The 40,900-nt window shown below is 50.8% G+C and carries 59 protein-coding genes and 1 pseudogene; 17 read left to right on the top strand and 43 right to left on the bottom strand.

All coding sequences use genetic code 11. From position 1 onward, the window contains the following. Positions 1-170: 170 nt before the first annotated feature. Positions 171-725, top strand: coding sequence for a gamma carbonic anhydrase family protein (locus tag GYRE_RS06825; protein ID WP_038254041.1), 555 nt, complete (start codon positions 171-173; stop codon positions 723-725). Here GYRE_RS06825 and GYRE_RS06820 read toward each other — a convergent pair. Genes GYRE_RS06820 through dprA form a run of 6 tightly spaced genes read right to left on the bottom strand, consistent with a single transcriptional unit; the run spans position 701 to position 4,499 of the window. Beyond that, complete coding sequence (locus GYRE_RS06820; protein WP_006817249.1) at positions 701-958, bottom strand: DUF1488 family protein; 258 nt, start codon at positions 956-958, stop codon at positions 701-703. The genes GYRE_RS06825 and GYRE_RS06820 overlap by 25 nt on opposite strands. Next, positions 955-1,773 carry a shikimate dehydrogenase gene (gene aroE, locus GYRE_RS06815; RefSeq protein WP_006817250.1) on the bottom strand — a complete coding sequence of 273 codons (819 nt, stop codon included), beginning with the start codon at positions 1,771-1,773 and terminating at the stop codon, positions 955-957. The genes GYRE_RS06820 and aroE overlap by 4 nt, the downstream gene beginning before the upstream one ends. Before the next feature lie 4 nt (positions 1,774-1,777). Continuing rightward, the gene (gene tsaC, locus GYRE_RS06810; protein ID WP_038254038.1) at positions 1,778-2,350 is read right to left on the bottom strand and encodes an L-threonylcarbamoyladenylate synthase type 1 TsaC; all 573 of its coding nucleotides are present in this window, start codon (positions 2,348-2,350) and stop codon (positions 1,778-1,780) included. A gap of 4 nt (positions 2,351-2,354) precedes the next feature. Continuing rightward, positions 2,355-2,897, bottom strand: coding sequence for a DNA topoisomerase family protein (locus tag GYRE_RS06805; protein WP_038254035.1), 543 nt, complete (start codon positions 2,895-2,897; stop codon positions 2,355-2,357). Positions 2,898-2,923: 26 nt separating this feature from the next. Further along, entirely contained in the window at positions 2,924-3,397 is a 474-nt protein-coding gene (gene smg, locus GYRE_RS06800; RefSeq protein WP_038254032.1) for a DUF494 family protein Smg, read from the bottom strand. Next, on the bottom strand, positions 3,369-4,499 hold the full coding sequence (gene dprA / locus GYRE_RS06795; RefSeq protein ID WP_038254029.1) for a DNA-protecting protein DprA: 1,131 nt from the start codon (positions 4,497-4,499) through the stop codon (positions 3,369-3,371). Before dprA ends, smg begins: the two co-directional genes overlap by 29 nt. A 128-nt stretch (positions 4,500-4,627) precedes the next feature. Here dprA and def point away from each other — a divergent pair, with 128 nt between their 5' ends. From def to mscL, 5 genes are all read left to right on the top strand, one after another. Beyond that, positions 4,628-5,137, top strand: coding sequence for a peptide deformylase (gene def, locus GYRE_RS06790; RefSeq protein ID WP_006817256.1), 510 nt, complete (start codon positions 4,628-4,630; stop codon positions 5,135-5,137). A gap of 14 nt (positions 5,138-5,151) precedes the next feature. Continuing rightward, a complete protein-coding gene (fmt, locus tag GYRE_RS06785) occupies positions 5,152-6,099 on the top strand; it encodes a methionyl-tRNA formyltransferase (RefSeq protein ID WP_038254027.1) in 948 nt (315 codons plus the stop codon). 54 nt (positions 6,100-6,153) lie between these two features. Further along, positions 6,154-7,443 (top strand): 16S rRNA (cytosine(967)-C(5))-methyltransferase RsmB, encoded by a 1,290-nt coding sequence (rsmB, locus tag GYRE_RS06780; protein ID WP_038254053.1) that lies wholly within the window; start codon positions 6,154-6,156, stop codon positions 7,441-7,443. Between the two features lie 21 nt (positions 7,444-7,464). Beyond that, on the top strand, positions 7,465-8,841 hold the full coding sequence (gene trkA / locus GYRE_RS06775) for a Trk system potassium transporter TrkA (RefSeq protein WP_038254025.1): 1,377 nt from the start codon (positions 7,465-7,467) through the stop codon (positions 8,839-8,841). A 142-nt stretch (positions 8,842-8,983) separates the two neighbouring features. After that, positions 8,984-9,394: a large-conductance mechanosensitive channel protein MscL gene (mscL, locus tag GYRE_RS06770; RefSeq protein ID WP_006817260.1), complete on the top strand. Its 411-nt coding sequence runs from the start codon at positions 8,984-8,986 to the stop codon at positions 9,392-9,394. Here mscL and GYRE_RS06765 read toward each other — a convergent pair. The 33 genes and pseudogenes from GYRE_RS06765 to GYRE_RS06610 form a co-directional block, all read right to left on the bottom strand. After that, positions 9,348-9,610 (bottom strand): annotated as a pseudogene (locus tag GYRE_RS06765) (alternative ribosome-rescue factor A). The gene mscL and the pseudogene GYRE_RS06765 overlap by 47 nt on opposite strands. A gap of 57 nt (positions 9,611-9,667) precedes the next feature. Continuing rightward, a complete protein-coding gene (gene zntR / locus GYRE_RS06760; RefSeq protein WP_006817262.1) occupies positions 9,668-10,084 on the bottom strand; it encodes a Zn(2+)-responsive transcriptional regulator in 417 nt (138 codons plus the stop codon). Positions 10,085-10,086: 2 nt separating this feature from the next. After that, positions 10,087-10,455, bottom strand: coding sequence for a DnaJ family domain-containing protein (locus GYRE_RS06755; protein WP_038254023.1), 369 nt, complete (start codon positions 10,453-10,455; stop codon positions 10,087-10,089). 108 nt (positions 10,456-10,563) lie between these two features. Continuing rightward, on the bottom strand, positions 10,564-10,950 hold the full coding sequence (gene rplQ, locus GYRE_RS06750) for a 50S ribosomal protein L17 (RefSeq protein WP_038254020.1): 387 nt from the start codon (positions 10,948-10,950) through the stop codon (positions 10,564-10,566). Positions 10,951-10,990: 40 nt separating this feature from the next. After that, the gene (locus GYRE_RS06745; protein WP_006817265.1) at positions 10,991-11,980 is read right to left on the bottom strand and encodes a DNA-directed RNA polymerase subunit alpha; all 990 of its coding nucleotides are present in this window, start codon (positions 11,978-11,980) and stop codon (positions 10,991-10,993) included. A 25-nt stretch (positions 11,981-12,005) separates the two neighbouring features. Beyond that, a complete protein-coding gene (gene rpsD, locus GYRE_RS06740; protein WP_006817266.1) occupies positions 12,006-12,626 on the bottom strand; it encodes a 30S ribosomal protein S4 in 621 nt (206 codons plus the stop codon). Between the two features lie 34 nt (positions 12,627-12,660). Next, on the bottom strand, positions 12,661-13,050 hold the full coding sequence (gene rpsK / locus GYRE_RS06735) for a 30S ribosomal protein S11 (RefSeq protein WP_004388621.1): 390 nt from the start codon (positions 13,048-13,050) through the stop codon (positions 12,661-12,663). Between the two features lie 16 nt (positions 13,051-13,066). Next, a complete protein-coding gene (gene rpsM / locus GYRE_RS06730) occupies positions 13,067-13,423 on the bottom strand; it encodes a 30S ribosomal protein S13 (protein ID WP_038254013.1) in 357 nt (118 codons plus the stop codon). A 147-nt stretch (positions 13,424-13,570) separates the two neighbouring features. Further along, on the bottom strand, positions 13,571-13,687 hold the full coding sequence (gene rpmJ / locus GYRE_RS23615; RefSeq protein WP_000868187.1) for a 50S ribosomal protein L36: 117 nt from the start codon (positions 13,685-13,687) through the stop codon (positions 13,571-13,573). A 31-nt stretch (positions 13,688-13,718) separates the two neighbouring features. Continuing rightward, on the bottom strand, positions 13,719-15,050 hold the full coding sequence (gene secY, locus GYRE_RS06725) for a preprotein translocase subunit SecY (RefSeq protein WP_006817268.1): 1,332 nt from the start codon (positions 15,048-15,050) through the stop codon (positions 13,719-13,721). 7 nt (positions 15,051-15,057) lie between these two features. Then, complete coding sequence (gene rplO, locus GYRE_RS06720) at positions 15,058-15,492, bottom strand: 50S ribosomal protein L15 (RefSeq protein ID WP_006817269.1); 435 nt, start codon at positions 15,490-15,492, stop codon at positions 15,058-15,060. 3 nt (positions 15,493-15,495) lie between these two features. Then, on the bottom strand, positions 15,496-15,675 hold the full coding sequence (gene rpmD / locus GYRE_RS06715; protein ID WP_001140434.1) for a 50S ribosomal protein L30: 180 nt from the start codon (positions 15,673-15,675) through the stop codon (positions 15,496-15,498). A 6-nt stretch (positions 15,676-15,681) separates the two neighbouring features. After that, on the bottom strand, positions 15,682-16,182 hold the full coding sequence (gene rpsE, locus GYRE_RS06710) for a 30S ribosomal protein S5 (RefSeq protein WP_002438697.1): 501 nt from the start codon (positions 16,180-16,182) through the stop codon (positions 15,682-15,684). Between the two features lie 14 nt (positions 16,183-16,196). Next, positions 16,197-16,550: a 50S ribosomal protein L18 gene (gene rplR, locus GYRE_RS06705; RefSeq protein WP_006817270.1), complete on the bottom strand. Its 354-nt coding sequence runs from the start codon at positions 16,548-16,550 to the stop codon at positions 16,197-16,199. Between the two features lie 9 nt (positions 16,551-16,559). Beyond that, entirely contained in the window at positions 16,560-17,093 is a 534-nt protein-coding gene (gene rplF / locus GYRE_RS06700; RefSeq protein ID WP_006817271.1) for a 50S ribosomal protein L6, read from the bottom strand. A gap of 12 nt (positions 17,094-17,105) precedes the next feature. Beyond that, on the bottom strand, positions 17,106-17,498 hold the full coding sequence (rpsH, locus tag GYRE_RS06695) for a 30S ribosomal protein S8 (protein WP_006817272.1): 393 nt from the start codon (positions 17,496-17,498) through the stop codon (positions 17,106-17,108). Positions 17,499-17,531: 33 nt separating this feature from the next. After that, a complete protein-coding gene (rpsN, locus tag GYRE_RS06690) occupies positions 17,532-17,837 on the bottom strand; it encodes a 30S ribosomal protein S14 (protein WP_006817273.1) in 306 nt (101 codons plus the stop codon). A 14-nt stretch (positions 17,838-17,851) separates the two neighbouring features. Next, on the bottom strand, positions 17,852-18,391 hold the full coding sequence (gene rplE, locus GYRE_RS06685; RefSeq protein WP_038254008.1) for a 50S ribosomal protein L5: 540 nt from the start codon (positions 18,389-18,391) through the stop codon (positions 17,852-17,854). A gap of 14 nt (positions 18,392-18,405) precedes the next feature. Beyond that, on the bottom strand, positions 18,406-18,720 hold the full coding sequence (gene rplX, locus GYRE_RS06680; RefSeq protein WP_003863287.1) for a 50S ribosomal protein L24: 315 nt from the start codon (positions 18,718-18,720) through the stop codon (positions 18,406-18,408). Between the two features lie 10 nt (positions 18,721-18,730). Continuing rightward, positions 18,731-19,102, bottom strand: a complete 372-nt coding sequence (gene rplN / locus GYRE_RS06675; protein WP_000613954.1) for a 50S ribosomal protein L14 — start codon at positions 19,100-19,102, stop codon at positions 18,731-18,733. 167 nt (positions 19,103-19,269) lie between these two features. Continuing rightward, positions 19,270-19,524, bottom strand: coding sequence for a 30S ribosomal protein S17 (gene rpsQ, locus GYRE_RS06670; RefSeq protein WP_006817275.1), 255 nt, complete (start codon positions 19,522-19,524; stop codon positions 19,270-19,272). Next, positions 19,524-19,715: a 50S ribosomal protein L29 gene (gene rpmC, locus GYRE_RS06665; RefSeq protein WP_006817276.1), complete on the bottom strand. Its 192-nt coding sequence runs from the start codon at positions 19,713-19,715 to the stop codon at positions 19,524-19,526. The genes rpsQ and rpmC overlap by 1 nt, the downstream gene beginning before the upstream one ends. After that, positions 19,715-20,125, bottom strand: a complete 411-nt coding sequence (gene rplP, locus GYRE_RS06660; protein ID WP_002919759.1) for a 50S ribosomal protein L16 — start codon at positions 20,123-20,125, stop codon at positions 19,715-19,717. Before rplP ends, rpmC begins: the two co-directional genes overlap by 1 nt. A gap of 11 nt (positions 20,126-20,136) precedes the next feature. Continuing rightward, positions 20,137-20,835 carry a 30S ribosomal protein S3 gene (gene rpsC, locus GYRE_RS06655; RefSeq protein WP_006817277.1) on the bottom strand — a complete coding sequence of 233 codons (699 nt, stop codon included), beginning with the start codon at positions 20,833-20,835 and terminating at the stop codon, positions 20,137-20,139. Positions 20,836-20,852: 17 nt separating this feature from the next. Further along, the gene (gene rplV, locus GYRE_RS06650) at positions 20,853-21,185 is read right to left on the bottom strand and encodes a 50S ribosomal protein L22 (protein ID WP_000447529.1); all 333 of its coding nucleotides are present in this window, start codon (positions 21,183-21,185) and stop codon (positions 20,853-20,855) included. 14 nt (positions 21,186-21,199) lie between these two features. Continuing rightward, entirely contained in the window at positions 21,200-21,478 is a 279-nt protein-coding gene (gene rpsS, locus GYRE_RS06645) for a 30S ribosomal protein S19 (RefSeq protein WP_001138115.1), read from the bottom strand. Positions 21,479-21,494: 16 nt separating this feature from the next. After that, positions 21,495-22,316 (bottom strand): 50S ribosomal protein L2, encoded by an 822-nt coding sequence (gene rplB, locus GYRE_RS06640; RefSeq protein ID WP_000301859.1) that lies wholly within the window; start codon positions 22,314-22,316, stop codon positions 21,495-21,497. Positions 22,317-22,333: 17 nt separating this feature from the next. Then, positions 22,334-22,636, bottom strand: a complete 303-nt coding sequence (rplW, locus tag GYRE_RS06635; RefSeq protein WP_000617546.1) for a 50S ribosomal protein L23 — start codon at positions 22,634-22,636, stop codon at positions 22,334-22,336. Then, on the bottom strand, positions 22,633-23,238 hold the full coding sequence (gene rplD / locus GYRE_RS06630; RefSeq protein WP_000424395.1) for a 50S ribosomal protein L4: 606 nt from the start codon (positions 23,236-23,238) through the stop codon (positions 22,633-22,635). Before rplD ends, rplW begins: the two co-directional genes overlap by 4 nt. A gap of 10 nt (positions 23,239-23,248) precedes the next feature. Next, positions 23,249-23,878 carry a 50S ribosomal protein L3 gene (rplC, locus tag GYRE_RS06625; RefSeq protein WP_006817279.1) on the bottom strand — a complete coding sequence of 210 codons (630 nt, stop codon included), beginning with the start codon at positions 23,876-23,878 and terminating at the stop codon, positions 23,249-23,251. A gap of 32 nt (positions 23,879-23,910) precedes the next feature. Continuing rightward, a complete protein-coding gene (rpsJ, locus tag GYRE_RS06620) occupies positions 23,911-24,222 on the bottom strand; it encodes a 30S ribosomal protein S10 (protein ID WP_001181005.1) in 312 nt (103 codons plus the stop codon). A 234-nt stretch (positions 24,223-24,456) separates the two neighbouring features. After that, entirely contained in the window at positions 24,457-24,891 is a 435-nt protein-coding gene (locus tag GYRE_RS06615) for a hypothetical protein (protein ID WP_038253985.1), read from the bottom strand. Then, complete coding sequence (locus GYRE_RS06610) at positions 24,888-26,156, bottom strand: peptidoglycan-binding domain-containing protein (protein ID WP_167829692.1); 1,269 nt, start codon at positions 26,154-26,156, stop codon at positions 24,888-24,890. Before GYRE_RS06610 ends, GYRE_RS06615 begins: the two co-directional genes overlap by 4 nt. 314 nt (positions 26,157-26,470) lie before the next feature. Between GYRE_RS06610 and GYRE_RS06605 the strand changes: the two genes are divergently transcribed. Genes GYRE_RS06605 through GYRE_RS25110 form a run of 11 tightly spaced genes read left to right on the top strand, consistent with a single transcriptional unit; the run spans position 26,471 to position 36,829 of the window. Then, positions 26,471-27,274 (top strand): type II secretion system protein N, encoded by an 804-nt coding sequence (locus GYRE_RS06605; RefSeq protein WP_038253979.1) that lies wholly within the window; start codon positions 26,471-26,473, stop codon positions 27,272-27,274. A 2-nt stretch (positions 27,275-27,276) separates the two neighbouring features. Continuing rightward, positions 27,277-29,286, top strand: coding sequence for a type II secretion system secretin GspD (gspD, locus tag GYRE_RS06600; RefSeq protein ID WP_051860927.1), 2,010 nt, complete (start codon positions 27,277-27,279; stop codon positions 29,284-29,286). Positions 29,287-29,295: 9 nt separating this feature from the next. Next, positions 29,296-30,786, top strand: a complete 1,491-nt coding sequence (gene gspE, locus GYRE_RS06595; protein ID WP_038253977.1) for a type II secretion system ATPase GspE — start codon at positions 29,296-29,298, stop codon at positions 30,784-30,786. Continuing rightward, positions 30,783-31,985 (top strand): type II secretion system inner membrane protein GspF, encoded by a 1,203-nt coding sequence (gene gspF / locus GYRE_RS06590; protein ID WP_038253975.1) that lies wholly within the window; start codon positions 30,783-30,785, stop codon positions 31,983-31,985. Before gspE ends, gspF begins: the two co-directional genes overlap by 4 nt. 10 nt (positions 31,986-31,995) lie before the next feature. Continuing rightward, a complete protein-coding gene (gspG, locus tag GYRE_RS06585; RefSeq protein ID WP_038253972.1) occupies positions 31,996-32,433 on the top strand; it encodes a type II secretion system major pseudopilin GspG in 438 nt (145 codons plus the stop codon). A 3-nt stretch (positions 32,434-32,436) separates the two neighbouring features. After that, complete coding sequence (gspI, locus tag GYRE_RS23180) at positions 32,437-32,802, top strand: type II secretion system minor pseudopilin GspI (RefSeq protein WP_051860926.1); 366 nt, start codon at positions 32,437-32,439, stop codon at positions 32,800-32,802. Beyond that, positions 32,789-33,466 carry a type II secretion system minor pseudopilin GspJ gene (gene gspJ / locus GYRE_RS06575; protein ID WP_038253969.1) on the top strand — a complete coding sequence of 226 codons (678 nt, stop codon included), beginning with the start codon at positions 32,789-32,791 and terminating at the stop codon, positions 33,464-33,466. The genes gspI and gspJ overlap by 14 nt, the downstream gene beginning before the upstream one ends. Beyond that, positions 33,463-34,443 (top strand): type II secretion system minor pseudopilin GspK, encoded by a 981-nt coding sequence (gene gspK / locus GYRE_RS06570; RefSeq protein WP_038253967.1) that lies wholly within the window; start codon positions 33,463-33,465, stop codon positions 34,441-34,443. The genes gspJ and gspK overlap by 4 nt, the downstream gene beginning before the upstream one ends. A gap of 15 nt (positions 34,444-34,458) precedes the next feature. After that, the gene (gspL, locus tag GYRE_RS06565) at positions 34,459-35,601 is read left to right on the top strand and encodes a type II secretion system protein GspL (RefSeq protein ID WP_038253965.1); all 1,143 of its coding nucleotides are present in this window, start codon (positions 34,459-34,461) and stop codon (positions 35,599-35,601) included. Next, on the top strand, positions 35,598-36,068 hold the full coding sequence (gene gspM, locus GYRE_RS06560) for a type II secretion system protein GspM (RefSeq protein ID WP_072009051.1): 471 nt from the start codon (positions 35,598-35,600) through the stop codon (positions 36,066-36,068). Before gspL ends, gspM begins: the two co-directional genes overlap by 4 nt. After that, the gene (locus GYRE_RS25110) at positions 36,065-36,829 is read left to right on the top strand and encodes a prepilin peptidase (protein ID WP_038253960.1); all 765 of its coding nucleotides are present in this window, start codon (positions 36,065-36,067) and stop codon (positions 36,827-36,829) included. The genes gspM and GYRE_RS25110 overlap by 4 nt, the downstream gene beginning before the upstream one ends. 32 nt (positions 36,830-36,861) lie before the next feature. Here the strand turns inward: GYRE_RS25110 and bfr are convergent, their stop codons facing one another. From bfr to GYRE_RS23610, 4 genes are all read right to left on the bottom strand, one after another. Next, a complete protein-coding gene (gene bfr, locus GYRE_RS06550) occupies positions 36,862-37,338 on the bottom strand; it encodes a bacterioferritin (RefSeq protein ID WP_038253958.1) in 477 nt (158 codons plus the stop codon). Between the two features lie 64 nt (positions 37,339-37,402). After that, entirely contained in the window at positions 37,403-37,597 is a 195-nt protein-coding gene (gene bfd, locus GYRE_RS06545; RefSeq protein WP_006817294.1) for a bacterioferritin-associated ferredoxin, read from the bottom strand. 121 nt (positions 37,598-37,718) lie between these two features. Next, complete coding sequence (locus tag GYRE_RS06540; RefSeq protein WP_245939503.1) at positions 37,719-40,346, bottom strand: glycosyl hydrolase family 18 protein; 2,628 nt, start codon at positions 40,344-40,346, stop codon at positions 37,719-37,721. Positions 40,347-40,782: 436 nt separating this feature from the next. Continuing rightward, a partial coding sequence (locus GYRE_RS23610) for an EF-Tu C-terminal domain-related protein (RefSeq protein ID WP_000531011.1) occupies positions 40,783-40,900 on the bottom strand: 118 nt, incomplete at its 5' end.

The following is a 40,900-nucleotide window of genomic DNA, read 5'->3' as shown; positions in this document are numbered from 1 at the left end:
TCCCATTTTTTTGCACAAGCCTTTTTCGGATCTTTTTTTCTGTTTGATGTTTTTTCAGGCTTTTTGCGGTGATCCTGTACGATCTGCTCAATTTTTAGCAGGCAAAGGGCCTGCAGAAGGCGTAAACCGCCACCACTGACACCTGATGAAATGCATTTAATGAGGTAACCATGTCCGCAAAATTACGATCATATAAAGGGTTGTCCCCGGATTTAGGCCAACGCGTGATGATCGATCCTTCCAGCGTTGTTGTTGGAGACGTACGAATTGCTGACGATGTGAGCATTTGGCCACTGGTCGCAATTCGTGGTGATGTGAATTACATCAGGATTGGGGCTCGTAGCAATATCCAGGACGGCAGCGTGCTGCACGTGACTCACAAGTCTTCATATAATCCGGAGGGTAATCCGCTCATCGTCGGTGAAGACGTCACCGTGGGGCATAAAGTCATGCTGCATGGCTGCACGATCGGCAATCGGGTACTGGTTGGTATGGGATCAATTCTACTGGATGGCGTAGTAATAGAAGATGACGTGATGATTGGCGCCGGCAGCCTGGTGCCACAAAACAAACGTCTGGAAAGTGGATATCTGTATCTGGGGAGTCCAGTAAAACAGATCCGCCCCCTGAAGGCGGCGGAGTTAGAAGGTCTGAGGTATTCGGCAAACAACTATGTGAAATGGAAAGACGAGTATCTTGATCAAGAAAGCCAGACCCATCCCTGACTATCTTCCCGCTCATCGCGGATAGCCTGTTCGGCTTCATCTTCTAAATCCCATCGATTATCACGAAAGGATGAAAGCCAGACCGCTGGCGTATCGCCACCATAGCGATGCGCCAGACTCTCTCCTTTAATGGCACAGCTCAACTGCATACCATTCACTAATACCGGAAAGACTACCGCACACAACGCTTCATCCCAGGTTTCCCGATCCGGGAACTGAATCGCCTGGTTCACGCCTGCAGCTCTCGTGACAGGACGCCGATCACCGGGGTTATCTCCGGAAGTACACCGTGCCACAGTAAAACCGCATGTGCCGCCTGCGCGACCAGCATACCAAGTCCATCAGCACACTGTTTCGCACCATGCTGCTCGCACCAGTTCAGAAATGGCGTAGTTCCTTTTTGATAGAACATGTCGTAGCAGCGTACATGCGCGTTAATGATGGATGCAGGGATAGCGGGCACTTCACCACCAATCCCGCTTGAGGTGGCGTTGATTATCAGATCGAACTCACGTCCATCCAGCTCGTTCATCTGGGCTGCGCTAACGCTCCCGGTGTGAGCAAAGATCTGCGCCAGTTCCTGTGCGCGTGAGAAAGTGCGGTTCACAATTGTTACTGCGCAATCTAATGACAGTAACGGCAACAGTACGCCACGAGCTGCACCACCAGCACCAATCAACAGAATACGACTTCCTTTCTTTATAAAGGCAAGACGCTCAAGATCGCTTAACAGGCCGATCCCATCTGTGTTGTCACCCAGAAGGCGCCCATCTTCCAGACGCTTCAGGGTATTCACTGCCCCCGCCAATGCGGCACGTTCGGTCAATTCATCCGCACGAGCAAAAGCGGCCTCTTTAAAGGGAACCGTTACATTCGCACCACGCCCGCCGTTGTCAAAAAAAGCGTTCAGCGTTTCGACAAAGGCATCGAGAGGTGCCAGAACACGGCCATAAGGATGATCAATGTGCAGCTGTTCAGCAAACTGCTGATGGATAGTCGGCGATTTGCTATGCGCGATGGGGTTACCGAAAACAGCGTAGGTTTCCATTCTCTTATCCCTGGCGGAAGCGTTCGCCCGTCAGGGCATCACGGATTTCAGAAGGGTTCAGACGGCCGCCGGTCTCGCCATCTACCACTGGGAAGCGGTCACCAAACTGCAGACGCACCTCTTCGGTTGTACGGCACGGCGGCTGCCCGGTCAAATTAGCACTGGTGGACACCAGCGGTTTCCCGTAAGCCCGGCACAATTCCACCACCAGCGGGTGGTCGGTCACGCGCACGGCCAAAGAATCAAAACGGCCTGTCAGCCAGCGCGGTGTGCTGGCTTTCGCCGGGAACACAAACGTCACCGGGCCTGGCCAACAGCTAAATACTGCTTCCCGTTGCGCCGGGGACAGCATGGCATCATCTATATAAGGCTTGAGCTGCTCGTAGTCGGCAGCAATCAGGATCAATCCTTTCTCTACCGGGCGCTGTTTCAGATCCAGCAGCTTCATCACGGCGGCTTCGCTGTCAGGATCGCAACCGACACCGAATACCGCTTCTGTTGGATAGGCGATGACTTCTTCTTTATTCAGCACCGCGACGGCATGGGACACGGAGTCTGATGGCAGGTTCTTATTCACGGGTTTATTCCGCCGTTATCGGCTTTCCACATTGTTTACTGGCACAGAAACGCTTTACGCCCTGCGCGGTTTTCTTCTCTATCAGTAACGGATAATGACATTCAGGGCATTCACCCGCTACCGGTTTAAAATTGATGACAAACTGACAGTCTGGATAGCGATCGCAGGAGTGGAATGTTTTCCCATAACGCGAACGACGCTGTACAAGCTGGCCGCGCTGACACTGCGGGCAAGTAATAGAGGTGTCATCCGGTTTATCGATGACCTCGGTATGCTGGCATTCCGGATAGCGACTACAGCCGATAAACATACCGAAACGCCCCTGGCGTAGAACCAGTTCTGCATTGCAAAGCGGGCAAAGCTGCCCCTCCAGAACTTTAACAATATGTCCGTCCGCCTGACTCTTCAGGGGACGGACATAGTCACATTCTGGATAATGGGAACAGCCGAGAAACGGACCGTGTTTCCCGGAACGGATAACCAGTTCGGCCCCACACTGAGGGCAGGGCTCATTTTTGGGCACCGAAAACAGTGCTGATTTGGCCATAACAACTCTTACTGCTGCATAAATGATTAGTGCAGCATACCTTCATTCACTTCAAAGAGTAATTCTTCCATCTGCTGATACGCGTTTTCACAGCCTGGGATATTAAACAGCACCATCAGAATGACCCATTTCAGGTCTTCCAGATCGAAATCTGCGGTATCCAGTGCCATGACGCGCTCAATCACCATTTCACGCGTTTCGAGGTTTAGCACCTGAATCTGCTCCAGGAATAACAAGAATCCCCGGCAACTGGCATCCAGCCGTTGACACTCTTCTTCGGTATAAATGCGAAGAGAGAGTGGATCAGAAGCGAGCTGCATCGGTTCGGCGAGGCCTTCCTGATAGTCAGCGAGCTTTTCCAGCCACAGTAGCGCGTTATAAATGTCCTCACGATCAAAACCGGCGTCGGTGAGATCCCGCGTCAGTTTGTCCTGATCCACGCGCATTTCAGCTTCGTTGTGGATGTAAGTCTCAAACAAATACATTAGTACGTCGAACATGGCATGCCCTCCTCAATCGGACATAGCCGCCGGGTACAGCTGCGATCCATCCTGCTAACTCCAGTTCGAGTAGCTGGGCCACCGTTACTGGCACAGGTTGGCCGGCACGTTCAGCGACGACGTCAACAGGTGTTACCTCATCTCCTACGTTAGCCAGGAGCTCAGGAAATGGCAATGCCACACCCAGGTGATCCGGTGAATAATTTGATTTTTCAGTCTCATCTGGCAGCCATTGCAGCCCATATTGCAAATTTTCAAGGATCTCTTCCGGCGTGCTCACAAGCGTAGCCCCCTGGCGAATTAGCCAGTGCGGCCCCTCTGCTCCTGGGTTTCCTAAGGGCCCTGGGATCGCGAAAACCTCCCTTCCTTGATCGGCTGCGCAGCGCGCCGTTACCAATGAGCCACTTTTCAGTGCCGCTTCGATGACCAGTACCCCCTGACTGAGTCCGCTGATGATTCGGTTACGCCGGGGGAAGTGACGCGCCAATGGAGGCTCAGATAAAGGAAATTCGGAAACAAGCGCACCACCCTTTGCAACAATCTGTCTGGCAAGCGACACATGCCGACGCGGGTAGATACTGGTTAACCCACTTCCCAGTACTGCAATAGTTTTCCCCTCACTACTCAGTGCTGCCCGGTGTGCGACGCCATCAATGCCCAACGCCAGTCCGCTGGTTATTGTTAATCCACGGCATGCCAGCGACTCGCAAAAATAGCGTCCCCAGCGTTCGCCGTACCACGAAGGTACCCTACTCCCCACAACTGCCAGCTGCACCGAGCACAACGGTTCCAGCCTGCCTTCAACCAGCAGCGCAGCAGGATAATCGGCGATAGCCCGAAGAGCGCCCGGATAACTCTCGTCATCCGCCAACAGCAAATGGTGCTCCGGGTGCTCAAGCCAGTGCAGGCTGTGCTCAATCTCCCGTTCCGTCACTGCCAGAAAACGCTGTGCCTGTTTTGCGCTAAGCCCCACCCGTTGCAACAGTGAATAATCGATCTCTGACGCTGGTACTGGCGTTAACGTATTGATGAGCTTTAGCATCCTGTCACCATACAAATCCATGACGGCTATCAGGCGTAAAACTACCTCTGTCGATATCATCCGATCTCCCTGCCACAGGCGGCTCTGGCAATCCTTGCGATTGGTCAGTGATGCTGTCAATCGGGTGGTGTTTTGTCTAGAATAGAGGACATAATCTTTTCAACTCCTGAACACGACTCTGGAGATTTATGGCAGTTTTGCATGTGTTACATATTCCGGACGAGCGTCTTCGCAAAGTCGCAGAGCCGGTCAAAGAAGTGAATGCAGATATTCAGCGTATCGTTGATGATATGTTCGATACCATGTACGCCGAAGAAGGCATTGGCCTCGCGGCAACGCAGGTGGATATCCATCAGCGAATTATCGTTATCGACGTTTCGGAAAATCGCGACGAACGTCTGGTACTGATTAACCCGACGCTGCTCGAGAAGAGCGGTGAAACGGGCATTGAAGAAGGTTGCCTGTCAATTCCCGAGCAGCGCGCTCTGGTACCTCGTGCTGAGACAGTGAAAATCAGCGCTCTGGATCGCGACGGCAAACCGTTCGAACTGGAAGCCGATGGTCTGCTGGCTATTTGTATCCAGCATGAAATGGACCACCTGGTTGGCAAGCTGTTCATCGACTATTTGTCGCCGCTGAAACAGCAACGCATTCGTCAGAAAGTGGAAAAACTCGACCGTTTAAACGCGCGAGCTTAAGGATAATCACCAACGTGTCAGACTCACTACGTATTATTTTTGCGGGTACACCTGACTTTGCAGCGCGTCATCTTGACGCGCTGTTGTCGTCTGAACATCAGATTGTCGGCGTGTTTACCCAGCCCGATCGCCCGGCAGGCCGTGGCAAAAAGCTGATGCTGAGCCCGGTAAAAGCGCTGGCGGAAGAAAAAGGTCTGCCGGTTTTCCAACCGGTTTCGTTACGCCCGCAGGAAAACCAGCAGCTCGTTGCCGACCTGAACGCTGACGTCATGGTCGTTGTCGCCTATGGGCTCATCCTGCCAAAAGCAGTTCTGGATATGCCACGCCTCGGTTGTATCAACGTGCATGGTTCTCTCCTCCCGCGCTGGCGCGGTGCTGCACCTATTCAGCGCGCGCTCTGGGCGGGTGACCAAGAAACCGGCGTGACTATTATGCAAATGGATGTTGGCCTTGATACCGGCGACATGCTGTTTAAGCTCTCCTGCCCCATCACGGCCGAAGATACCAGCGCATCGCTGTACGATAAGCTTGCTGAGCTCGGTCCGAACGGCCTGCTGGAAACGCTGAATCAGCTTGCCAACCATCGTGCTGCACCTGAAGTTCAGGATGAGTCACTGGTGACCTATGCCGAGAAGCTGAGTAAAGAAGAAGCCCGCATCGACTGGTCTCTGCCTGCTGAACAGCTTGAACGCTGCATCCGCGCATTTAACCCCTGGCCGATGAGCTATGTCGTTATCGATGAGCAGCCGGTGAAAATATGGCAAGCATCGGTAATTGACGCCGAGACCAGCGCCGATCCGGGTACCATTGTTGATGCTAACAAACAGGGAATTCAGGTCGCTACCGGTAAAGGTATCCTTAACCTGCTATCGCTACAGCCTGCCGGCAAAAAAGCGATGAGCGCTCAGGATCTGCTGAACTCACGTCGGGAATGGTTTATTCCTGGCAACCGTCTCGCCTGATATTCGGCCACGACAATCAGCCCGGTGTTCCCGGGCCTTTTTATTTTTGCGGTTATGAAAAAAAATCTAAATTTACGCAGTCTTGCAGCGCAGGCTCTGGAACAGGTTGTTGAGAATGGGCAGTCTCTCAGCAACGTTTTGCCGCCGCTACAGCAAAAAGTCTCGGATAAAGATAAAGCGCTGCTGCAGGAGCTGTGCTACGGCGTGTTACGTACCCTGCCGCAGCTGAACTGGCTGGTGACAAAGCTGATGGCCCGTCCGATGACCGGTAAGCAGCGCACTATCCATTACCTGATCATTGTTGGCTTTTATCAACTGCTGTATACCAGAATTCCTGCCCACGCCGCACTGGCTGAAACGGTGGAAGGAGCCGTTGCGGTTAAACGTCCACAGTTGAAAGGGCTTATCAACGGTGTGCTACGTCAGTTTCAGCGTCAGCAAGAGGAACTGCTGGCCGAATTTGCACAAAATGAGACCCGCTTCCTGCACCCTTCCTGGCTCCTGAAACGCATCAAGAACGCCTACCCGCAGCAGTGGGAATCCATCGTCGAGGCAAACAATCAGCGCCCTCCGATGTGGCTGCGCGTTAACCGCAACCATCACAGCCGCGATGCCTGGATGCAATTGCTGGAAGAAGCAGGATTAAACGGTTTCCCCCATCCGGACTACCCGGATGCCGTCAGACTGGAAACCCCGGCACCGGTTCACGCACTTCCAGGTTTTGATGACGGCTGGGTAACAGTGCAGGACGCTTCAGCACAAGGTTGCATGACCTGGCTTACGCCGGAAAACGGGGAGCAGATCCTCGATTTATGTGCTGCACCCGGTGGCAAAACGACACATATTCTCGAAGTGGCACCTGAAGCAAACGTTCTGGCAGTCGACGTCGATGAAGCTCGCCTTTCCCGCGTTTATGACAACCTCAAACGCCTGGGCATGAAAGCACAGGTTAAACAGGGTGATGGTCGCTATCCAGCGCAGTGGTGCGGCGAACAGCAGTTTGATCGCATTCTGCTCGATGCTCCCTGCTCGGCAACAGGCGTAATTCGTCGCCATCCGGATATTAAATGGCTACGCCGCGATCGTGATATCCCTGAACTTGCCGGTCTGCAGCGCGAAATTCTGGATGCAATATGGCCGCATCTGAAATCTGGTGGCACGTTGGTTTACGCAACCTGTTCTATTCTCCCTGAAGAAAACTGCGAACAGGTTCGGGCCTTCCTCGAGCGGACACCGGATGCGGTACTCAGTGACACCGGTACTCAGGAACAACCTGGCATACAGAACCTGCCGGGCGCAGAAGACGGCGATGGCTTCTTTTACGCTAAGCTAATCAAGAAATGATGAACTAACGGATCGCTGCTGATGAAAATTATCATTCTGGGTGCAGGCCAGGTTGGCGGCACACTGGCAGAAAACCTGGTTGGCGAGAACAACGATATCACCGTTGTCGATACGAATGGCGATCGCCTGCGTACGTTACAGGACAAATTCGATCTTCGTGTTGTACAGGGGCATGGTTCCCACCCCCGTGTATTACGTGAGGCCGGTGCGGACGACGCAGACATGCTCGTCGCGGTAACCAGTTCAGATGAAACAAACATGGTGGCCTGTCAGGTCGCCTTTTCACTGTTCAATACCCCAAATCGCATTGCTCGTATCCGCGCCCCCGACTATGTTCGCGATGCCGATAAACTGTTCCACTCTGAGGCTGTGCCAATCGATCACTTGATCGCACCTGAACAGCTGGTTATCGACAGCATCTATCGCTTAATTGAGTATCCTGGCGCACTGCAGGTGGTGAATTTTGCCGAAGGGAAAGTCAGCCTCGCCGTGGTAAAAGCCTATTATGGCGGGCCGCTGGTTGGTAACGCACTCTCCACTATGCGTGAGCACATGCCGCATATTGATACACGTGTGGCCGCTATTTTCCGTCACGACACTCCGATTCGCCCCCAGGGTTCAACTATTGTCGAAGCAGGCGATGAAGTCTTTTTCATTGCCGCTTCACAGCATATCCGCGCGGTCATGAGTGAACTCCAGCGTCTGGAAAAACCCTACAAACGCATTATGTTAGTCGGTGGTGGCAACATCGGTGCAGGGCTGGCTCATCGGCTGGAAAAAGATTACAGCGTTAAGCTTATCGAACGCGATCAGCAGCGCGCTGCGGAGCTTGCGGAAAAGCTGCAGAATACGATCGTCTTCTTTGGTGACGCTTCGGATCAAGAATTGCTGATGGAAGAACATATCGATCAGGTCGATCTGTTTATCGCCGTCACTAACGATGACGAAGCTAACATCATGTCAGCGATGCTCGCCAAGCGTATGGGTGCCAAGAAGGTGATGGTGCTAATCCAGCGTAAAGCCTATGTTGATCTGGTACAGGGTAGCGTTATCGATATTGCGATCTCCCCGCAGCAAGCCACCATTTCAGCCTTGCTAAGCCATGTGCGTAAAGCAGATATCGTAGGAGTTTCTTCCCTGCGCCGTGGCGTTGCGGAAGCTATTGAGGCAGTCGCCCACGGTGATGAAACGACGTCCCGAGTGGTTGGTCGCGTAATTGACGAAATTAAACTGCCGCCAGGAACCATTATTGGTGCGGTGGTTCGCGGTAACGATGTGATGATCGCCAATGACAACTTACGCATCGAGCAGGGTGACCACGTTATTATGTTCCTGACCGATAAAAAGTTTATTACCGACGTAGAGCGTCTGTTCCAGCCCAGTCCCTTTTTCCTCTAATTATCGAGGGTGCTTTTCGGCACCCTTTTTTATTACCTTGTATTTATTGCGGTTTAAATTATTCAACCAAACACAATCGATAAATGGAAATTGCCTTAACATTTGTTAAACTTATTAACGTCAGCTTTCCAGGGAGAAGAAAATGAGCATTATTAAAGAGTTTCGCGACTTCGCGATGCGCGGGAACGTGGTTGATTTAGCCGTCGGTGTAATTATTGGTGCTGCATTCGGCAAGATTGTTTCATCGCTGGTTGCCGATATCATTATGCCACCGTTGGGCTTGTTAATCGGCGGTGTCGACTTTAAGCAGTTTGCCGTCACATTGCGTGCCGCACAGGGCGATGTACCTGCAGTGGTCATGCATTACGGTGTATTTATTCAGAATATCTTCGACTTCGTGATTGTGGCATTCGCTATTTTTATGGCCATCAAAGCTATCAATCAGTTGAATCGTAAGAAAGAAGAGCCAGCTGCCGATCCTGTTCCGACGAAAGAAGAAGTACTGCTTACTGAAATTCGTGATCTGTTAAAAGAACAAAAAGACCGTTCCTGATCTGGAGCGTTAAAACCAGAAGGCCAGTGGTAAAAAAGCATTTGCTCTCTTGCCACTGGCCTCCCAGTTACCTCTGTTGCCGTGTTTTCCTTTACGTAGATAACTCCCTTTCCCTTTCTTATTCTTCTCTACACGCTGGCGAAACAGCGGGTCGTGTAATAATGCTTCGATAGCATTGTCCTTTATCTGCCCTTTACGATGCTGATAGTGGCTCATAGACTCTCCAGATTGTGTGTTCAAACGGCTGCAGTATAATCCTGCCGCTATTGCGAATCAACGTGGTGTACTCGCTCCCTGTTCCAGGGCTTCAAGAATAGAACAATAGACGCTGCTGTGTGCACTACCACAACAGGCATCATTCAGCCGTTGCAACGACCGACGCATTGACTGCAGCTCTTCGATACGCGCTTCAACCTCACTCAAACGAGCCTGCACAATCCCCTTGGACTCCTGGCAAGTATGGTGTTCAGGATCGATGCGGATCGACAGAAGTTCGCGGATCGATTCCAGTGTAAAGCCCAACTGTCTTGCATAACGGATAAAGCGCAGACGCTGCAGATCGTTATCCGTATACAGACGAAACCCGCCTTCAGTACGGACATCATGGGCCATCATCTGCTGCTTTTCATAGTAGCGAATGGTATCCGGCGTGACATCCGCCAGCTTTGCAAGCTCACCAATACGATACATAGTTACTCCTCGTTAATCTTGTTCATCAATTTTTCGCTGTATTCGCCCTGCAGGAAATCAGTACTGAGACCCGCCTGACGTAGCTTAAGTTCAAGCAGTGCCAGTCTTCGACTTATCTCCTGATACTGCGGCTCATCTTTACGAACGCTCTTCAGAAGATCGTTCAGGGCAAGCGCCTCTTTACGTGCTTCGAGTTCAGGGGGCAAACAACCGGCATTTTTAAGCAGGCGATATCCGGCGCGAAGTTCTTCAGGAATGTGCGAATCGTCTTCAAGGACTAAGGGCTCACCGCTGCCGGGGAGGTTCTCAAAGTCGCCTTTTTTCTGGGCATCCTGAATATGGCGTTCCGCCCACTGGTCAAGCAACCACATACATCGGCTCCAGAGGTTGAACAAAAAGAATACGCTGATTGTAGGATGGTGGGGATTCGCTGGATATAAAAAAACCCGCCGAGGCGGGTTTTTTTACGATACTACAAATTACTCTGCAGCAGCTTCTGCTTTCGGCTCAGCACGATCAACCAGCTCGATGTATGCCATCGGCGCGTTGTCGCCTGCACGGAAGCCACACTTCATGATGCGAGTGTAACCACCGGCGCGGCTCGCGAAACGCGGGCCCAGCTCGTTAAACAGTTTTGCCACGATCTCGTTATCACGAGTACGGGCGAATGCCAGACGACGATTAGCAACGCTATCAGTCTTGGCAAGAGTAATCAGCGGCTCAACTACGCGACGCAGTTCTTTCGCTTTCGGCAGGGTCGTCTTGATGATTTCATGACGAACCAGCGAACCTGCCATGTTGCGGAACATAGCCTGGCGATGGCTGCTGTTGCGGTTCAGTTGACGACCACTCTTACGATGGCGCATGACCTTATCCTTCTCAGTAAAACCTTAACCTGTGATCCGGTTACTCGTCAGCAATGCTTGCCGGTGGCCAGTTTTCCAGGCGCATGCCCAGAGACAGACCACGGGAGGCCAGCACGTCTTTAATCTCAGTAAGAGATTTTTTACCCAGGTTCGGCGTTTTCAGCAACTCAACCTCGGTACGCTGTACCAGATCACCGATATAGTGGATAGCTTCTGCCTTAAGGCAGTTAGCAGAGCGGACAGTCAATTCCAGATCGTCAACAGGGCGCAGCAGGATCGGATCGAATTCTGGTTTCTCTTCTTTCACTTCCGGCTGACGTACATCACGTAAATCAACGAAAGCTTCCAGTTGTTCTGCCAGGATGGTTGCCGCACGACGAATCGCCTCTTCAGGATCGATTGTGCCGTTGGTTTCCATTTCGATGACCAGCTTGTCCAGGTCGGTACGCTGTTCTACACGCGCTGCTTCAACATTGTAGGCAATACGCTCTACAGGGCTGTAGCAGGCGTCGACCAGCAGACGGCCGATTGGGCGCTCATCTTCTTCCGAATGAATTCGGGCAGAAGCCGGCACATAACCGCGACCGCGCTGAACTTTGATACGCATGCTAATAGCTGCGTTCTCATCGGTCAGGTGGCAGATCACGTGCTGCGGCTTGACGATTTCGACATCACCGTCGTGGGTAATGTCGGCTGCGGTTACAGGGCCAATGCCAGATTTATTCAGAGTAAGAATAACTTCATCTTTACCCTGAACTTTCACCGCCAGCCCTTTCAGGTTGAGCAGGATTTCCAGGATGTCTTCCTGAACGCCTTCTTTGGTGCTGTACTCATGTAGTACACCATCAATCTCAACCTCAGTCACCGCGCAACCCGGCATCGATGAAAGCAGAATACGGCGCAGTGCGTTACCCAGAGTATGGCCAAAGCCACGCTCTAAAGGTTCAAGGGTCACCTTGGCGTGCGTCGAACTCACTTGCTCGATATCTACCAGGCGCGGTTTTAGAAACTCTGTCACAGAACCCTGCATTGTGTCCTCTCTTTGGTGCTAAGCCTTACTTGGAGTAAAGCTCGACGATCAGGTGTTCGTTAATGTCCGCAGACAGATCAGAACGCTCCGGCTGACGCTTGAACGTACCTTCCATCTTGCCAGCATCAACTTCCAGCCAGGTTGGCTTTTCACGCTGCTCAGACAGCTCCAGGGCTGCTTTCACGCGAGATTGCTTTTTCGCTTTCTCACGAACGCTGACAACGTCATTCGCTTTAACCTGATAAGAAGCGATGTTAACAACACGACCGTTTACCATGATAGCTTTGTGGCTAACCAGCTGACGTGATTCAGCACGAGTGGCGCCGAAGCCCATACGGTATACAACGTTGTCCAGACGACCTTCCAGCAGAGCCAACAGGTTTTCACCGGTGTTGCCTTTCAGACGTGCTGCTTCTTTATAGTAGTTACGGAACTGACGCTCCAGCACACCGTAGATGCGGCGAACTTTCTGCTTTTCACGCAACTGCACACCATAGTCAGACAGACGCGGTTTACGCGCACCGTGCTGGCCAGGAGCTTGTTCAATTTTACACTTGGTATCGATCGCGCGAACGCCAGACTTCAGGAAGAGGTCTGTGCCCTCGCGACGGCTCAGCTTGAGCTTAGGACCCAAATATCTTGCCATTTTCTTTCTCCAACAATCCTAGAAAACGACCGCGTTATACGCGACGTTTTTTCGGCGGACGACAACCGTTGTGAGGGATCGGAGTCACATCAGTAATATTAGTGATGCGGAAACCAGCGGCGTTCAGAGCACGAATAGTAGATTCGCGACCTGGACCCGGTCCCTTAACCATAACTTCCAGATTCTTGATGCCGTATTCTTTTACGGCTTCAGCGCAACGCTCTGCTGCAACCTGAGCTGCAAACGGAGTTGATTTACGTGAACCACGGAAACCGGAACCACCGGCTGTTGCCCAACCCAAAGCGTTACCCTGACGATCAGTAATAGTAACGATGGTGTTGTTGAAAGAAGCATGGATATGAGCCACGCCGTCAGAGACTTGTTTTCTTACACGCTTACGTGCACGAACTGGTGCCTTTGCCATTATTCAATCACCCCGATTATTTCTTGATCGGTTTGCGCGGACCCTTACGGGTACGTGCGTTGGTCTTGGTGCGCTGACCGCGAACCGGAAGACCACGACGATGACGCAAACCACGGTAGCAACCAAGGTCCATCAGACGCTTGATGCTCAGGGTGATTTCACGACGCAGATCACCTTCAACGACAAATCCGCCAACTGCTTCACGCAGCTGCTCGATTTGTTCTTCAGACAGCTCACTGATCTTAACATTTTCAGCGATCCCCGTAGAGGCACAGATAGCCTTGGAACGGGTCTTGCCGATACCGAAAATAGCAGTTAATGCGATTACGGTATGTTTGTGATCAGGAATGTTAATGCCTGCTATACGGGCCACTATGCACTCCTACTATTTGAATTGTACGCACCATGCTGAAAAGCCCGTTTTCAGGATACTCAAATGGAAACGTACAGACATACAAAAGATTGGCTGGCTAATCTAGCCAGCTCAACCCAACTTTGCAAGAAAAATATGCGAAATAAATCAGCCTTGACGCTGTTTATGTTTCGGCTCCGCACTGCAAATCACACGGATGACACCATCACGCTTAACGATTTTGCAGTTACGGCATAATTTCTTGACGGAAGCACGAACTTTCATTTTTACTCTCCGTAACTTCTCGGGCGCCCTGTTAGCGGCCGTAGCCTTTCAGGTTCGCCTTCTTCAATGCAGACTCATACTGACTGGACATCATCAGAGTTTGCACTTGAGCCATAAAGTCCATAATCACGACAACAACGATAAGCAGAGACGTACCACCGAAGTAGAACGGTACTTTCATTGCATCACGCATGAACTCCGGGATCAGGCAGATAAAGGTAATGTATAACGCACCAACCAAAGTCAGGCGGGTCATAACTTTATCGATATACTTCGCCGTTTGCTCTCCCGGACGAATTCCTGGTACAAATGCACCGGACTTCTTCAGGTTATCTGCTGTTTCACGCGGGTTGAAGACCAACGCCGTGTAGAAGAAACAGAAGAATATGATTGCAGACGCATAGAGTAACACATAAAGCGGTTGCCCAGGCTGCAAATACAGCGAAATTGTTGTCAGCCAGTTCCAACCGGTGCCGCCCCCGAACCATGACGCGATGGTTGCCGGGAACAGAATAATGCTGGAAGCGAAGATTGCCGGGATAACACCCGCCATATTCACTTTCAGCGGCAAATGTGTGCTCTGTGCAGCATAAACACGACGACCTTGCTGACGTTTCGCATAGTTCACCACAATGCGGCGTTGACCACGCTCAACGAAGACAACAAAGAAGGTCACTGCAAATACTAATACTGCAACCAATAGCAACAGGAGGAAGTGCAGGTCGCCTTGACGCGCTTGCTCGATAGTGTGGGCAATGGCTGGCGGGAGACCCGCAACGATACCAGCGAAGATAATGATCGAGATACCGTTACCGATACCACGCTCAGTAATCTGTTCGCCGAGCCACATCAGGAACATAGTTCCTGTGACCAGACTTACAACAGCGGTGAAATAGAATGCAAAGCCTGGATTAATTACCAGGCCCTGCATACCAGGCATATTCGGTAAACCGGTAGCAATACCGATTGACTGGAATATTGCCAGCACCAGAGTGCCGTAGCGGGTGTACTGGCTAATCTTACGACGGCCAGATTCCCCTTCCTTCTTAATCTCTGCCAGCGTCGGGTGAACCACCGTCAGCAGCTGGATAATAATAGAGGCCGAAATGTACGGCATAATACCCAGCGCAAAGATAGAAGCACGGCTGAGAGCACCACCAGAGAACATGTTGAACATTTCAATGATGGTGCCTCGCTGTTGCTCAAGCAGTTTGGCAAGTACAGCGGCATCAATACCAGGGATCGGAATAAAAGAGCCAATTCGGAAAACAATCAGCGCACCGATCACAAACAGAAGTCTGCGTTTCAGTTCGCCAAAACCGCCTTTGGCACTTTGAAAATCTAATCCCGGTTGTTTAGCCATCTGCTACTTATTCCTCAATTTTACCGCCAGCAGCTTCGATAGCAGCACGAGCGCCTTTAGTAACACGCAGACCACGGATAGTTACCGGACGAGTTACCTCACCAGCCAGGATCACTTTCGCGAACTCGATCTGGATACCGATAATGTTAGCCGCTTTCAGCGTGTTCAGGTCGACTACATCGCCTTCTACTTTAGCCAGATCGGACAGACGAATTTCTGCCGTGATCATCGCTTTACGAGAAGTGAAGCCGAATTTCGGCAGACGACGGTACAGTGGCATCTGACCACCCTCGAAACCGCGACGTACGCCACCGCCAGAACGAGACTTCTGACCTTTGTGACCACGACCACCGGTTTTACCGAGGCCAGAACCGATACCACGACCCAGGCGTTTACCCGCCTGTTTAGAGCCTTCGGCCGGAGACAGAGTATTTAAACGCATCTCTTACTCCTCAACTTTAACCATGAAGGAAACCGCGTTGACCATACCACGAACAGCAGGAGTATCCTCGCGCTCTACGGTATGACCAATACGACGCAGACCCAGGCCAAGCAGCGTTGCCTTATGTTTCGGCAGACGACCGATTGCACTGCGGGTTTGTGTGATTTTAATAGTCTTTGCCATGGTCAATTACCCCAGAATTTCTTCAACGGATTTACCACGCTTGGCAGCGACCATTTCTGGAGAATTCATATTTTCCAGGCCATCGATAGTTGCACGAACCACGTTAATCGGGTTGGTGGAACCGTATGCTTTGGCCAGTACGTTATGAACTCCAGCGACTTCCAGAACGGCGCGCATTGCACCACCGGCGATGATACCGGTACCTTCTGAAGCCGGCTGCATGAATACACGAGAACCCGTGTGAACACCTTTAACCGGGTGCTGCAGGGTGCCGTGGTTCAGCGCGACGTTAATCATATTGCGACGGGCTTTTTCCATCGCTTTCTGGATCGCTGCTGGAACTTCACGCGCTTTACCGTAACCAAAACCAACGCGACCGTTACCATCACCAACTACAGTCAGAGCTGTGAAGGAGAAAATACGACCACCTTTAACGGTTTTAGATACGCGGTTTACCGCGATCAGCTTTTCCTGCAGTTCGCCAGCTTGTTTTTCGATGTGAGCCATCTTACACCTCTACCTTAGAACTGAAGGCCAGCTTCACGGGCAGCATCTGCCAGTGCCTGGACACGACCATGATATTGGAACCCGGAACGGTCAAAGGACACATCTTTAATGCCTTTTTCCAGAGCGCGTTCTGCAACAGCTTTACCCACAGCTGCAGCGGCGTCTTTGTTACCGGTGTACTTCAGTTGTTCAGAGATAGCTTTTTCTACAGTAGAAGCAGCTACCAGAACTTCAGAACCGTTCGGTGCAATTACCTGTGCGTAAATATGACGCGGGGTACGATGTACCACCAGGCGAGTTGCACCCAGCTCCTGGAGCTTGCGGCGTGCGCGGGTCGCACGACGGATACGAGCAGATTTCTTATCCATAGTGTTACCTTACTTCTTCTTAGCCTCTTTGGTACGCACGACTTCGTCGGCGTAACGAACACCCTTGCCTTTGTAAGGCTCAGGACGACGGTAGGCGCGCAGATCTGCTGCAACCTGGCCGATCACCTGCTTATCAGCGCCTTTCAGCACGATTTCAGTTTGAGTCGGACATTCTGCAGTGATACCGGCTGGCAGCTGATGGTCAACAGGATGTGAGAAACCCAGAGCCAGGTTTACTACATTACCTTTAACCGCTGCACGATAACCTACACCAACCAGCTGCAGCTTCTTAGTGAAGCCTTCGGTAACACCGATAACCATTGCGTTCAGCAGGGCACGCGCGGTACCAGCCTGAGCCCAACCGTCTACGTAACCATCACGCGGACCGAAGGTCAGTGCATTATCTGCATGTTTAACGTCAACAGCATCGTTGAGAGTACGAGTCAGCTCGCCGTTTTTACCTTTGATCGTAATAACCTGACCGTTGATTTTAACGTCAACGCCGGCAGGAATAACGACCGGTGCTTTAGCAACACGAGACATTTTTTCCTCCGATTAGGCTACGTAGCAGATAATTTCGCCACCAAGACCAGCTTGGCGCGCTGCACGATCAGTCATAACACCTTTAGAGGTAGAAACAACCGCGATACCCAGACCCGCCATAACTTTCGGCAGCTCATCTTTTTTCTTATAGATGCGCAGACCTGGGCGGCTGACACGCTGAATGCTTTCTACAACAGCTTTACCCTGGAAATACTTAAGAGTAAGTTCCAGTTCCGGCTTGGTGTCGCCTTCAACTTTAAATTCTTCGATAAAACCTTCTTCCTTCAGCACGTTGGCAATCGCCACTTTCAGCTTGGAGGAAGGCATTGTGACCGCAGCTTTGCTCGCGGCCTGACCGTTACGGATACGGGTCAGCATATCCGCGATCGGATCTTGCATGCTCATCTGTCTTTACTCCCGTGATTCAATTGGTGACAATTACCAGCTAGCCTTTTTCAGACCCGGGATTTCACCGCGCATAGCGGCTTCACGGACCTTGATACGGCTCAACCCGAACTTCCGCAGGAAACCATGCGGACGACCAGTTTGACGGCAGCGATTACGCTGACGAGACGGGCTGGAATCACGCGGCAGACTCTGCAGCTTAAGAACTGCATTCCAACGATCTTCGTCGGAGGCGTTCACATCAGAGATGATCGCTTTAAGTTCAGCGCGTTTCGCGAAGTATTTATCAGCTAAAGCTACGCGTTTAACTTCGCGTGCTTTCATTGATTGCTTAGCCATTCAGTAACCCTACCTTACTTGCGGAACGGGAATTCAAAGGCAGCCAGCAGAGCACGGCCTTCTTCGTCAGATTTCGCAGTAGTGGTAATGGTAATATCCAAACCACGAACGCGATCGACTTTGTCGTAGTCGATTTCTGGGAAGATGATCTGCTCACGGACACCCATGCTGTAGTTACCACGACCGTCGAATGACTTAGCGGACAGGCCACGGAAGTCACGGATACGCGGTACAGCAATAGTGATCAGGCGCTCAAAGAACTCCCACATGCGCTCGCCACGCAGAGTTACTTTACAGCCGATCGGATAGCCCTGACGGATTTTGAAGCCTGCAACTGATTTGCGTGCTTTGGTGATCAGCGGTTTTTGACCGGAGATTGCTGCCAGGTCAGCTGCTGCGTTATCCAGCAGTTTCTTGTCAGCGATCGCTTCACCAACACCCATGTTCAGGGTGATCTTCTCGACCCGAGGGACTTGCATGACAGAATTGTAGTTAAACTCAGTCATGAGTTTCTTAACTACTTCGTCTTTGTAGTAATCATGCAGTTTCGCCATCGTACTACTCCAAATTACTTGATAGTTTCGCTGTTAGACTTGAAGAAACGGACTTTTTTGCCGTCTTCGAATCTAAAGCCTACACGGTCAGCCTTGCCGGTTGCCGCATTGAAGATTGCAACGTTAGAAACCTGAATAGCAGCTTCTTTTTCAACGATGCCACCCGGTTGGTTCAGGGCCGGAACCGGCTTCTGATGTTTCTTAACCAGGTTGATACCTTCAACGACGAGTTTGCCGGAAGACAGAACATTCTTAACTTTACCGCGCTTACCTTTATCTTTACCGGTTAACACGATAACTTCGTCATCACGACGGATTTTAGCTGCCATGATTCGCTCCTTAGAGTACTTCTGGTGCCAGAGAGATAATTTTCATGAACTTCTCGTTGCGAAGTTCACGAGTTACCGGCCCAAAGATACGCGTGCCGATAGGCTGCTCGCTGTTATTGTTTAAAATAACGCATGCATTACCATCGAAGCGAATGACAGAACCGTCAGGGCGACGAACACCCTTCTTGGTGCGCACCACTACCGCCTTCAGCACATCACCTTTCTTGACCTTACCACGCGGAATTGCTTCTTTGATGGTGATCTTGATGATGTCGCCTACGCCTGCGTAGCGACGGTGCGAGCCACCCAGAACCTTGATACACATTACGCGACGCGCACCGGAGTTGTCGGCGACGTTCAGCATAGTCTGTTCTTGGATCATTTTAGTGCTCCGCTAATGTCAACTACTACTGAGACTCTAAAACTACAGAGTCGTTAAAAAGCCCCATATCGAGGGCGCGGCATTATAACACCGCTCTCAGCATATGGGTAGAAAAAATAAACGGCTCATCTCTGAGCCGTTTATCCGTATTGAGAACGCGTACTGTATTACAGAACCGCTTTCTCTACAACGCGAACCAGAGTCCAGGACTTAGTCTTGGACAGCGGACGGCATTCGCGGATTTCAACCACGTCACCGATACCGCATTCGTTGTTCTCGTCATGTACGTGCAGTTTGGTCGTACGTTTGATGAATTTACCGTAGATCGGGTGTTTCACAATACGTTCGATAGCTACAACAATGGATTTCTCCATTTTGTCACTAACAACACGACCTTGCAGAGTACGGATTTTATCGGTCATTACGCACCCGCCTTCTGAGTCAGTAAAGTCTTAACGCGTGCAACATTACGACGAACCTGCTTCAGCAGGTGAGTCTGTTGCAGCTGGCCACTTGCAGCCTGCATACGCAGGTTGAACTGCTCACGCAGCAGGTTCAGCAGCTCAGCGTTCAGCTCTTCAACGCTTTTTTCACGCAGCTCATTTGCTTTCATTACATCACCGTCTTAGTTACAAAGGTGGTTTTAATCGGCAGTTTCGCTGCTGCCAGGCCGAATGCTTCACGGGCCAGCTCTTCCGGTACGCCGTCCATTTCATAAAGGACTTTACCCGGCTGAATCAAGGCAACCCAGTACTCAACGTTACCTTTACCTTTACCCATACGAACTTCCAGCGGCTTCTCGGTGATCGGTTTGTCCGGGAATACACGGATCCAGATCTTACCTTGACGCTTAACTGCACGGGTCATTGCACGACGTGCTGCTTCGATCTGACGTGCAGTCAGACGACCACGGCCAACAGCTTTCAGACCGAAAGTGCCGAAGCTAACATCCGTACCCTGCGCCAGACCACGGTTGCGGCCTTTGTGCACTTTACGGAATTTTGTACGCTTTGGTTGTAACATAGCGACGCTCCTTATTTACGGCCTTTACGCTGCTGCTTTTTAGGTTGAGCAGCCGGTTCCGGTTGTTCAACAGCAGCCATACCACCCAGGATCTCGCCTTTGAAGATCCACACTTTAACGCCGATTACACCGTAAGTGGTGTGCGCTTCAGAGGTGTTGTAGTCGATGTCAGCACGCAGAGTGTGCAGCGGTACGCGACCTTCACGGTACCATTCGGTACGTGCGATTTCCGCGCCGCCCAGACGGCCGCTAACTTCAACTTTGATACCTTTAGCGCCCAGACGCATTGCGTTCTGTACAGCACGCTTCATAGCACGACGGAACATAACGCGACGTTCCAGCTGAGAAGTGATGCTGTCAGCAACCAATTTAGCGTCCAGTTCTGGCTTACGAACTTCGGCGATATTGATCTGTGCAGGAACGCCAGCGATATCCGCTACGACCTTGCGCAGTTTTTCTACGTCTTCGCCTTTCTTACCGATAACGATACCCGGGCGAGCGGTGTGAATGGTCACACGGATGCTCTTAGCCGGACGCTCGATAACGATACGAGATACGGACGCTTTAGCCAGTTCCTTTGTCAGGTACTGACGTACTTTAAAATCGCTGTCCAGGTTGTCAGCGAATTCTTTGGTGTTCGCGAACCAGGTAGAGTTCCAAGGTTTGACAATACCCAGGCGAATACCATTAGGATGTACTTTCTGACCCATTGCTAGTCTCCAGAGTCTCAGCGATCGGACACAACCACAGTGATGTGGCTGGTGCGCTTCAGGATGCGATCTGCACGACCTTTTGCACGCGGCATAATGCGCTTCATGCTCGGGCCTTCGTCTACGAAAATTTTCGTAACTTTCAGATCGTCAATGTCAGCGCCATCGTTGTGTTCAGCGTTAGCAATGGCAGATTCCAGTACTTTCTTGACCAATACAGCCGCTTTCTTATTGGTGTAGGTCAGGATGTCCAGAGCCTGCGACACTTTCTTACCGCGAATCAGGTCAGCAACAAGGCGAACCTTCTGAGCAGAAGAACGAGCATGGCGATGTTTAGCGATAGTTTCCATCTCTTCCTCCTACCTTATTTCTTCTTCGCTTTTTTATCAGCAGCATGGCCGCGATAAGTACGAGTCGGTGCGAATTCACCCAGTTTGTGACCGACCATTTCGTCGGAAACAAATACCGGAACGTGCTGACGACCATTATGGACAGCGATGGTCAAACCGATCATGTTAGGAAAGATCGTTGAACGACGGGACCAAGTGCGCAGGGGCTTCTTGTCTCCGCTTTCCACCGCTTTCTCTACCTTCTTCAGCAAGTGCAGGTCAATAAAAGGACCTTTCTTGAGAGAACGTGGCATGGCTTATCCTCTAAAATTATTTGCTACGGCGACGTACGATGAATTTATCAGTACGCTTGTTGCTGCGGGTCTTCTTACCTTTGGTCTGAACGCCCCACGGAGTTACCGGGTGCTTACCAAAGTTACGACCTTCACCACCACCATGTGGGTGGTCTACTGGGTTCATCGCAGTACCGCGAACGGTAGGACGAACACCACGCCAGCGTGCAGCACCTGCTTTACCCAGAACGCGCAGCATATGCTCAGCATTGCCAACTTCGCCCAGAGTAGCGCGGCAGTCTGCTTCGACTTTACGCATTTCACCAGAACGCAGACGCAGGGTGACATAAGCACCATCGCGAGCAACGATCTGAACGTAAGTACCAGCAGAACGCGCCAGCTGACCGCCTTTACCTGGTTTCATTTCTACGTTATGAACGGTAGAACCAACCGGGATATTGCGCATCGGCAGGGTGTTACCCGCTTTGATTGCAGCATCAACGCCAGACTGAATCTGGTCGCCAGCTTTCAGGCCTTTAGGGGCCAGAATGTAACGGCGCTCGCCGTCTTTGTACAGAACCAGCGCGATGTTCGCGGAACGGTTCGGATCGTACTCAAGACGTTCAACAACTGCCGGGATACCGTCTTTGTTGCGTTTGAAGTCAACAATACGATAAGCCTGCTTGTGGCCACCACCGATGTGACGAGTGGTGATACGGCCATTGTTGTTACGACCACCGGATTTGCTGTTTTTTTCCAGCAACGGAGCAAAAGGTTTGCCCTTGTGCAGCTCAGGGTTAACCACTTTAACTACGTGGCGACGACCCGGAGATGTCGGTTTACATTTAACAACTGCCATTGTGTTACTCCTCCGACTTACTCAGCGCCGCCAACGAAGTCCAGGTTCTGGCCTTCTTTAAGGGTGACGTAAGCTTTTTTCCAGTCGCTACGACGACCGATACGCTGTCCGTGACGTTTAACTTTCCCTTTAACTACCAGGGTGTTAACGACTTCGACTTCGACTTCAAACAGTTTCTGCACAGCAGCTTTGATTTCTGCTTTGGTCGCGTCTTTAGCAACTTTGAGAACGATGGTGTTGGTTTTTTCCATCGCAGTAGACGCTTTTTCAGAAACGTGCGGTGCACGCAGCACCTTCAGCAAACGTTCTTCACGAATCATGCCAGCATCTCCTCAACTTGCTTAACAGCATCAGCAGTCATTACGACTTTGTCGAAGGCGATCAGGCTAACCGGGTCGATACCAGTTGCATCGCGTACGTCAACCTTGTGCAGGTTGCGCGCAGCCAGGAACAGGTTTTCGTCCAGCTCACCGGTGATGATCAGCACATCTTCCAGAGCCATGTCTTTCAGTTTCTGTGCCAGCAGCTTAGTTTTCGGCGCTTCTACAGAGAACTTCTCGACAACGATCAGACGATCCTGACGTACCAGTTCGGACAGGATGCTTTTCAGCGCGCCGCGGTACATCTTTTTATTAACTTTTTGACTGTGGTCCTGCGGACGAGCAGCGAAGGTCACGCCACCAGAACGCCAGATCGGGCTCTTGATAGAACCTGAACGCGCACGGCCGGTACCTTTCTGGCGCCATGGCTTTTTGCCAGAACCAGTTACTTCAGCACGAGTCTTCTGAGCACGAGTACCCTGACGAGCACCAGCTGCATAAGCAACAACAACCTGGTGAACCAGCGCTTCGTTGAAATCACGACCGAAGGTAGTTTCGGAAACAGTCAGCGCGCTCTGCGCGTCTTTCAATACTAATTCCATTGCTATCCCCTTACGCCTTCACAGCTGGTTTAACGATCAGGTCGCTACCGGTTGCACCCGGGACAGCACCTTTAACCAGCAGCAGGTTGCGCTCAGCGTCAACACGTACTACGTCCAGGCTCTGAACGGTTACACGTTCGTTACCCAGCTGACCTGCCATTTTCTTGCCTTTGAACACTTTGCCCGGAGTCTGGTTCTGACCGATAGAACCCGGAACGCGGTGAGACAAGGAGTTACCGTGAGTAGCGTCCTGGGTACGGAAGTTCCAGCGCTTAACGGTACCAGCAAAACCTTTACCTTTAGAGGTACCGGTTACGTCAACTTTTTTAACTTCAGCAAACAGTTCAACGCTAATGTCCTGACCTACGGTGAACTCTTCGCCTTCAGCAAGGCGGAATTCCCACAGACCACGGCCAGCTTCTACGCCAGCTTTAGCGAAGTGACCAGCTTCCGGCTTAGTTACACGGTTAGCTTTTTTAGCACCGGTAGTAACCTGGATAGCACGGTAGCCATCGTTAGCCAGGTCTTTAACCTGAGTAACACGGTTTGCTTCAACTTCGATTACGGTTACTGGGATAGAAACGCCATCTTCAGTGAAGATGCGGGTCATACCCACTTTTTTACCGACTAAACCAATCATTGTTTCAACCTCTCAATCGCTCGATGACCTGATTAACCCAGGCTGATCTGCACGTCTACACCGGCAGCCAGATCCAGACGCATCAGAGCATCAACGGTTTTCTCGGTTGGCTCAACGATGTCAACCAGACGCTTGTGAGTGCGAATTTCGTACTGATCACGCGCGTCTTTGTTAACGTGCGGAGAGATCAGAACGGTAAAGCGCTCTTTGCGGGTCGGCAGCGGGATCGGACCACGGACCTGCGCACCAGTGCGCTTGGCAGTCTCGACGATTTCCGCGGTTGATTGATCGATCAGACGATGATCAAACGCTTTCAGGCGGATACGGATTCTTTGGTTCTGCATGAGACCAGAGCTCCAATTATTTTATAGACGAAATAGTTACTCCTCAAACCCATTACGATTGATGGGAGAGTGTAACCGTTCTTACAGAGTTCCCCAATTGGGAACATTGTATGGCAGCTAAAAGACACTGCCATGGTTCATATCGAACCTGCCGTCAGATTGACAGCCCGCGTATTATACGAATTTAAAGCCCAGATGCAAGTCACAGCGCGCGAAAAATGGGCACAATCTGCTTCATCGTGTCACATCCTGCAGCGCATCACGTACACGCTGGCGTAAACGGGTATCAGGGACGTCACCCTTCCCTTCCTGATCATCATCGCGATACTCTGTTGCGGGGATTTCCAGTTGCTGTTCTTCAACGTCATCCGAAGTGTTCTCTTCAGTGACTGAGGGGGCTTGTTCAGGTAGTGGGTTCTTCCGAAAAACATACGTTTGCTCTGACCGCACATAGTCAGGAGGCGGCAGCGTACTGGTCCCTATCGTACTGTTCGATTCAAGACGCTGCTGCCAGTAAAGGCAGGCAAAGTTTCCTGCTATATAGAAGAAGACGAGCCACAATCCCCAAAAACAGAAGCTAAGAATACATCTCCCTCTGTTGGCCGGTTGCAATAGCTCTGCAGTACGAGTTGAACAGTGTGCTGAAAAGGAAAGATAAAATCCTATCATGGGTTTTTCCTTTTCAGGTCTTCACCCACCTGTAGACGTGGACTCTCGCCCAGGGCTTGAAAGAGTCGTATCAAGGTCATTTTACCCGCTGCACCATCTGCAGGGATCTTTTGCTGGTTTTGAAAAAGCTTCACCTTCTCGGTGAGCATCGGTTTCCAATTTGTCGCCTGCGTTGTGGGTACATTCAGCGCTCGACTCAGCGCATTATCCAACCAGACAATTTGCTCACTGCCGCTTTTCGCCGTCACTCTGTCATCCCCTTCCGGTGTGGTTTTTCGAATCACGGTATACTGCCCCTGCCACACACGCTCAAACCATGCGCGTCTGACGGACCAAATCTGCTGATTTACCAGGACATCAAGCGTATCTTCACCGACGCGCATCACTACCCCCCACAGATCTTTATCTTCTACCTTAAGGCGCGCCATCCACGGTAGCCCCTGATTGACCATATCCGTGAGTTGTCCGGTCGCGCTTTCACAGCGAAGACTGGCAATTTCGATACGATCGCACCACGCCATTTCAAGCGGTACGTCATAACCCCACGTAGAGATAAGCCCCTGCATGCCGCTGCGCTCACCGGCGGGCCGGTCTGTTATTTTTGCTAACGGGAGATCCATCACCACACTCTTTTTTTCTGCCCACGGCACGGGTAAATGAAGCGGTAAAACGGTTGTCATCATCCAACCAAATGAACCCGCTAGCAGGGCATATCCGATCCCAAGTACGCACACTTTCCAGCGCGAAGGAACCAGTCTAAAAAGCACATTACGAACTTCCTCGGAGGATTCCATATCTTGTATCGAACGACATAAGACGGTGAACAGCCGTAGAGGATTACTGGACCGGGCAAGTATATGCTGCAGCGCAGGCTGCAACGCTCCAGCTTCATCAGATGGAACGATCCCTCCAGGCACATCTACCCAAACTGGACACATTGCGCGTAATCGTCTTTTCCTCAGGGAAAACGGCTGTCCTACCAGCAGCAGGCTGAGCGAACTCTCACCCGTTTCGGCCAACTGATAAAAAGTGTCGACTATTGTCGTGAGGGACTTCAGAAGATGCGCATTGTCGATAACCAGCATCCACGAAATATCGGCTGATGATTTTCTGGTCAGAAACCATGTCCAGATTTGGCTTGCAGAGATCTGCTCGCCGGCGAAAAAACCACAGCTCCCACGACTATCAATCACCAGCAGGTCCTGATCTGGCAACGCGACAATATATAGCACCGCACCGTCGAAACTGGCGCCGACTTGCTTCATGATTTGCGTCTTTCCGCATCCACGCCTCCCACTCACTACGGCTGCAGTTCCTGGTGCGAGCTGTTGGCACAGATAATGCGTAATAACCTGGAACGGAGACATATTAAATTCTCCGCGCTCTTATTTGTGTATAAATCATAAAAAATAAAAATCCTTCACCCTGTCTATATTCATATAAGGAATAAAACAGGCCAATCATTCCATTTTATCGCCTTGAGTAAGACAATATAGTATCGACTGACTTGCTCAATCACAAGACTGATAATATTATGAGCCACATTTGCGGAAGATAAATTAAGAAGAACTACAAAGCAGTGTTAGATAAAATAAATGTCATTTTAAGCTTAAATCGAGTAAGAGCGTTATATGTTGCCATCGCCATATTTAGCGTATTTCTGGCTGGGCACTCTATCGTTAAACTAACCCAGTATCTGGCATATGGTCATCGCATTGCGAAAGACACTGTTGTTGATAATATTAATCTGCCGTTACACTACATTTCGATGAATACTATTTCGTCTGCTGATGCCCCAACGCCAGCAGCCGTACAGGAAAGTACACTACCGAGCCTGACAGTCACGGGTATCACTTACAGCAGCCATAGTTCACATTCACGAGCTATTATTAAAAGTCCTGAGGGACAAAAAAGTTATGCTATCAATACCCCTCTGGAAAAACATCCAGATACATTGATAAGCCAAATTCATCCAGAAAAAGTCATTTTGAAAATAGGTGCCCGCGAGCAGGTGCTGGAACTGGAACCCCTCTTTACAGAGAGAGAAACAACATCACAGCGCAGACCTGCGGGCCCCCGAAGTACAAATTCACTGGATAAATATATCAAGGCAACAGTTATTTATAGCACTGATAAAAAAATCGTCGGATTACGTCTGAATAATAACATTCCTGGCACAGCATTCCGCAAAACCGGGTTGATACCCGGTGACTTAGCCATAAAAATGAACGACAGAAATTTGCAGGACAGAGAAAACATTGACGCAGCACTCGCAGATATTAGCCTGCTGAATACTGCGAAGTTCACCATTTTACGCGACAAACAACAACAACCGATAAAAATCACCACCCAGGATTTCATCACTAATATGGATGTTAAATAAAAATGCACTCACCAGGGAAATTTTTTTACAGCCTGGCCTTCGCGTCATTGCTCATGCCGTCAGTTGCATTCACCGAACGATACTCGGCAAATTTTAAAGACGCCGACATACGCGAATTTATCGATAATGTCAGCCAGAATATCGGTAAAACAATTCTGGTCGATCCTTCCGTTCAAGGGACCATCTCTGTACGTAGCTACGATGATTTTGATGAAGCTGGCTATTATCAATTTTTCCTGAGCGTGCTGGATATCTACGGCTATTCGGTAACGACGCTGGATAATGGATTCCTGAAGGTTGTCAGCTCTCAGACCATTAAAAACGCCCCTGGCCTGTCTGGTGACAACAGTCATCCCGGGAAAGGCGATGAAATCGTTACCCGCATAGTCACGCTACAGTATGTTCCAGCCCGGGAGCTTGCCCCCCTTCTTCGCCAGATGATTGAGGGTAGTTCCGTCGGTAACGTCGTACATTATGAAGCCTCAAATGCATTAATGCTGACCGGTAAGGCCTCGCTGGTTAACCGCCTGCTGGAAGTCGTTCGCAAAGTAGACGTCCTCGGTGAACAGCAGCGCCAGCTAATCCCCTTACATTATGCATCAGCTACCGACCTTGCTGAGGTACTAAGCGACCTAATAGAAGTAGAAACCCGCGATAAACCAACGCAATGGCTAATACCTAAAGTTATCGCGGACAAACGCACCAATACGCTAATTCTGAGCGGTCCAGCCCATGTACGCCAACGAATGGCGGCCCTGATTGCCAATCTGGACAAAGAACAACAAAACCAGGGCAACACCCGTGTTTTTTATCTCAAATATGCCAAAGCCAAAAAGCTGGTTGAAGTGCTTACTGGGGTCTCGGAAAAAATTGAAGGTGAGCAGCAGGCTGCAAATAGCAATACCAGCACCAGCCACAGTAATAGTAGCAGCGCCAATCCAGACACTTCAGGTACCTCCATTACCGCCGATGAGCAAACTAACTCTCTGGTGATCACCGCAGAGCAGAGCGTAATGAATCAACTTGAACAGGTCATTGCCCGCCTTGATATTCGTCGGGCGCAGGTTCTGGTTGAGGCCATCATTGTCGAAGTTCAGGATGGCCGGGGAATGAACCTTGGCGTCCAGTGGATCAACAAAAATGTTGGCATGCAGCAGTTTCAGGGCACCAGCCTGCCTGTGTTCAATGCCGCAGTGGGTGCGCAACAATACAAACAGTCAGGCTCTATCTCTTCAGATAACCCGGTCTATGATGCGCTGAGTAATTTCAACGGTCTGGCCGCGGGCTTCTTCGACGGTAATTGGGGAGTTTTACTCTCTGCTCTCGCGTCAGACAGCAAAAACGACATCCTTTCCACGCCGAGCATTGTGACGCTTGATAATAAAGAAGCCTCATTTAACGTCGGGCAGGATGTTCCGGTCCTGTCCGGGTCGCAAACTACCTCTGGCGATAACGTTTTTAATACCGTCGAGCGTAAAACGGTCGGTACAAAACTGAAGGTTACCCCGCAGGTTAATGAAGGGGATGCCGTACTGATGGAAATTGAGCAGGAAGTTTCCAGTGTGGATAACTCTAGCGGAACCTCTTCAACGCTTGGCCCAACATTCAATACCCGAACGATCCAGAACGCCGTACTGGTGAAAAGTGGCGAAACCGTGGTGCTCGGAGGTTTGATTGATGACGCCACCAAAGAACAAGTTTCCAAAGTTCCACTGCTGGGTGACATTCCTTTCCTTGGCCAGCTGTTTCGCTACACCTCAACGGACAAATCCAAGCGCAATCTGATGGTCTTCATCCGTCCGACCATTATTCGGGACGACGATGTCTATCGCTCATTGTCTGCAGAAAAATACTCTGCGTTCCGCGATCTTCAGAAACAGCGACTGGATAAGAAGACCCCCGGACTTATCAGTGAGGATGATGAACCACGGCTTGATGAGCTCGACTTCAAAGCACCAGCCGTTCCTGCAGATTCAGTCCCTACGGCGCCACGGAATCCCTTCAAAGGATAAGGAGCTGATATGGATAACCCAGTAATGCCACCAATTAGCTGGTCGCAGTCCCAGACATTGGGGATCTGCCTCCATGAGAACGCCATCATCATGCGGGAAGATGCACCTCTGTCGTCAATACTTGAAGCCCTTCGGGTGTCCCCGGGCGCGACACGACTTGAAGCCCTCACCGCAGCGGCTTTTGAGGAGTATCTGGAACAGGTTTTTCAGCATGCAGGCGAAGAGTCGCAGCAAATTGCCCAGGATATGGATCTCGATGTTGATTTGATGTCCCTTACCGAGGAGATTCCGGAGAACGCAGATTTATTGGCCGATGATGAGAGCGCACCAGTTATCCGACTGATTAACGCCATTCTCAGTGAAGCAGTGAAGGAAGGTGCATCTGATATTCATATTGAGACCTTCGAAACCACATTAAGCATTCGCTTTCGTACCGATGGCGTACTGCGCCAGGTGCTGCAGCCCGGGCGCAAACTTGCCCCCCTGCTGCTCTCTCGCATCAAGGTCATGGCAAAACTGGATATCGCGGAAAAACGGCTGCCACAGGACGGACGGATCACGCTGAGGCTCGGGCGCCGCAACATCGACGTTCGCGTCTCGACGCTGCCATCAAGGTATGGAGAAAGGGCGGTGCTTCGACTGTTGGATAAAAGCAATCTGACACTATCGATAGACAGGTTAGGACTCTCTGAAGAGGATTCCGGACGGCTCGAGAAACTCATCCATCAGCCACACGGCATTATTCTGGTAACCGGGCCGACAGGTTCAGGAAAGAGCACCACGCTCTATGCCATCCTTTCGGCACTCAACGCGCCCGGGCGCAATATCCTTACCGTGGAAGATCCTGTTGAATATGAACTGGAGGGTATCGGCCAGACGCAGGTGAACCCACGCGTTGATATGTCCTTTGCCCGTGGCCTGCGGGCAATTCTACGTCAGGATCCCGATGTGGTGATGGTGGGAGAAATCCGTGATAACGAAACGGCACAAATTGCGGTCCAGGCCTCGCTGACTGGCCATCTCGTACTCTCGACATTGCACACCAATAGCGCTGCCGGCGCTATTACCCGTCTGAGAGATATGGGGATTGAACCTTTTCTGCTTTCCTCATCGCTCATCGGCGTGCTGGCACAGCGCCTGGTGCGCCGTCTTTGTCCGCACTGCCGACAAGTGACACCGCTTGCGGCACATGAGGCAAATATCTTCCGCGATTTCAGCCCATATCCTGATTCGTTATGGACAGCTCAAGGCTGCCAGGCCTGCCATCAATCCGGCTATCAGGGGCGGTTGGCTATCCACGAGCTAATGCTGATAGACCACCCGCTCCGGATAGCTATCCATGACAATGCCAGTGAACAGGATATCAGCCTCGCGTTTCGCCAAAACAGTAAGACGTTATTACAGAATGGCTTACAGCATGTTGTCAACGGTGATACATCCCTGGAAGAAGTGATTCGCGTAACCGCTCAACATGATGGGGAACAGGAGCGTGCTCAATGAACTTTCAATGGCAGGCTCTGGATAGTTCAGGCAAACGCCAGCACGGTGTCGTCGAGGCCGAGAGTGCGCGCCATGCTCGAGAACAGCTGCGCAAAAGCGGGTTATTTCCTCAGAATATTGTCGAGAAAAAACGCCGCAAAGCCCTGTCATTTCGCCGACAAACTTCTGTCGGTAGCGCCGATCTGGCCCTGCTGACCCGGCAGCTTGCCACGCTTATCGCTGCCGCATTGCCCCTCGAAGAAGTCCTGATGGTCATCGCCCGTCAGACTCAGCACTCCGGGTTGCGGCACATTCTTGAGCAAATACGCGAGAAAATCATCTCAGGCTATTCGCTGGCTGACGCACTCCAGACCTGGCCACGGATTTTCGACCCGGTTTACCGCACGCTCGTCAAAGCGGGAGAAAAATCAGGCCAGCTGGGTCTGGTGCTGGAAAAGCTGGCTGATTACAACGAGATCCGTCAGCGAATACGCGCCAAATTCACTCAGGCGTTGATTTACCCGGTCATGCTCAGCACGGTCGCCATTGGCGTCGTCATTATTCTCTTGACCACCGTGGTGCCTAAGGTCACTGAGCAATTTATTCATATGAAGCAACAGCTTCCGACCACAACGCGTATTCTGCTCGCTATCAGCAACGGTTTGCAAAGCTGGGGCCCCTGGTTTTTAGCATGCGCAATGCTGTCCGCAATCGCTTTCAGATACTGGCTTAAACGCCCAGGTAATCGCCATCGTTTTCACCGGCAGTTGCTGCAACGCCGAATGACGCGGGAACTGCTGCGCGCCATCAACGGCGCCCGCTATCTGCGCACGCTTAGCATCCTGCAATGCAGCGGCGTTCCACTACTGGATGCTATGCATATTGCACTTGAAGGGATCAGCAATCTCGAAGTGCGTCATCGCCTGAGCCTGGCCGCAGAGCAAGTTACCCAGGGCAGCAGTTTTCATGCAGCGCTGGAAAACTGTGATTTATTGCCCCCGGTCATGCTGTACATGATTGCTACCGGCGAAAAAAGCGGGCAGCTGAGCGAACTCATGACCCGGGCGGCAGATAATCAGGACAACTTGCTACAACACCGCATGTCTCTGGCCCTGGCGCTCTTCGAACCCGCTCTCATTATCACCATGGCAGGCATCGTGCTGTTTATCGTTGCTGCCGTCCTGCAACCCATTCTTCAGCTCAATTCACTGGTCAGTTAAGGAAAACATTATGCATACGACAAAAAATCTTCAGCGTGGCTTCACTCTGCTCGAACTCATGGTGGTCATTGTCATTCTCGGCGTTCTCGCGAGCCTCGTGGTCCCTAATCTGATGGGCAACAAAGCGCGAGCCGATAAGCAAAAAGCGATCAGTGACATTGTGGCGCTCGAAGGTGCCATGGATATGTACAAGCTGGACAACCATCGCTATCCCACGACCGAGCAGGGGCTTTCTGCGCTCGTCACGGCGCCAACCAGCAGCCCGGTCCCGACGAATTACAATCCCGAAGGTTATATCAAGCGCCTTCCAGCCGATCCCTGGGGGAATGAATATGTCCTGGTCAGCCCGGGCGAACATGGTACCTACGATCTGATTGCTTGCGGCGAGGATGGCGAAGCCGGTACCGCCGACGACATCAATAACTGGGAGCTGGATAAGAAGAAGTAAGTCATGCCGCAAATGAAAGGGTTTACCCTGCTTGAAGTGTTACTGGCGCTGGCTATTTTCGCGGTGTCAGCCTTGACGCTCGCAAACAGCCTCGGCGTTACCATCAGTAGCACGGCACGCATGCAGCAACAACAGCTGGCGCTGTGGGTTGCTGACAACCAGCTTGTCGACCTGCAGCTCATGCCATCCAGTATCCCCCGTGAAGGTGATTCTGAAATGGGTGGCCTGAGCTGGCACTGGCAGCTCGACCGCGATAACAACGATGACATGATCGCGCAGCAGCTTCGGATTGGCACCAACGGCAGGCTGTCCTATGGACTATGGAGCTATGTCCTACCCGAAGAGAGCGTTTCGCGTGAGAAAAAGTAACCGACAGGACGGTTTCACCCTGATTGAGCTGATGGTTGCCATCGCTATTTTTACGCTGCTTGGCCTTGCCAGCGCAATGGTGCTTTCTGGCGTCCTTCGTGCTCACGAGCGAACCGGAGAAGCCGACCAGCAACTCCGACTGCTGGGGCTCGCCATGACTCAACTGTCCGATGACATTAATAATTTTGTGCCCCGCCAGTCGCATGTTACCGGGGCGATTCTCTCTTTAAATAACAATACATTTATGCTGACCACACGTCTGGCCGATGATGCCGTTAGCGATTGTTGTGCCCCCGACCTGCGGCGAGTTCGCTGGTTCCTCAACGGCGATACGCTCTACCGTGCTGTCGCTATCTATCCGGATAACCCTAAAGAGCAACGGCCAGAAGCGGTGCTCCACAATATCCGCACTATGCAGATGCGCTATTTTCAGAAACGATGGCAGCAGCCACCCAGCAACGAAACGCTTATCTACAACGCTCAGTCGTCTCAACGGCCAACAGGGCTTGAGATGACCCTCACACTGAATGATGACACGTCGCTGACTCGCCGCTTTTTACTGACCAGCACCTGGCCCGGCACTGGGAACACTACTGACGAGGCAACAGAGAACACCACTGACACAACAAAAGATGACGTAAAAACGGAAGGGACCGCGCCATGAAGCAGCGGGGAATGGTGTTGCTGGTTATCCTACTGCTTTTGGGGCTGATGGCGGGGCTTGCCGCAGATATGGCTACCCGTTTTCACACCTCACTACGCCGGACCGGACAGATTGAAACTGCCCTGCAACAGCGGTGGGATTTCCGCATCGCGGAAGATCAGGCATTGCGCATCTTGCTGCAGGATCTAAAAAACAATCCGCAGTTGAATAGTCGCGACCAATTATGGGCGCAACCCCATACGCTCGCTTTAAAAGATGGCGCTACCGTTATCTGGCAGCTCCATAGCGCACAAGACTGCTTTAATTTGAATGCATTAGCACATTCGCCATTGCAGCCTCTGGAAGAACCGCCTTATAGCGTCGCCGTATTTCTGGCGCTACTGGAGCAATCTGGCGTTAGTGCTCTGGATGCGAATGCGCTGACCGCCGCTATTGCTGATTACATCGACAGCGATAATAACGTTCGCCGCGATGGTGCTGAAGACGACAGCTACAGCGATAAGCCCTTGCGTTACGTCGCGAACCAACCTTTTTTTGATGTCAGTGAACTGCGCGCCATAAAGGGAATGACGCCCCGTTTATACCAGACACTCTCCCCCTGGCTCTGTGCGCTGGGCAGCAGCACTCTGCAGATTCACGTCAACACGCTCTCCGCCGTTCAAACGCCGCTGCTGGCTGCTCTGTTTCTCAATAAACAGAACACCGGCAACGTTCGAAGCCTGCTGTCACAGACGCCAGAGAATGGATGGATTTCACCAAAACAATTACTGAACGCCGCCGCACAAGCCTGGCCTGCCGACAAAGACATTCTGAGCAAAAGTGCGACCGGGCTCAGTGCCACCAGTGATTTTTATACCCTGACGCTTCGCCTGCAGCATGAGGGACGCACAACGCTGCAACGTAGCAGTATTTATTACCAACGGAAGGACAGTCAGTTGAGCGTTTACGCCCGAACGGCAGCGCCTGACTCTCATTAATTACAAGGAATCCAGATGAAGAATATCCCTTATCTGATAATTCGTCCGCCATCAGAAGATTCACCCTACACCGAGTGGCTAGACAACGGACAGGTTGAGCGCTCAGACGTGCAGGATATTCTCCTGCAATTGTCAGGACTGGCAGGCGCGCGGAATGTCTCACTTCTGCTCCCTGCAAGTTGGTTAACCTGCTGCTGCTTCCCACTTCCGCAACCAGGGCTTATACCCACACAGCAGGCGATTGCCTGGCAGGTAGAAGACAAGCTAGTCAGCAACAGCGAAACACTGCACTGGACGGTCGCCGGAGAGCAAGATGGCCTGTGTTACGTGCTGGGTATAGAGCGCCAAAAACTGGCGTTACTGGTTGATGGTTACCGCCAGCACGGGCTCACCATTACCGCCATCATTCCCGATGGCTGCTATCTCCCGATACAAGAGAATGGGTGGTCTGCGCTACGGCTGGAAAATGGCTGGCTGGTACGACATAGCGAATTCTGCTGGAGCTACCTGGATACCACGCTTTTGTTCCAGCTTGCAGAACGCTTTACCCCCGGCATACCGCTCCTTTGCTACGGGAATAGTGCTGAAGAGATCCCGGCCAAAATGCTCCCGGGCGAATCGCCACTCCTGTGGTACGCCCGAAAATTTAGCGCACCACCTTTAAACCTGCTGCACGGCGAGTTTCGTCCCAATCCTCCTGCTCATCCGGTATTGCCACTCTGGCGTAAAGGTATCGTTGGTTTTGCGACGGTGGCAGTTCTGGCCTACTTCTGTATTCAGATGGGCACTATCTGGCACCTGCACCAACGGCAAAAAGCAGAACGTCTTGCGCTCCAGGAACACTGGCAGCAGTACTTTCCTGGCGATAAGCGTCAGGGTAACTATCGCTTCTTCTTTCGACAGAAGGTGAAAATACCGGCACCGGACCCCCTCACGCGCCTGCGCCAGGTGGAAAAAAGTCTTCAACCCGCGCCCGGGATTGCGCTTGCGCATTTTTCGGCCACGAAAGAGACGGGAGAACTGAAAATCATTGTCCAGACGTCAGATTTCTCCGTGCTGGAGCAGTTTGTCGACCAGAGCAAAGACACGCTGAACCTGACTCTCCCGCAACCATCAAACGATGGTGTCTACACGTTGAGAAGCGGAGGCACCCGGTGAAGGCATGGTGGCAAAGTAAATCCTTGTCTGAGCAACGATGGCTGATAGTGCTGATGCTCTTTCTCGGGCTGACCATGACGGTATATGGCGTGGTGATGCCGCTGAACAATACGATTACCGCTCAGCGGCTGGATCTCAAAAAGATTCAAAACGAAAGCGCCTGGCTGGAGGAACAGACACTGGCTGCCGGGATAGTTGCCTCTAAGCGTACCGGGCAACCTCTGGATACCCTGGTTCAGACTTCAGCAAAAGCTGCCGGGCTGACCATCGAACTGAAACAGGAAGGTAACCATAGCGTGGTGATTTCCGGCAACGATATTGCACTTCCCGCGTTGGTACAATGGCTCGAACAACTCCGCGCAAGCCAGGGGATTTATCCGCTTGAAATGGCGTTCGATACCAGCAAGAAAGGAACACCTTTCATTGTGCTGCAGGCTTTACGACTCACCAGGGCGGGTCGCGAATGATAACGATGCTATGGCCTGCCAGCATGGGGCTACTTGGTCTTTTGTTGGGCAGTCTGATGAACGTGGTGGTGCATCGACTCCCCATCATGATTGAGAAACCTGAGGCCGGGCTCTCGCTCTGGTGGCCGGGCTCGCACTGCCCTCATTGTCACACGCCGTTGCGCTGGCGGGAGAATATTCCGCTATTGAGCTGGCTGTGGCTGAAAGGGCGCTGCCGTTATTGCCAGCAGCCGGTTAGCTGGCGCTATCCTGCTATCGAAACGGGCGTAATGACCGGCTTCCTTGCTATCGCCTTTTTGTTCCCACCAGAAATTCAGACTATCGGGGTGGCAACGTTTTTCTGGTTTGCCTGTGCGATGAGCCTTATCGACCTGCGTACTTTTCTGTTGCCGGATAAGCTAACTCTGCCGCTACTGTGGCTGGGACTGTTGTTTCACAGCGGGTATTCACCATGGATGCTGAGCGATGCCGTCTACGGCGCCGCTGCCGGGTATCTTATTTTATGGTCGATAAATAAAATCTGCCTGCTGTGGCTAAAGCGCGATGGGCTGGGATATGGGGATTTTAAACTTCTGGCGGCCTGCGGTGCCTGGACGGGCTGGCAAAGTTTACCGCTCATACTCACCGTAGCCTCGACTATCGGGCTATTGTCAGCGGTGTTTTTCACCCGCAAAGGGGGTTTTAAGGGCAAAAACATACCTTTCGGTCCGCCGTTGGCGTTAGCCGGTTTTGTCGTACTGCTCTGGTTCAACTACGTGTAAGGATAAGGCAGAGCGAAACTCTGCCTTAAATCTCACTCTTCTTCACGGATCTGGGCCTGAAGATAGTTCTGAATACCCAGTTTCTGAATCAAATCCAGTTCGGTCTCCAGCCAGTCGATATGCCCTTCTTCATCCGCAAGAATGGTAATCATCATGTCACGGCTGACATAGTCATGGACGCTGTCGGCATAGGCAATGGCTTCACGGAGATTTTTCGCGCCATCAAGCTCAAGCGCAAGGTCGGATTTCAGCATCTCTTCCACATCTTCGCCGATGTTGAGTTTGCCAAGATCCTGCAGGTTAGGAATGCCCTCGAGGAAAAGAATACGCTCAATGTACTTATCGGCGTGCTTCATTTCGTCGATGGATTCATGGTACTCAATATCGTTGAGGCGCTTCAGGCCCCAGTTTTTGAACATCCGGGCATGCAAAAAGTACTGGTTGATTGCGACAAGCTCATTTCCCAACAATTTGTTGAGATAATTTATTATCTTAGTATCACCTTTCATTATGACTTCCTCCGCTTCCACTACCTAAAAGCGTAGATGGCGGACGGAGTATGTAAAGCCACCTTCAGGCGATTTCTTTAAATTCCGGGATCTGAAGCAGTTCATCTTCCATCAACTCACGCACAGCACGGACGCACTTACCGCACTGATTGCCGATGGGCATAAACTTACGCAGCTGTTGAAAGGATTGAGGATGGTACTGGCGCACCGCCTGACGAATTTTTTTATCACTGATACCGTTACAAAGACAGACGTACATAGCCACTCCTGCTCAAACTCTGTACACAGCATAGATGAGAATGATTTTGATTTCAATCAAATCCGCACTTACCAAAAAGGCCCCTTCGGGTCAGGAAGGGGCCTCGGGTCACAACTATCGGTTAGAGTTTGATAAACATAATGGAGAGCACTTTATCAGCGAAGCCAAGAGTCGCCAGGTCTAAACAGGAATCAGTATCGGTAATCACAATAGAATTACCGGTATGCCATGTCTGATCATAAATCCGTGCTGCATAACCCTTTGCAACCTTAATGGATTTAATATTAGTTACGCCAGTATCTTCAAGCACAACATTATTAATAGATACCGCATGCTCGTTACCCGAGAAGTTAGTGCCACTATAAAGAAATGCTTTAACTTCACGAATAGACGAAGCGTTATTATTGAATGTACTGTTATATGTTGCCAGGTCAACTTTAACAACTGTCGAACTGCCTGTAAAATTATCACCAGTAAAAACTTCATAGCCCAGGCAGACCTTCGCGTGGGTTGCTGAGGAAATCATATCATTTGCAGAAACACCTCCGCTATTGACAACACCTGTCAAAGTAGGCACGTCGCTATACAAATCAAACGTATTACCAGAATAATTGCTTCCATCAAAGAAAGTGGCTTTAGGGGCTACCTTCAGATTAATAAATCTTGCTGAGTAAACACGTTTATCAAACCCGAACGAGCTTAGATTTACCGGGAATGGGCTGCCCATCACATCGCGATAAGCACCGGTGTAATGTATTCCTTCATACAGACGTACGCAGTACCCAGGCAGAAGTTTAATTGAGGAAATATGATTACCGTGGCTTTCCGTGAGATCAGGACTGTCCTCGAGGAAAGCAACCACCTCACCTTTTGTGGCATCCTCGCCAGCATAACCAATCATCTTGATAATTTTGAATGATGAACACTTATCATTATAGAGGTTACCAAACTTGGTTAAATCTCCGGTGACGCGCGTTGCGGTACTGTTTTCCACACCGAAATTGTAGTAATTATCGGTAAAGATAAAGTAACCCAAAGAATCAACACCATACTTAGACGAGGTGATCGTATTATCCGCTGAATGACCATCATCAGTATACACATCCTTAAAATCTGGGATATTATCAGATACGCTAATTTTTGCTCCAGTGTAGTTATTCCCCGTAAAGAAGTGAATTTGTGGTGTATCGAAATTGGTAATAGGTGAATTTTTAAGAGCACCAACGATGGTGCCCAGCTCGAAATCATCGGTATCACCACTGATATCCCAAATAATTGCGCCGCCAAAACCCTGGTCGTTGATGTAATTCACCTTAGTTTGAATAGACTCGGCGTCATCGTAGGTCAGAAACTCTTTCGTCTTCGCATTGTAGAGATAAGGGACTTTGGACTCATCGTCCCAGTAACGCGTATAGTCAGCACTGGCCAGCTTCTGCTTCAGAACATAGAACGGGTTGGTACCAGTGTAATCACCCTCGTCGTCCCACGCACCGTGAACAGTTGCAGAACCTGCGCAGAACAACCCAGGCAAGCCTTTCACAACCTGCGTTGCAGCAACATTGCCCCAACCACGACCATAGAATGGCACACCCATCATCAGCTTGTACTTCGGCACGCCCCAGGTCACGCAATACGCCTGCATGGCAGAAGAGACGTTCAGCAGCTGATCGGCATCTTCGCTATTGGCAAACAGCGGGGCGTTATGACCGGTAATCGCGTCAAATGCACCGTGAATATCGTATGCCATGACGTTGACGCTATCCAGTAGTGGCGCAGTTACCGCCGGGTTGATGAACTGGATATTGTTATGGTTGGTCGTAACCGCGGCAGAAAGTTGATAATATTTATCATCCAGCAGGCCTGCAGCATCAAGCTTACTGCGCAGTTTCTGGATGAGGGTAGTGAAGTTTGCTTTTTCGGTATTATTGTCCGGGTATTCCCAGTCGACATCGAGACCATCAAAGTCCCACCGACGCACGAAAGCAACCATACTTTCCGCGAGCGTTTCAATACCAGCGGCTGTGGCCGTCGCGGCTTCAAAAACACCTTCCGCAGAATTGGTCCAGCCACCAACGGAGACCATGCTCGTTACGCCATGAGCTTTGGTCATTTTGGCCAATTGACGCAGCAGCCCAGGGCCCTTGACGGTATCATGGATAATGACCTGCCCCTCTTCGACTACCGCAAAACCATAGTTCAGGTGAGTCAGTTTGCTAAAATCAATTTTATCCGGGGTAAAGTAATCATGCGCTTCATAAACGCCCCACTCCGGGAAATAACCAATGACTTTACGTTGTTTGGCTGCGTCTTGTTTTCCCTTCGTCTGGATTTGTGTAGCTTTATCGCCAGTAAATGGTGAGAACTGGAATGTACCATAGCGTTCATAACTAATTGCATCGCCTTTAAGCCAGACAGAATCGGAACCCGGACTAATCCCTTGATCTACCCACCATTGTGCCGTCCAGTAATATCCCTGGTCACGCACAACATCGCCTCCACTGTATGTTTTATTGAGATCGTAGTCTTCAGAATTAAGTGCCAACTCCTGTAATTTAGCGACCATGACCAGCGGACTGCCTGGGAAATAATTACGATAATACTCGTTATATGCTTCCCAGAAATGACCACCATCACGGGAGATCATCATGGAATTATTGAGACCCAACAAGGTGTTGGTATCGTCGTTCATAGTGACTGTAACGGTCGCCGCTACAGCACCTAAAGATGGTTTTGATTCATTAGTGTTCATAGTAACTCCTGAGAATGTGCACGATTGCACGTCGGTCATTTATTAACGTTGAAACCGTGGCAAACAATATTCCTCAGGGCATGACAGAACAATTAATTAAAAATAAGCAAGAAGTTAAGCTAAGTTTAAGAGATGCTGTTTTTTATGCATTATGATATATATTTATTAATATTGATTTTTAAATACCACCAATAATATGGTTTTTTATTTTCACTATATAGTGATAAATTAATATTTAATTTGAATATAAGAAATTATGAGAATGGAATATATTAAAACCCGGCATAATTAATAAATATTCTCGACATTGCAGATTTTTCTTCAGATACGGTTTACTGACAGACCGAACCTGGAGGGGTTTTCTATAGATAAAAAAAACCCTGATGTTTCCATCAGGGTTTTTCGTACTAAAGCGCTTTAAAATAAAGCGTGGGGATTAGCCCAGAACTTTAGCAACAACGCCCGCACCAACAGTACGGCCGCCTTCACGGATTGCGAAACGCAGACCGTCGTCCATCGCGATCGGGTGGATCAGGGTAACAACCATTTTGATA

Origin of the sequence: Yokenella regensburgei ATCC 49455 (assembly GCF_000735455.1) — a bacterium.
In the GTDB taxonomy this organism is placed as follows: domain Bacteria; phylum Pseudomonadota; class Gammaproteobacteria; order Enterobacterales; family Enterobacteriaceae; genus Yokenella; species Yokenella regensburgei.
This window is presented reverse-complemented; position numbering and strand designations above follow the sequence as displayed.

Excerpts from the sequence above, each read along its gene's own strand:
- GYRE_RS06825 (WP_038254041.1), top strand. The coding sequence starts at position 171 with ATGTCCGCAAAATTACGATCATATAAAGGGTTGTCCCCGGATTTAGGC.
- aroE (WP_006817250.1), bottom strand. The coding sequence starts at position 1,773 with ATGGAAACCTACGCTGTTTTCGGTAACCCCATCGCGCATAGCAAATCG.
- GYRE_RS06805 (WP_038254035.1), bottom strand. The coding sequence starts at position 2,897 with ATGGCCAAATCAGCACTGTTTTCGGTGCCCAAAAATGAGCCCTGCCCT.
- smg (WP_038254032.1), bottom strand. The coding sequence starts at position 3,397 with ATGTTCGACGTACTAATGTATTTGTTTGAGACTTACATCCACAACGAA.
- dprA (WP_038254029.1), bottom strand. The coding sequence starts at position 4,499 with ATGATATCGACAGAGGTAGTTTTACGCCTGATAGCCGTCATGGATTTG.
- def (WP_006817256.1), top strand. The coding sequence starts at position 4,628 with ATGGCAGTTTTGCATGTGTTACATATTCCGGACGAGCGTCTTCGCAAA.
- rsmB (WP_038254053.1), top strand. The coding sequence starts at position 6,154 with ATGAAAAAAAATCTAAATTTACGCAGTCTTGCAGCGCAGGCTCTGGAA.
- trkA (WP_038254025.1), top strand. The coding sequence starts at position 7,465 with ATGAAAATTATCATTCTGGGTGCAGGCCAGGTTGGCGGCACACTGGCA.
- mscL (WP_006817260.1), top strand. The coding sequence starts at position 8,984 with ATGAGCATTATTAAAGAGTTTCGCGACTTCGCGATGCGCGGGAACGTG.
- zntR (WP_006817262.1), bottom strand. The coding sequence starts at position 10,084 with ATGTATCGTATTGGTGAGCTTGCAAAGCTGGCGGATGTCACGCCGGAT.
- GYRE_RS06755 (WP_038254023.1), bottom strand. The coding sequence starts at position 10,455 with ATGTGGTTGCTTGACCAGTGGGCGGAACGCCATATTCAGGATGCCCAG.
- rplQ (WP_038254020.1), bottom strand. The coding sequence starts at position 10,950 with ATGCGCCATCGTAAGAGTGGTCGTCAACTGAACCGCAACAGCAGCCAT.
- GYRE_RS06745 (WP_006817265.1), bottom strand. The coding sequence starts at position 11,980 with ATGCAGGGTTCTGTGACAGAGTTTCTAAAACCGCGCCTGGTAGATATC.
- rpsD (WP_006817266.1), bottom strand. The coding sequence starts at position 12,626 with ATGGCAAGATATTTGGGTCCTAAGCTCAAGCTGAGCCGTCGCGAGGGC.
- rpsK (WP_004388621.1), bottom strand. The coding sequence starts at position 13,050 with ATGGCAAAGGCACCAGTTCGTGCACGTAAGCGTGTAAGAAAACAAGTC.
- rpmJ (WP_000868187.1), bottom strand. The coding sequence starts at position 13,687 with ATGAAAGTTCGTGCTTCCGTCAAGAAATTATGCCGTAACTGCAAAATC.
- secY (WP_006817268.1), bottom strand. The coding sequence starts at position 15,050 with ATGGCTAAACAACCGGGATTAGATTTTCAAAGTGCCAAAGGCGGTTTT.
- rplO (WP_006817269.1), bottom strand. The coding sequence starts at position 15,492 with ATGCGTTTAAATACTCTGTCTCCGGCCGAAGGCTCTAAACAGGCGGGT.
- rpmD (WP_001140434.1), bottom strand. The coding sequence starts at position 15,675 with ATGGCAAAGACTATTAAAATCACACAAACCCGCAGTGCAATCGGTCGT.
- rpsE (WP_002438697.1), bottom strand. The coding sequence starts at position 16,182 with ATGGCTCACATCGAAAAACAAGCTGGCGAACTGCAGGAAAAGCTGATC.
- rplR (WP_006817270.1), bottom strand. The coding sequence starts at position 16,550 with ATGGATAAGAAATCTGCTCGTATCCGTCGTGCGACCCGCGCACGCCGC.
- rplF (WP_006817271.1), bottom strand. The coding sequence starts at position 17,093 with ATGTCTCGTGTTGCTAAAGCACCGGTCGTTATTCCTGCCGGCGTTGAC.
- rpsH (WP_006817272.1), bottom strand. The coding sequence starts at position 17,498 with ATGAGCATGCAAGATCCGATCGCGGATATGCTGACCCGTATCCGTAAC.
- rpsN (WP_006817273.1), bottom strand. The coding sequence starts at position 17,837 with ATGGCTAAGCAATCAATGAAAGCACGCGAAGTTAAACGCGTAGCTTTA.
- rplE (WP_038254008.1), bottom strand. The coding sequence starts at position 18,391 with ATGGCGAAACTGCATGATTACTACAAAGACGAAGTAGTTAAGAAACTC.
- rplX (WP_003863287.1), bottom strand. The coding sequence starts at position 18,720 with ATGGCAGCTAAAATCCGTCGTGATGACGAAGTTATCGTGTTAACCGGT.
- rplN (WP_000613954.1), bottom strand. The coding sequence starts at position 19,102 with ATGATCCAAGAACAGACTATGCTGAACGTCGCCGACAACTCCGGTGCG.
- rpsQ (WP_006817275.1), bottom strand. The coding sequence starts at position 19,524 with ATGACCGATAAAATCCGTACTCTGCAAGGTCGTGTTGTTAGTGACAAA.
- rpmC (WP_006817276.1), bottom strand. The coding sequence starts at position 19,715 with ATGAAAGCAAATGAGCTGCGTGAAAAAAGCGTTGAAGAGCTGAACGCT.
- rplP (WP_002919759.1), bottom strand. The coding sequence starts at position 20,125 with ATGTTACAACCAAAGCGTACAAAATTCCGTAAAGTGCACAAAGGCCGC.
- rpsC (WP_006817277.1), bottom strand. The coding sequence starts at position 20,835 with ATGGGTCAGAAAGTACATCCTAATGGTATTCGCCTGGGTATTGTCAAA.
- rplV (WP_000447529.1), bottom strand. The coding sequence starts at position 21,185 with ATGGAAACTATCGCTAAACATCGCCATGCTCGTTCTTCTGCTCAGAAG.
- rpsS (WP_001138115.1), bottom strand. The coding sequence starts at position 21,478 with ATGCCACGTTCTCTCAAGAAAGGTCCTTTTATTGACCTGCACTTGCTG.
- rplB (WP_000301859.1), bottom strand. The coding sequence starts at position 22,316 with ATGGCAGTTGTTAAATGTAAACCGACATCTCCGGGTCGTCGCCACGTA.
- rplW (WP_000617546.1), bottom strand. The coding sequence starts at position 22,636 with ATGATTCGTGAAGAACGTTTGCTGAAGGTGCTGCGTGCACCGCACGTT.
- rplD (WP_000424395.1), bottom strand. The coding sequence starts at position 23,238 with ATGGAATTAGTATTGAAAGACGCGCAGAGCGCGCTGACTGTTTCCGAA.
- rplC (WP_006817279.1), bottom strand. The coding sequence starts at position 23,878 with ATGATTGGTTTAGTCGGTAAAAAAGTGGGTATGACCCGCATCTTCACT.
- rpsJ (WP_001181005.1), bottom strand. The coding sequence starts at position 24,222 with ATGCAGAACCAAAGAATCCGTATCCGCCTGAAAGCGTTTGATCATCGT.
- GYRE_RS06615 (WP_038253985.1), bottom strand. The coding sequence starts at position 24,891 with ATGATAGGATTTTATCTTTCCTTTTCAGCACACTGTTCAACTCGTACT.
- GYRE_RS06610 (WP_167829692.1), bottom strand. The coding sequence starts at position 26,156 with ATGAAGCAAGTCGGCGCCAGTTTCGACGGTGCGGTGCTATATATTGTC.
- gspD (WP_051860927.1), top strand. The coding sequence starts at position 27,277 with ATGCACTCACCAGGGAAATTTTTTTACAGCCTGGCCTTCGCGTCATTG.
- gspE (WP_038253977.1), top strand. The coding sequence starts at position 29,296 with ATGGATAACCCAGTAATGCCACCAATTAGCTGGTCGCAGTCCCAGACA.
- gspF (WP_038253975.1), top strand. The coding sequence starts at position 30,783 with ATGAACTTTCAATGGCAGGCTCTGGATAGTTCAGGCAAACGCCAGCAC.
- gspG (WP_038253972.1), top strand. The coding sequence starts at position 31,996 with ATGCATACGACAAAAAATCTTCAGCGTGGCTTCACTCTGCTCGAACTC.
- gspI (WP_051860926.1), top strand. The coding sequence starts at position 32,437 with ATGCCGCAAATGAAAGGGTTTACCCTGCTTGAAGTGTTACTGGCGCTG.
- gspK (WP_038253967.1), top strand. The coding sequence starts at position 33,463 with ATGAAGCAGCGGGGAATGGTGTTGCTGGTTATCCTACTGCTTTTGGGG.
- gspL (WP_038253965.1), top strand. The coding sequence starts at position 34,459 with ATGAAGAATATCCCTTATCTGATAATTCGTCCGCCATCAGAAGATTCA.
- GYRE_RS25110 (WP_038253960.1), top strand. The coding sequence starts at position 36,065 with ATGATAACGATGCTATGGCCTGCCAGCATGGGGCTACTTGGTCTTTTG.
- bfr (WP_038253958.1), bottom strand. The coding sequence starts at position 37,338 with ATGAAAGGTGATACTAAGATAATAAATTATCTCAACAAATTGTTGGGA.
- bfd (WP_006817294.1), bottom strand. The coding sequence starts at position 37,597 with ATGTACGTCTGTCTTTGTAACGGTATCAGTGATAAAAAAATTCGTCAG.
- GYRE_RS06540 (WP_245939503.1), bottom strand. The coding sequence starts at position 40,346 with ATGAACACTAATGAATCAAAACCATCTTTAGGTGCTGTAGCGGCGACC.